Here is a 57671-nt window from a genome sequence, read left to right as displayed (position 1 = left end):
AGGTTCTTCAGATCCTCCGTGACGCTGGTGTGCGCCGTGCCCGACTCTTCGGCAGCGCCGCCCGCGGTGAGCTGACCGAAACCAGCGACCTGGATTTTTTGGTGCAGATGCCGGGGGCGGCCCCTTTTGACGAGTTCATGCAGATGGTGGATGCTCAGCACCGCATTGAACAGCTGACCGGCCGTAGCGTTGATATGGTCACCCGGTTGCGCCCCCGCATCTATGCGGAGGCAGAACCGGACATGGTGGAGCTGCCGCTATAAGAAGTTGCCTGAGCTGATGAGCGACTTCGAACGAATCATCGACGAGATACAAGAAACCACTTAACTAAAGAGCCCCGGAGGGTGCCTCGACAAGGAGGCGCCCGCCGGGGCTTCACTGTGCCCTTATATAAGGGAGCGCTAGTGGGCTATACCCGCCTCATACGCCATAATGACCGCCTGCACACGATCACGCGCACCCAACTTCGCCAACACATGCGACACATGCGTCTTCACCGTCGCCTCCGAAAGCACCAGCTCCCGCGTAATCTCCGCATTCGACAAGCCGCGCGCAATCAAACCCAGCACCTCAAACTCACGCGGCGACAACTGCTCAATCAACTCACGATGCGGATAACCCTGCACAGTCTCAAAGCTTGCATGCTCAGCCGGAATAAACGTTGCCTTCGGAAGCTCAGAACCAGCAGCCGGGGGAGTAGCAGGAACAGACTCGGCAACAGTGCCGGTGGCAGAATCGGCAGGAGCGGTAGGAACAACAGGTGCGGGGGAGTCCAGCACCGGAATCATCTGCTCCAACAGGCGGCGAGTCGCAGACGGCGCAATCACCGCATCGCCGCGATGCACCGTACGAATCGCCTCCAGCAGCTGCTCCGGCGGGGTGTCCTTCAACAAGAAACCGCTCGCACCCGCACGCACCGCCGAATACACGTACTCATCAATATCGAAGGTCGTGAGCATGATAATGCGCACCCGCTCGTCCTCGGAAACTTCACGCTCGCCGTCACGCTCCAGAATACGGCGCGCCGCCTCCAGGCCGTCGCAGTGCGGCATGCGCACATCCATGAGGATGACCTGCGGCGCCTGCCCCTCAGACACCATGCGGTCAAAAACGTCAATTGCCGCCAGGCCGTCATCAGCTTCCATGACGACCTGCAGGTCTGGCTGGGAGTTGACGAGCATGCTCAAGCCGCCGCGCACTAGGCGCTGGTCGTCAACGAGCATCACGCGGATCGGCTGGGTGGTCTGTGGTGCAGAAGTCTGTGATGCAGAAGAGTACATAGTTTCAATCCTAGATTACGAGGTAGTAGAGGGCGCGGGTATTAGAGGTCTCGGTAGGGCAGCGCCGCCTCAACGAGCCAGCCGCCGTCAGGCTGCAGGCCGTAGGTGAGGGTGCCGTGGTAGAGGGCGATGCGCTCGCTCATGCCGCGCAGACCGTTACCGCTACCGGGTACAGGGCGGGCGATGTGCTGAGCCGCGGCAGAGGAAACCGGACCGTTCTGAACCCGCAACTGCAGGCCGTCCTTACCCCAGTGAATGGTGACGGTGGTTGCCGCGCCGGGGGAGTGCTTGAGCGCGTTGGTGAGCGCCTCCTGCACGGTGCGGTACGCCGCCAGCTCGGCACCCTGCGGTAGGGTGCGCGCCATGGTGCCGGTGATTCCGGTGAAGGTGACGGGTAGCCCGGCTCGGCGGCTCTGCTCCACGAGGGCCGGCACATCGCTGAGGGTGGGCACGGGTGCGTAGGCGGTTGCCTCGTCCGTGCGGAGTAGCCCGAGGAGGGAACGCATCTGCGTGAGGGAGTCGCGTGCCGTGTCTGCGATGAGTTCTAGGGTCTGCTCGGCAATATCCGGTTCGCTCTGCTGAGCCTGACCGGACTGCTCAGCCTGTTCAGTTTGCTGCTCTGCCTGCTGTGCCTGTTGTGTTTGCTGGGCGCGGGCGGTGCGTGCGGTGCGGGCGCTCGCGGCGGCGTAGCGTGCCCCGTCCGCCTGAGAAATAATGCTGGAGAGCGAGTGCGCCACGATATCGTGCATTTCGCGGGCGATGCGGGTGCGTTCGTCCTGCGCGGCGAGGCGGCGTTCCTGTGCCTGCTCGTATTCGAGGCGGCGGGCGCGTTCTTTGAATTCCTCACTGCGGAGTTCGCGCATGCGGCGGGAGTCGCCGAGGAACCAGAAGACGGTGAAGATGGAACCACAGAGCACGCCGAGCATCAGGCAGATGAAGATGCGGGCGGGTATGTCGTCCCAGTGGTAGAGGAACGAGAGCGAGGCCTGCACGGTGACGGCTAGTGCGCCGACCCAGCCGAGGATGAGGGCGCGGAAGCGGGCGCGGCGGGTCCAGTGTCTGCCGGTGTGGTAGGCGGCGAGGCTGACCGGCGGGTAGCAGGTGATGACGAGTGAGTCGGGGAAGGGGGTCACGAGGGTGAGACAGAGCGCCGCGATGACCACGTAGATGCTGCCGTAGGGGAAGCGGTAGCGGAAGTAGAGCGCGGTGGTGCTGCAGAGCGCGGAGATGAGCGGGATCCAGCCGTAGCCGTTGATGAAGGCAACGGAGAGTACGCAGCAGAAGAACTGCATGTGCGCGACGACGATGAAGTTCATCCAGCCGCGTTTGTCTCTGAGGTAGCTTTGCACGCGGCTGGAGGCGGTGATGGCGTCGGCGGGCAGGTCGTTGCTTTCTGAGCTGCCGCGGGTATGCGTTACGGCGTGGCCTGATTCGGCTGTCTCTGTGCTGTGCTGTGGGTTCTGCTGGGGTTCGGTGTGCTTGAGGGGCATGTGTCCAGTGTAGCGAGGGGGTGAGGGGAATATTGCGGGTATAGGAGGCCCACAAAATGCGCTGACGTGCACATAGTGCGTGTGGGTATATCTTTGCCTGTGTGTGATTCTGTGTGCGCGACACGCCGAAATACAGGATTATTTATGAGCTTCGCCACATTAAATCAGACTTTTCTCTCAATCACCGCTTGAGGGTTTGGGCTTATATGGGGTTTGAATTTAGGTGTATATCACTAAAAACTTTCTTAAGTAACCTATTTGGGTTGAAAAACCTTCAATCTTAACGGAGGGTTTTTGTTATAACCCCTCATCAGGGCTCTATTGAAAACCATTGCGGGGGTTGGATTTGGTGGGTATAGTTTTACCTGTATCGTCACCCGGCGTGTAGAAGGCTGAGCCCATCGGGCGCACCAAGGCCCCTTGTGGGACGCTCCCACGCGGAACGGTACAGCATTATGTTGTTATCATCCGGGGTCGGAATACTGTCCGGCTTTACTCGCTCAATCACTTTGGTGAATTGTCACCGTGCACGACGATGGGTGATAACTCTTATTCCTCAAATGACATCACTCTCGAAGGACATATATGTCTACTAACATTTCTCGCCGCAAGGTTGTTGCGGGCGCAGCATGGGCTGCTCCGGTTGTCGCGGCTTCTGCCGTTGTTCCGGCTTTCGCTTCCTCCACCGAATGCGAGTGGGCTTCCTCCGCTGCTTACAGCGCTAACGGTAACGCTTCGGGTGCTAAGGGCACCACTTCTTTCGTTGTTCCCGAGCGAGTCGACAAGATTAAGTTCGAGGTCGTCGGCGGTGCCGGTGGTACCAACTACCCCGATATGGCAGCAGGTTCCGGTGCTAAGGTCACCGGTATCATCGAGGTCAAGCCCGGCCAGACCGTTCAGCTCGTCGGCGCAGCCGGTGGTATCGGTAACAACCCCCTGACCCCCGCAGAGGGTGGCGAGGGCTACGGTAACGGCGGTTCCTCCAGCCTGCCCAACCCCGTCCCCTCCAGCATCATGCAGCAGGTCAACACTATTTGGCCCGCTAGCTCCCCCCTGAAGCGTATTACCTACTCCGCTTCCGGTGGTGGCTCCTCCGCTCTGGTCATCGACGGTACCCCCGTTGCAGTTGCAGGTGGCGGCGGTGGCGCTGGCTTCATCAACAACGGTGGCGCTAACAACAACCCCGACTACATGGAAGCTGGCGCAGTGACCGCTTCTTGGCAGTGGCCCGAAGGTGCAAAGCGCAACGGCAACATCATCTTCGGTTCCACCGGTGGCTCCGCTGACGGTGCATCGGGTTCTGCAGGTCAGGGTGGCTTCGGTATCTACGACGCTGACAGCTCCATCAAGGAAACCGTTGAAGCCGGTGAAGGTGGCGCAAACGGTATCGGTGGTAACGGTGGTTCCAAGACCGCTCTGCACACCGGCAAGTCCCCGAACGGCGTGCTGGGCTTCTACTCCACCAACAACCAGGAGATTTACCAGTCCTCCAAGTCCGGTAACCAGGGTGGCGAAGGCTTCAAGGGTAATGGTGGCAACGGTGTAGCATCCTACTCCTACCTGATCGACAACAACGATCGCACCAAGAAGGAAGAGGGTACCCACAAGGGTACCGGTTACGCTCTCGAGTACAAGTCCATCGGCTTCAACTTCAACGGCTACGAGTCCGTCATCTCCGCAGGTGGTGGCGCAGGCTACGGTGGCGGTGGCTCCGGTGCTTCCAGTTCCTCCTCCGCAATCGTTCTGACCCAGAAGTGGAACAACAACCCCAACGGTATCCGCCAGAACGTCTCCTTCGGCCAGCTCGGCGGCGGCGGCGGCGCAGGTGGCTCCTACGTTGCTCCCGGTGTTTCCGGCGGTGCTATCGAGTCCGCAGGCAACGCTCCGACCGATCGTGGCGCACGTGGCAACGGCTACGTCAAGGTCACCCTCTGCCAGCGCACCGCATAATTAGCGGTAACGTTTTAGGTACTCGACCCCACTCGGGGCAGAAATACCATCTCTTTTCCCCGGCTGATGATTCAGCCGGGGAAAAGAGTTTTAACCCTCCTGTTTCCCCTAGCCACGCTGCGGGTCTTCCCACCCGCCCGGAACGACCCGGACTCCGACGGCCCAGACTCTGAGAACCCGCCCGCGCACCCTACCGCCCGCCCGCGGCGCGTATTACGGTAGAGGCATGACTGAAGCACGTAGCATCGACCTCGCCGTCATCCCCGGCGACGGCATCGGCCCCGAAATCATTACCGAAGCCCAGCGCATCCTCACCCGCGCCTGCGAGCTCGAAAACATCACCGTCAACCCCACCCAGTACAAGCTCGGCGCCGAGCACTGGCTCGAAACCGGTGAGACCCTGCCCGAGTCCACCATGGAATCCCTCAAGCAGCACGACGCGATCCTCTTTGGCGCTATCGGTGCCGACCCGCGCAGCGGCAAGATTCCCTCCGGCCTCATCGAACGCGAAATGCTCCTGAAGCTGCGCTTCGCTTTCGACCACTACATCAACCTGCGCCCCTCCCGCCTGTACCCCGGCGCGGTCTCTCCGCTGGCCAACCCCGGCAACATCGACTTCGTCGTTGTGCGTGAAGGCACCGAAGGCCCCTACATCGGCAATGGCGGCGTCATCCGCGGCGGCACCCCCCACGAAATCGCCACCGAGGTCTCCCTCAACACCGCACACGGCGTGGAGCGCCTGATTCGCTACGCCTTCGAGCTGGCCTCCACCCGCCGCAAGAAGGTCACCCTCGTGCACAAGACCAACGTGCTCACCCACGCCGGTCGCCTCTACAACCGCTACTTCGCCGAAATCGCGTCTGAATTCCCCGAGGTTGAGACCGACTACCTGCACATTGACGCGACCACCATCTTCATGGTCACCGACCCCTCCCGCTTCGACGTGATCGTGACCGATAACCTTTTCGGCGACATCATCACCGACCTTGCCGGCGCGGTCACCGGCGGTATCGGCTACGCGGCAAGCGGCAACATTAACGCCGTCGGCGAGTTCCCCTCCATGTTCGAGCCCGTACACGGCTCGGCACCGGATATCGCCCGCCAGAACAAGGCCAACCCCACCGCCGCCATCCTCGCCGGCGCGATGCTGCTGCGCCACCTCGGCTACGATGCCGCCGCGGCCCGCATTGAGGACGCCGTCGAGGCGGACATGCGCGAGAACGGCGCCACTGTGCGTGGCACCGATCGGGTTGGCGCGGACGTGCTCGCACGCCTCGGCTAAGGTCAGCTGACTAAAACTCGCTTATGACAGCATGAGCGCTGAATAAAAACGCCAGGGAAGCCCGGAAGGAACGCACCTTCCGGGCTTTACCCGTACCAGGGGTACCCGAGCCGGTAGGGGAGAGGGGCCGAACGATTGCTCCGCCGCCGAAACCGGCCTGCCAAAATTAGCCCGCCGAACTGCTCACCGGAACTAGGCCGCCGAACCTGACCTGCGAAACCCACCTGTTCACATCCTGAATGGGGTAAAAGGTGCACATGCGGCAAAAGCATCTTTCCGGTACTCTAAAACAGTCGAGCACACCCGCCCGACCTCCTCGGCGGTGGATACCCTCCACCGCGTACCTTGATGCATCCACGCTGCTCGAAAGCACGAACCGTCCCCACGGATGCACCACCTGCCTCGACACCGCGCCCACCGCACACACCCCGGCGCATCAGCAGCCGCAGGCAGCCCCGGCCGCTCCCACCGTACGAGAGCGACCGAACTCGAAGAACGCAGAATGATGCATTAGACGAAGAGGAACGCAGAACGATGGCCATCGAATTCAGCCACGAAGCAAACCAGTCACCCGCCTCCGCCGAACGCCGCGAAGAAATCCTCAAGAACCCCGGCTTCGGCGACTACTTCACCGACCACATGGTCACCATCGGCTGGGAGGGTGACTACAAGACCGGCGGCACCTGGTACGACGCCCGAGTCCACCCCTACGGCCCGCTCGTTCTGGACCCCGCAGCATCCGTCTTCCACTACGGTCAGGAAATCTTCGAGGGCATTAAGGGCTACCGTCACGCCGACGGCTCCGTGTGGACCTTCCGCCCCGAAAAGAACGCCGCCCGCTTCGCGAACTCCGCGCACCGACTCTCCCTGCCGCAGCTGCCCGCCGAGACCTTCATTGAGTCCCTGCGCCAGCTCATCAAAGCCGACGAGGCATGGGTTCCCACCGGTGACGGCGAGGCCTTCTACTTCCGCCCCTTCATGATTGCCACCGAGGCGTTCCTCGGTGTTCGCCCGGCCCGCCACGTGCAGTACCACGTGATTGGCTCGCCCGCAGGTAACTACTTCGGCACCCCCGAGCCCGTGGACATTTGGCTCTCCACCACCTACGCCCGTGCGGGCGAAGGCGGCACCGGTGCGGCAAAGTGCGGCGGTAACTACGCAGCATCCATGATTGCCCAGACCGAGGGTGAAAAGCACGGCTGCAAGCAGGTTATCTTCAAGGACCCGCACCGCGGCGACGCCATCGAAGAGCTCGGCGGCATGAACGTGTTCTTCATCTTCGGCAAGGAAAACAAGATTGTCACCCCCGAGCTGACCGGCACCATCCTGGAGGGCGTGACCCGCTCCTCGCTGATTCAGCTCGCTAAGGACCGCGGCATGACCGTGGAGGAGCGCGCCATCACCCTCAACGAGTGGCGCGAGGGCGTGGCAAACGGCGACATTACCGAAATTTTCGCCTGCGGTACCGCAGCAGTGGTTGCCCCCATCGGCAAGCTCAAGGCCGAGGATTTTGAGATTCCGGCACCCACCGAGCACTTCGGTGAGATCTCCAAGAGCCTGCGCGAAGAACTCGTCGGTATTCAGCTGGGCACCGTTGAGGACCGCCACGGCTGGATGACCCGCCTCATCTAATCTTTCACGCGAAATCCCCGCGGGATGCGCTCCCACCCGGAACGCACCCGCGGGGATTCGCTGTGCCCGGCGCATAGCCGCGTGCGGCAACTATCTGCCGGGGCGCACATGCGGGGGAGGGGAACGCTAGGAGGGAGGCACCGGACTCGCCTAGTTGAATTACGTGCCCCGCCCCGCCTCCACGCTCATTCCGCGCCGCCGCCCACACCCTCGAAGGCTGGTACCCTAGAAAGTATGCGTATTGCACGATTTACCGTAAATAATGAGCTCCACTTCGGGCTGGTCGAAGGCGAAGCGGGCGAAGAGACCCTGCGCGTCATCGCCGGCGACCCCTTCTACTCGGGCGTCGAACCGACCGGCACGACCTACCCCATCGATCAGGTGCGTCTGCTCGCCCCGATCATTCCCCGCTCCAAGGTGATTGGAGCGATCGCAAACTGGGCAGGAACCGAGGCGCCCGCCTCCCCGCAGTTCTTCCTCAAGCCGAACACCACCGTGATTGGCCCCGGCGACCCAGTGAGCCTGCCCGAGTACTCCGAGGCCGTCAGCCCCGAGGGTGAGCTTGCCGTCATCATCGGCCGTATCGCCAAGTCCGTGCCGCTCGAGCGCGTGCACGAAGTCATCTTCGGCTACACCGTAGCCAACGACCTCACCGCCCGCGACCTGCTCGAAGACCGCCAGTGGACCCGCGCCAAGGGCTTCGACGGCGCCACCCCGCTCGGCCCCTGGATTGAAACCGACCTGGACACCGACTCGCTGAACATCACCACCTGGGTCGACGGCGACGTCGTGCAGGAGGGCAACACCTCCGAGATGCACTACTCCGTGGCCGAACAGGTGGCCGCAGCCTCCGAAATCTTCACCCTGCTGCCCGGCGACGTCATCCTCACCGGCACCCCCGCCGGCGTCAGCGTGCTGCGCGACGGCAACGAGGTCGAGGTCGAGGTCGAAGGCATCGGCTCCCTCGTCACCCGCGTGCGCGACTAAGCCGCCCGCGCCCCACACCATCTACCGTCCATCCTGAACACACCGTCAAGGAGACAACATGACCGAGTACCACGGTCCCGAACTCAACACCCCCGCAGACACCCGCGTGCGTTTCTGCCCCTCGCCCACCGGCACCCCGCACGTGGGCATGGTGCGCACCGCCCTCTTCAACTGGGCCTACGCACGCCACACCGGCGGTAAGCTCGTCTTCCGCATCGAGGACACCGACGCCGCACGCGACTCCGAAGAGTCGTTCAACCAGGTGCTCGACTCCCTGCACTGGCTCGGCATCAACTGGGACGAAGGCGTGGGCGTTGGCGGCCCGCACGAGCCCTACCGCCAGTCCGAGCGTAAGACCGCCGGCATCTACAACGAGATCTTCGAAAAGCTCGTTGAGGGCGGCTACGTGTACGAGGACTTCTCCACCCCCGACGAGGTGAAGGAGCGCCGCAAGGCCGCCGGCCAGGACCCGCAGCTCGGCTACGACAACTACGACCGCAACCTTACCGAGGAGCAGAAGGAAGCCTACCGCGCCGAGGGCCGCAAGCCCGTGTGGCGTCTGCGTATGCCCGACGAGGACATCACCTTCAACGACCTCGTTCGCGGTGAAATCACCTTTAAGGCCGGTACCGTGCCCGACTACGTGGTCGTCCGCTCCAACGGTGACCCGCTGTACCCCTTCGTGAACCCCGTGGACGACGCGCTCATGGGCATCACCCATGTGCTGCGCGGCGAGGACCTGCTCTCCTCCACCCCGCGTCAGATTGCGCTCTACCGCGCACTCATCGACACCGGCGTGACCACCTTCATCCCCGAGTTCGGCCACCTGCCCTACGTCATGGGCCAGGGCAACAAGAAGCTCTCCAAGCGCGACCCCGAGTCGAACCTCTTCCTGCTGCGCGATGCCGGCTTCATCAAGGAAGGCCTGCTGAACTACCTGTCCCTGCTGGGCTGGTCCCTCTCCGCAAACCAGGACGTCTTCAGCATCGACGAGCTCGTCGAGCACTTCGATGTGCACGACGTGGTGGCCAACCCCGCCCGCTTCGACGTGAAGAAGGCGGAGTCCATCAACGGTGACCACATCCGTGCCCTCGACCCCGAGGACTTCCGCAACCGCCTGATTCCGTACCTGCAGGCTGCCGGTGTGCTGGGCGAAACCCTCACCGAGCGCCAGGAGCAGGTGCTCACCGAGGCCGCACCCCTCGTCCAGGAGCGTATGCAGCTGCTCGGCGAGGCCCCCGGCCTGCTCGCCTTCCTCTTCAAGAGCGACGACGAGATTACCGTGGCGGACGACGCCCGCAAGCAGCTCAAGGAATCCGCACCGCAGGTGCTGGCCGCCGCTATCGAGGCCCTGGAGCCCCTCGAGGACTTCACCGCCGCCAACATCGAGGCAGCGCTGCGCTCGGCCATCGTCGACGGCCTGGAAATCAAGCCGCGCCTGGCCTTCGGCCCCGTGCGCATCGCAGTGTCCGGCGAGCGCATCTCCCCGCCGCTGTTCGAGTCCATGGAGATCCTGGGCAAGGACTCCTCCCTCGCACGCCTGCGCAAGCTGGCCGCTGAGCTGGGCTAACCATGAGTCGGCCGAATAACCAATCCATCATCGGCAAGGCGCTGTTCAAGGGCACCCTCATGGCGCTCACCAATGCCTGCATTATCTGGCTGATTTTGTACATCGCCAACATGGACAAGTCCGTCTTGATGGTGGTCGCTGTTGTCGTTGCGGCAGCCTTCGGATACGTGACTGCCTACTTAGAGGCGCGCGCCGCCCTGAACGCTCAAGAAGCTCAGGCACGGCACGCCCGCGGTGGCGACGTCAGCAGCTCCTCGTCTGACGGCGTAGACACTTCGGATTCTTCGGACTCTTCGGATTCCTCGCGTGAAGAGGATGACAAAGACGACTTCGTGGACCCGGGCCCCGACCCCTACGCCGGCGACTTCGACTCCGGCTCAAGTAGCTCCGACTACAGCAGCTCGGACTACAGCAGCTCGGACTCCGGCGGCGGCGATTCGGGCGGCGGCGACTCGGGCGGCGGCGACTAGCGCCTCCTGACACCTGCCTGAACGGCCGGATACTCGGCATGCTCGTAATGCTACACATTCCCCCTCTTGGCGGAGGGTTTACCGGAATATCTTCCGGGAAACCCTCCGCCGGGAGGGGAATTTTTGTTGGTCAAAGAAAAATTTTTGTGATGGATAATCCATCTATACTCGCTTGTCAATGTGTTTTTATGCGTAAATTTTGGGGCCTAGGATGCGCAAAGGAGAAAGCTTTGGGTTGCACACTCTGTCCGGTATCCGTATAGTTATATCCGTTGCCGCGACAAACAAAGTTTGAAGCGAAAACATGCGGTTGTAGCTCAGTTGGTAGAGCACCACCTTGCCAAGGTGGATGTCGCGAGTTCAAGTCTCGTCAACCGCTCCACTGAAAGCCTCGAGGTTCGCCTCGGGGCTTTTTCGTTGTCTTCAAAAGTTTTGTGTCTTAGTGAACAAATCTGCGAGGGGTGGGGGCGGGTGGAAGTGAAATCCCTGGAGAATGGCGAGGCGTTGAAGCGGGGGCGTGGGATGCGGTAATTCTGTGCCGGTCAATCCCGCACTAACCCTCTAACTTGTCCGAGGTGTTTTCCGAATCGGATACCTTGAGTTGATTTCTAGGTAGTGGCAGGGATTCAAAAAATCCTCAAAAATTTTGGTGGGCAAATCGTGCGGGGGAGGGGTGGAAACTGCGTTCTGGACCCTCCTTCGACTGCTTTGAGGGGCTAAAATCGGCTCCAGAGCCCTCTCTTTGAGGTTTTTTAAAGAATTTTTTGACCCCAAAAACCCCGGAATTCTGCGGAAGTAGCGGATACCAGGGTGAGAGTGTGAGGCAGGTTACCGTATTTTGGCTTGCGTGCCTCCCGAAAGCCCCGTATAGTTATTACTCGTTCCGGTGATGAGCCGAAAGGCGAAAGGCGGAACGGTAACTCAATAGAGTAATGGGATATGGTGTAATTGGCAACACGAAGGTTTCTGGTTCCTTTGTTCTAGGTTCGAGTCCTGGTATCCCAGCTAACCTCCATCTGGAGGTTGCGGCCCCATCGTATAGCGGCCTAGTACTCCGCCCTCTCACGGCGGCAACACCGGTTCAAATCCGGTTGGGGTCACCACTAGGAAAAAGCCTTGGTTCTTCGGAATCAAGGCTTTTTTATTTATGTCTTTATTCGTTAGAAGCGTTTGGCTTTGCGGTGCCGCCGTGAGCCTCTCACGGCGCCGCTCCTTACGTCGCGGCATTCGGACGCATAATGAATTCCCTCGCGCGCTCGGCATTATGCGCCCTCATCACCATACAAACCGGTTGGGGTCACCACTAGGAAAGAAGCTCTTCATCTTCGAATGAAGGGCTTTTTTGTTTATGTCTTTATTCGTTAGAACTCTCTGGCTCTGCGGTGCCGTTCCGATGGGAGAGGGCGGCAAAGTTTTTCAAAAAAAGTTGGTTCCTCAATTTGACCTCCCCTCAAACCGTCGGTATAGTCTTATCCGTAAGCGTGATTGGCGCAGTGGTAGCGCGCTTCGTTCACACCGAAGAGGTCACTGGTTCGAACCCAGTATCACGCACCAAAGAACCCCCGTTTCAAGGAACGGGGGTTTTATTGTGTCCACCCCGGCACACCCTCCACAAAGGCTCCGAAACCCCGCCGACCGCTCGGTCGCCCCGCCGAGGGAACGCCAACCCCGACACGGCCCCACCACGAACGAGGTACCCCCGTGACATCACCCGAACTCGCAACCTCCACCGACTACGGACGAATGTACTCCCGCAAGCGCGGGGGAGAACTGCTCGTGCCCTCCATTACCACCGTCATCGGCCAGCACGCCACCGACCTGAGCGGCTGGCACGGATACATGGCCGCCAAGGCCGCACTCGAAGACCAGCGCGCCTACCGCGCCTCCGGATCCCACGGCCTCAAGTTCGCCATTATCCGCGACGCCGCCAACGCCTCCGAACGATACCGCGACGCAGCCGCCGCCCGAGGCGACCGTGTGCACAACTACGCCGAAAACGTCGCCCTGCGCGCCATGGGACGCGACCACGACGTCGCCGGATGCCGCGAGCTGCTCATCGCTAACGGCGAGCAAGCCTACGCCGACCGCTTCGACGAGTGGTGGGAAGCCTTCAACCCCCGCCCCCTCGCCGCCGAAATCACCATCTGGAACGACACCGTCGGCTACGCTGGCACCCTCGACCTCGTTGCAGAAATTGCGGGCCGCACCTGCATCATCGACTACAAAACCAAGGGCACCGACAAGCGCGGCCGCGTCAAAGCGCTCGACGAGAAGGTCGTCATGCAGCTCGTCGCCGGCCTCAAAGCCGAAGAATCCCTCGTCGACCCCGACGCCGGCACCTGGGAACCCTGGAAGTACGGGGACGCGCCCGTGCTCATGGGCGTGGCCCTCGGTGAGACGCAGGTTCTGCCGCAGCAGGCGAACCCCGCCATCCTCGAACGTAACTGGTACAAGTTCTGCGCCCTGCGCCGCGTCTGGGAATTCGACCGTCAGGTGCAGGAATTCGAGGATCCCGCGCTCATGCCCGTGGTGCCGCCGCCCACCGAGCGACGCTCCGCCGCGTAGCATCGCGAGGCAAGGCCGACCGGAACGAACCCCCGGCCGCTCCGTTCAGCGCCCGCGGCGACGACCGGCCCGGGGGGGGGCGGCTCGGAGACTCCTCCCGGGGACTCAACCCGGAGACTCAACCCGGAGACTCAACCCGGAGACCTCGGCCCGACACCCTCTAGATTTACCCACCCCGATTCGGGGACAATGGGGGAGAGCCGCACCCCGCGGCACCCCACCGAATATCCGTTAGCACATTAGACCGGCCCGGCGCCGGCAGAGGAGAACTATGACCATTCTGAGCATCCGCACCGTGGGCGACCCGGTGCTGCGCAGCGTCTGCGAACCCATCACCGTCTTCGACGACGACCTGGCGCGACTCATCGACGACATGCTGGAAACCATGTACGACGTGGGCGGCGTGGGGCTCGCCGGACCGCAGATCGGCATCTCCAAGCAGATTTTCACCTTCGGCGGCATTGACGACCGCGAGGGCTACATCATTAACCCCGTGCTCGAGGTCGGCGAAGAAGACCAGGAAGGCGGCGAAGGCTGCCTGTCCGTGCCCGGCCAGAAGTCCGCGACCCCGCGCAAAAACTGGGCGCGCGTGACCGGCGTGGACCGCCACGGCGAACCCCTCGTGCTGGAGGGCGAAGGCCTGTTCGCCCGCATGCTGCAGCACGAGACCGACCACCTGCACGGCAAGTTGTTCATCGACCGCCTGATCGGCGAAGACCGTCGACGCGTGATGCGTGCCCTGCGCGCCGCAGACTACAACACTGTCGCCGCGAAGACCGTGACCGAGCGTGCAACCCGCGTGGGCGGCGCCTTTGGCGGCGGCGGCGCGTTTGGCGCCGGTTCTGCTGGTTCCTCCTTCGGTAGCTTCGGAAAGTAGGCTCACATGCTCAACATTATTTATGCCGGCACCCCCGACGTTGCCGTGCCCCCGCTCGACTACCTGGCGAACTCCGATAAGGTGCGCGTGGTCGGCGTGCTCACCCGCGAGGACGCCCCCGTGGGCCGCAAGCGCGTGCTCACCCCCTCCCCGGTCGCGCAGCGCGCCGAGGAGCTCGGCCTGCCCGTCGTGAAGGCAAACCGCTGGAACGACGAGGCCGCCGCAGCCCTCGCAGAGCTGAACGCCGACGCGGCCGCCGTTGTCGCCTACGGTGCGATGCTGCCGCTGTCCGCCCTGGAAACCCTGCGCTACGGCTGGGTCAACCTGCACTTCTCCAAGCTGCCCGCCTGGCGCGGTGCCGCCCCCGTGCAGCGCGCCCTCATGGCCGGCGAGCAGGAGATCTTCTCCACCACCTTCCTGCTCGAGGAGGGCCTGGACACCGGCCCCACCTTCGAACAGGAATCCACCCCCGTGGCCGCCGACGACACCGCCGGCAGCGTGCTGATGCGCCTGGCTACCAGCGGCGGCGCGTTGCTCGAGCGCACTTTTGAGCGCCTCGAAGCCGGCGAGCACGGCGCCGTGCAGGTCGAGGACGAGTCGGTCAGCTACGCCTCCAAGATGAGCATTGCCGACGGCCGCCTCACCTGGACCGAACCCGCCGAACAGATTCTGGCGCGCTACCGAGGCGTAACCCCCGAACCCGGAGCCTGGTGCGAACTGGGCGAAAACCGCTTCAAGATCGGCGGCCTCGCGGTTGCCGACGAGCGCCTGGTACAGTCCCTGACCGAGGCAAACGGCGGCCCCCTCGCACCCGGTGCGGTGCGTCTGCACGCGAAGAAAGTACTGGTCGGCACCGGTACCGAACCGCTGATGCTGCTGCAGGTTCAGCCTGCCGGTAAGAAAATGATGGACGCGCCCGCGTGGGCTCGCGGCGCTGGCAAGGACATGGCGGAAGGCCTGGTGGTACTCGCATGAGCAACGAAAAGCGCCCCTACAAGGGAGGACACGGCAAGCCCGGTCACGCTGGCAATGGCAAGCCTGGCAACGGCAAGTTCGGCCCGGACAAGTTCGGCCGCGGCGGCTTCAACCAGGCTGGCGACCAGGGTCAGGGCGGTGCGAAGCGTAAGCGCCGCCGCCGCTCCGGCTCGGGTAATGGCTCGGATGCTGGCGAGCAGAACCGCCAGCAGAAGTGGGATAACAACTCTCGCGGCGACAAGAAGCGCTTCGAAAACCGCGGCGAGAACCGCGCAGAATCCCGCACCGGTCGCCGCTTCGACGGCCTGACCAGTGTGGAGCGCGCCGAACGCCGTGCCAAGACCGCGCACGAGGACACCAAACGCGGTGGCGGCGGCACCTCCCAGCGCAATAAGAGCGGCCACGAACGCAACCGCCGCTCCATGTCCGCCCGCGAATTCTCCGCGGCGGCACCCTCCGCACGCTCGCGCACCGCAGACACCGCACGCGCCACCGTCTTCGAGGTGCTGCGCTCCGTGGCGGAATCCGACGCCTACGCGAACCTCGTGCTGCCCAAGGCGATTCGTAGCCACCGCCTCGACCACCGCGACGCGGGCTTCGCAACCGAGCTGACCTACGGCACGCTGCGCCACCAGGGCACCTACGACGCGATCCTGCGCCACTGCGTGGACCGCCCTCTCGAGAAGGTCGGCACGACCACGCTCATCGTGTTGCGCATGGGCGTGCACCAGCTGCTGAACATGCGCGTTCCCGCCCACGCTGCGCTGAACCAGAGCGTGTCCCTGGCACGCGAAAAGATCGGTGCGGGCCCGGCAAGCTTCATCAACGCGGTGCTCCGCCGCGTCTCCGAGCGAACCCCCGAAGAGTGGTACGAGCTCATCATCGAGGAGGCCAAGGACGACACCGAGCGCATGGCTCTGCTCGCCTCGCACCCCGCCTGGATTGTGCGTTCCATGCGTCAGGCACTCGTCGCGCACGGCCGCCCCGCCACCGAAATTGAGCAGCTACTTGAGGCCGATAACCTCGCCCCCGTGGTGAACCTGGTTGCGCTGCCCGGCCTGGGTAGCCTCGATGAGGCACGCGAACAGGGCGCCGTCGACGGCGAGCTGGTTGAAGGCTCGGCGCTGTACGCATCCGGCGACCTGGCCCGCCTGGAATCCGTACGTGAAGGCACCGTCCGCGCGCAGGATGCCGGCTCCCAGCTGGTAGCACGCGCGCTGGCCGCAGCCCCCCTGGACGGCCCCGACACCGCCTGGCTCGACCTGTGCGCGGGCCCCGGCGGCAAGGCGGCGCTCCTCGGTGCGCTCGGTATTCAGCGCGGCGCATCCCTGATTGCCAACGAGGCAGCTGCCCACCGCGCCCAGCTGGTGGAAGGCTCCCTGCGACCGCTGCCCGAGGGCAGCTACGCGGTGCTCACCGGCGACGGCCGCCAGATTCGCGAGACCCTGCGCAAGAACGCCTCCGACCTGCCCGGATCCATTGAGCCCGGTCAGCTTTTCGACCGCGTGATGGTGGATGTGCCCTGCTCCGGTCTGGGTGCCCTGCGCCGCCGCCCCGAGGCGCGCTGGCGCAAGTCCCCGCGCGATATTGCCGAGCTGCTGCCCCTACAGCGTCAGCTCCTGGATGCGGCCATCAGCGTGACCCGCCCCGGCGGCGTGATCGCCTACGTGACCTGTTCCCCGCACGCGGCGGAGACTCAGAACATCGTGGCCGAGGCGCTCGAAAGCGGTGCGGTGAGCCTGCTCGATTCGGCGGCCATCCTGCGCGAGGTGGCCCTGCACACCGAGGACGCGAACGGCGAGCCCGTGAGCGTGCTGGCGGGGGAGAAGGACCCCGGCCACACCCCCGAAATCAAGGTCAAGAAGGGCGCGCCGGTCGTGAACGCCTCGGCGACCACCGCGCAGCTGTGGCCGCACGTGCACGGGACCGACGCCATGTTCCTCGCTCTGCTGCGTAAGAACTAGGCTCCGGAAGCCTCGGGCGTAAACCTGGGCGTTTCAATCCCGCAGATCCGGAATTGCAGACCCGAACCCGCGCAAAATTAGACCGTCACTCGCCCCGCCCGGCCCATGCTCCATTCCCCGGAGCGCGGGCCGAGCGCGGGGGAGCGCAACGTAAGGACAACACAATGGGCATTGCCATTAACCCGTCGATTCTCTCGGCGGATTTCGCGAACCTGCAGCGCGAGCTCGAACGCATCTCTACCGCCGACGCCGCGCATATTGACGTAATGGACAACCACTTCGTGCCGAACCTCACCTGGGGCCCGCCGGTGGTCAAGCGTCTGCGCGAGGTATCGCCGGTGCCGTTCGACGTGCACCTGATGATTGAGGACGCCGACCGCTGGGCGCCCCAGTACGCCAGCATGGGCTGCGAGTCGGTGACCTTCCACGCGGAGGCCGCGATTGCCCCCATCAAGCTGGCGCGCACCCTGCGTGCCGAGGGCGCGAAGGCCGGCATGGCGCTGCGCCCCGCGACCGCCGTGGAACCCTACCTGGACATGCTCAGTGAGCTGGACATGCTGCTGATCATGACCGTGGAGCCCGGCTTCGGCGGCCAGGCTTTCCTGGACGTGACCCTGCCGAAGATTGCCCGCGCCGCCAAGGCGATTAAGGGTGCGAACCTGCCGGTGACCGTGCAGGTGGACGGCGGCATCACCGAGGAGACCATTCTGCGTGCGGCCGAGGCGGGTGCGACCTGCTTCGTGGCCGGTAGCTCGGTGTACGGCGTGGACGAGGCGCTGGGCGGTCCGGAGGCGGCCGTCGCCTCCCTGCGCGCGGCGGCCGCCTCGGTGCAGCGTTCCAAGACCGGATGCGGTTGCGGCCACTAGCGGCCCTCGCCGACGGCGGAACCCCGGAGCCCGCGCACCCCGCTCGTACCTAGAAGGCATCACCGAAACCACGTGCGCCCCGTCATGGGGAGTCGCCCCGTCGCGAACCCCGCGGCGGGGTGTTTGCGCGTTGTAAAGGGGCGGGGGAGAGGTACGTCTGCTCGCTCGCTCGATTATTTTGACACTCTGTCAGCAAAATTATGACAAATATATGAAAAGTAAAAACCTTGAAAATCCGCGGTAGGGCGGGTCGTTACGTCGGGAATGTATGCGAGACTCTGGACATCTTGAAGTGGCACTCAGATATCTGTAAGGTTAGGTATAGTTTAGTGATATCTAGGGAGAACTATGTCTTTCAACCGTTCCGAGCTGACCGACCCCGAGAACCAGGGCGCATCGGGCGTTAACCGCCGCGCCTTCTTCGGCCTGGCCCTCGCATCCTCCGCTGCCCTCGCCCTCGCGGCCTGCAGCAGCGAGACCACCACGACCACCACCTCCGGTGGCTCCGCATCGGGCGACTCGAACTCCGGTGGCACCCGCACCATCCAGGACGTCGATGACGAAAAGGTTGAGGTTCCCGCCAACCCCAAGAAGGTCATCGTGCTCTCCGAGCCGACCCTCGACGGCCTGCTGGCCCTGGGCGTGACTCCCGCCGGTTCCGTCTCCGGCCGCGGCCAGTCCGGCGTACCCAACTACCTCGCCGACCGCGCCAAGGACGTTCAGATTATCGGCACCGTTGCCCAGGTGAACTACGAACAGATCGGCAACCTCGACCCCGACCTGATTCTGGTCGACTCCACCGGCGTGGACAAGCGCTCTGAGGCCTTTGAAACCCTCAAGAAGATCGCCCCCGTGGTCTACTGCGGCTACGCCGGCGGCGACTGGCGCATCAACTTCCGCAACGTCGCCAACGCTATGAACATGGTCGACAAGGGTGAAGAGGTCATCAAGGCCTACGAGGCAAGCGCAGCGGCACTGAAGGAGCAGCTCGCCCCCAAGTACGGCGACAAGACCTTCTCCATCGTCCGCTGGGCGGGCAACGGCCCCGCCCTGATCCTCAAGGAACTGCCTGCCGGCCAGGTACTCAACGACCTGGGCCTCAAGCGCCCCGAGTCGCAGGACCGCAACGGCCAGGGCCACTCCGAACCGGTCTCTCTGGAGAACCTGGCAACCATCGACGCGGACTACATGTTCCTCGGCACCCTCGGCGGCGCAAGCCAGAAGAACCCGAACGCGCAGGGTACCGCAGGTCTGCAGGGCGCCGAAGAAGCACTGAATAAGGCGAAGGAAACCTCCGGCTTCACCAACCTGAAGGCAGTCAAGGACGACCACGTGATTCTCGTGGACGGCTCCAAGTGGACCTCCACCGGCGGCCCGCTGCTGCTCAACGGCATTATCGAGGACGTCAAGAAGGCCCTGCCCCTCTAAGCCCTCACCCCTCTCTGGCTTCCCGTAGCGGCTCCGTCGCTACGGGAAGCTTGCACGACTCACCACCTCGCAAGGAACAACCACCATGACCGATCACCGCCCCGCCCGTGCCGCCGCACGGTACGGCGCTGTCGTTGCGCTTGCCGGCGCGCTCGTGGCTCCCGGTGCGGCCCTGACGGCACCGACCGCATTCGCGGATTCCAAACTGCCGATTGGAATCGCCTCGGATCCGGCGGCCAGCCCCTCGGCCACCCCCAGCGCCGAGCCCAGCAAGACCGCGGACCCCACCCAGTCTGCTAGCCCGAGCCCCACCGCCGCGTCACCGAAGTCCACCGACTCCAAGCCCGCGAACCCCGCGAAGGCGACCGTGACCATCTCCACCGAGAAATGGCGCGAGGGTAAGCTCGTGATGCGCGGCGAGGGGTTTGTCAGTAACGCCCCCGGCCGCGGTGCCGTATTTGCGGTCAAGTTCCTGGACGCCCGCCCCGATGAGGCTCACCAGGCCATTAACCCCCTGACCAAGAAGGGCGGAAACTCGCCCGCGAACTTCATGGCAATCGCCAAGGAAGACGGCACCTTCGAGGTTGAGGTTCCCCTGCCCACCACCGAAAACACCGGTCTGAGTGCTGAAGAACTGGCTAAGGCAGGCTGGGCTACCGAAAATTCCGAGCACAACGTGCAGGTCCTCTCGGGCTCCCTGGGCGGAGCGGACGAGAACGACAACAACTACGACCGTGGTGTGTCTATTCGACAGAAGATTAAGCTCAGCGACACCGCCCCCGAGTACAAGCCCACCGAGGCACCCGAAGCGATTCACGCGACCGCGCTGACCGACGGCAAGGGCGTGCAGGTGCGCCGCGATGGCTCCACCGTGACCGTGACCGTTCCGGGCGCGGAACCGGGCACCTGGGTGTACGCCGCAACCTACCTGGGGGATTCCCCGCAGGCGCTGTACGCCTCCGGCTGGAAGCGCCTGGACGATAACCGCAGCTTCAGCTACGAAACCAGCGAGACCATGCCATCGGCAACCTACCGCGTGGTCGTGCACAACGGTAACCAGGGCGCCGAGAATGCCGTGCTCGGCTTTGCCGACATGACCGTCGAGCGTGCCGCGGCACCCCGCGAGGACGCATCCGATGACGACCTGGGATCCTACGAGGCAGAGCCGACGCTCGCCACGGTGGTCACCCCCGCCGAGACCGTCGTGAATCGCGTGCAGGCCAAAGCGAAGGAAAAAGCTCCCCAAAGCACCGCCGCGAAGCCCGAGGCTAAGGCGACCGCCAAGGCTACCAGCTCGCCTTCCGCCTCGCCGCGTTCGACCACCAGCGCCTCAGCCAGCCCCACGGCCCTGACCGCTCAGGGTCCGACCGTTGAGGGCACCGAGCTGACCGGCGCAACCAAGTGGTTCGTCAACAACGCGAATAATCTGCTGCTCTCCGCGGCCGGCCTGGTGATTCTGGCCCTGGCGCTGACCAGCCGACGCACGAACAAATAACCCCCCCCAAGAGCCCGGGACCGCTCCCGATAGGGCTCACCCGACCTCCGCCGCCTTTTTTCGAGAATGAACGCGGCGGAGCCGGACCAGAACCAACGGGGCGCCCGGCAACGGGACCGCCGGCCGCCCCGGAAAAATGTGAAAGGACCACCATGCGTGCACCTTTTTCGGCTGCCTCCTCGAAGGCACCCTTCACCCGCAAAGCCCTGACCGCCTGCGCCGCGGCCTCCCTGGCCCTGGGCCTGGGAATGGGTAGCGCCTCCGCCCTGCCCCCGGGCGGCGCGAAGGCTTCCACCCCCGGTACCTCCTCGACCGTCTCCTCCTCTGTGAGCGAGCACGGCGTGATTTCCTTTACCCTGAGCGGTTTCCCCGCGAACACCCAGGTGTCGGTGAAGGTTGACGACGGCAACCTGTGCCCCTCCGATGCGGCTCAGGGCGCCTGCGTGGTGCACCAGCAGATGAGCGATGGCAACGGTAACGTCTCCGGCTCCTTCGTTCTGCCGGATGTTGGCGCCGGCACTCACACCCTGCGATTCCTGGCTACGGGTGAGAAACACGATAAGGACGGCAAGTACCTGGGTACCGAGGCGTACAGCAACCGTAGCCCCGAGTTCACCGTGACCTCCGAGGGCGGCTCCGATTCGTCGAACTCCTCGAAGTCTTCCTCGCACCGCACTGGCTCCGAGGACTCCTCGAGCTCACAGGGCGATGAGTCGAACGGCGAGGTCGAGACCGTGTACACCGATGCCGAGGGCAACGTCATCTCCAAGGAGGAGTACGACCGCCTGAACGCGGAGGCCGGTTCGTCCGAGTCTGCTTCCGCATCGGCTGAGCCGAAGGAAACCGTGAAGGCTACCGCGAGCGCTTCGGCCTCCTCGAGCGCCCCCGCACGCGGTAGCGCCTCCGTACCGTCGGCCTCGGCATCCGCATCTTCTTCGAGCGTGAATAACGCCGAGAAGACCGTGCAGACCGTGACCTACGGCGCCGCATTCCCGTGGGTCGGCGTGATCGTCCTGGGCCTGAGCCTGGTCGCCGCCGCAGCCGTATTGGTGATTCGTAAGCGCTAACAACTCTGAACGTCGGAGGCGGGTGGGGGAGTGCCCCTCCCGCCCTCGGCGTTTTCTCGCGTCGGCACGCACCGTGCCTGCGTCCCCTGTTTTTGTCCTCATCGAGCATGTCTATAGGAGCAATGTGACCGTCAAGAGTGCATCGCCCAGGCCCGCTCCGCACGAGATGACGACGTCCCCGGCCCGCGTGAAGGATTCCGTGGTGCAGGGCCGAAAGCTGGGCCGCCGTCTGGCCTGGCTGGCCCTGCTGGCGCTCCTGCTGGTGGTCGCTGTGGTTGCCTCGTTGCTATTCGGGTCGAATAATTTGCCGCCGGATCAGGTGGTAGGTGTGTTGACCGGGAAAGCCTCGGAGGAGGCCCGGACCATCGTCATGGAGCAACGCGTTCCGCGTACCCTGGTAGGAATTATCGTGGGCGCGGCCCTGGCGATTGCGGGTTCGCTTATGCAATCCCTGACCCGCAACCCGCTGGCCGAGCCCGGCCTGATGGGCGTGAACGCCGGCGCCTCGGTGGCCGTCATCGGCTCCGTGGTGGCGTTTGGCGTGATGGGCATTTGGCAGTACATGATTGCCGCGACGATTGGTGGCGCGCTGGCCGCGATGCTGGTGTACACCCTGGGCCGCGGCCGTGACGGGTCGATCGTGAAGCTGGCGCTGGCGGGTGTGGCGATTTCTGCCGCGCTGTCGGCGCTCGCACAGGGCCTGCTGCTGGCCAATCAGGATGCGTACAACGAGTTCCGCCTGTGGGTTTCCGGTTCTCTGGAGGGCCGCGGCATGGATATCGTCTCGACCGTTGGCCCCGTGATTGCGGTGGGCGTGCTGATCGCCTTTGTGGTGGCCCCGGCCATTAACGCCCTGGGTATGGGCGAGGAGGCGGCCACGAGCCTGGGCGTGAGCGTGCGTACCACGCAGAACCTGACCCTGCTGTCGGTGACGGTGCTGGCCGGTGCCGCGACGGCCGCGGTGGGCCCCATCAGCTTTGTGGGTTTGGCGGTGCCGTTCGTGGTGCGCGCCCTGCTCGGTAACGATGTGCGCTGGGTGAACTACGGCTCGGCCCTGCTGGGGCCGGTGTGGCTGCTGGGCGCGGATATTCTGGCGCGCGTGCTGGTGGCCCCGCAGGAGACACAGGCGGGCATCGTGGCGACCCTGGCTGGTGCTCCGGTCTTCCTGTTCCTGATGACCCGTCGCAAGGTGGAGGCGCTCTGATGTCGAATAGTTCTGTTTCGGCGCGCTCCGCGTCGACTGTTTCCTCGGCTACTGTTTCCGCGGCTGCCGGGGCGGGGTATCCTCGCCGCGGTCGCGACCTGGGCGGTCGTCCCGTTCTGACCGTGCGCGGGCCGCTCAGCGCGCAGATTCCGTGGCGCGTGGTCATCCTGAACGTAATCCTGGTGGCGGCTATCGCTTCGCTGGCCTTCTGGGGCATGTTGCAGGGCGATTACAAGCTCGCCTCCGAGAAGGTCATCCCGGCGCTGCTGGGTGAGGGCAAGCCGATTGCGGTAACCTTTGCCCAGCAGCGTGCTGCGCGCATCGTGGCGGCCCTTCTGGTGGGTGCCGCGCTGGGCCTTTCCGGTTCGATCTTCCAGGTGATTTCGGGTAACGCCCTGGGCTCGCCGGATATTATCGGTTTCACGAACGGCGCCGCGACCGGTGCCCTGCTGCAGATTATTGTGTTCAACTCCGGGCCCGTGGAGGTGGCGCTGGGCGCGGTGATTGGCGGCCTGGCGACCTCGATTCTGGTGTGGCTGATGACGCGCAATACGGGTCTGCACGGTTTCCGCCTGGTGCTGGTGGGTATCGGCGTGGGTTCGACCCTGGCGGCCTTCAATGCGCTGCTGGTCGTGCGCGCCTCCCTGACGCAGGCGCAGACGGCGGCCTCGTGGCTGGCCGGCTCGCTGAACGATATGACCTGGGAGCGCACGTACTCGCTGCTGGGCCTGCTGCTGGTCGTGACTCCGTTGCTGCTGATGCTGGTTCGCCCGCTGGGAGCCATTCGTTTTGGTGATCAGGTGGCCTCCGGCCTGGGTGTGAGCGTGAACTCCTACCGCGTCGCAGCCCTCTTCATCGGTGTGCTTTTGGTCTCATTGGCGACCGCGACGACCGGACCCATCGCCTTCGTGGCCCTGGCCGCGCCGCACATCGCGAAGAGCCTGGGACGCATCGGCGGGGTGGGTTTCACCTCCTCGGCGCTCATGGGTGCGCTCATGGTGCTCGGTTCCGACCTCATCGGTCGATTCGCTATTCCGGGCCGCATCATTCAGGTGGGTGTGGTGACCGGCGCTATTGGCGGTCTCTACCTGATTTATCTGATTTATCGTGAAAGGACGAGGAGCTAGTGAGCACGAAGACTAGCGTGACCAGCCGCCTTGAGGGCGAGCAGATGGTGGTGGCCTACGGCGAGCACACGGTGCTCAACGGGGTGGACTTTCAGGTTCCCGAGGGTGAGCTGACCGTTATCCTGGGCCCGAATGCCTGCGGTAAATCGACGACCCTGAAAGCTCTGGCCCGCGTGAATCCGCTGAAGGAAGGCGAGGTGCGCCTGGACGGCACGCCGCTGCCGCAGATGAAGTCCCGGGCCATCGCCAAGATTCTGGCGATGCTCCCGCAGACCCCGGAGGCGCCCAGCGGCGTGACCGTGGCGGATGTGGTGGCGCGCGGACGTTACCCGCACCAATCGCTGCTGCGTTCCTGGTCCGAGGAGGATGAGCAGGCCTGCGTGGAGGCGATGAAGGCCGCGAACGTCCTGGAACTTGCGGAGCGTCCGATTGAGGCGCTCTCGGGCGGTCAGCGTCAGCGCGTGTGGATCGCCATGACCCTCGCGCAGCAGACCCCGCTGATTCTGCTCGATGAGCCGACGACCTACCTGGACATCACGCACCAGATTGAAGTGCTGAACCTGACCAAGAAATTGCACGCCGAGGGTCGAACTGTTGCCGTGGTGTTGCATGACCTGAACCTCGCTTTCAGGTATGCTACTCATGTTGTGTTAATGAAGCAGGGACGGATTATCGCTCAAGGTGATCCTCGTGCAATAATTACACCGGAACTAATTCAGGAAGTTTTTGATCTTCAATCGATCATTATTCCTGATCCGTGTACTGGAACTCCTTTGGTGATTCCGAAGGAACACCAGGACATCCATATCGCCGCCGACGCTATTTCGGCGGCCCGCGAAAGCGAATAGTTTTCGCCCCTAAGCCGCGTGGGAGTTGGCGCCACCCGTATCTATACGGGAGGAAAAGCCGGGCATTGCGCTCTGCAGCTAGCGAGAGGATCTGAGGGACCCAGGATCCCCCGCGCGTAGGGCGCCTACCCGGTGCTCGCCCGTCTTTGACGCATGAACGGACCCGAGCACTGGGTAGGTTCCATCTCTCATGGGAATCCCCTGAGTAAGGCACCGAGACTGCCGCATGAGGCGTACATTGTTGCGTTTGATGCACGGTCTCGGTGCCTTATTTGTTTCTGTGCCCTATGCGATTGCCCCCGCGGCTCTTTCGGGGCGTTTTTCTCTCTCAGATGACGTCATATTTTTGTTCGCTATTTCGCTCAGGTTTGGGTTAGGGATACCATAGAGTGAGGTAGGGGAGGCTAACCAATATTGATGTTCCTCCTCACCGCTAAAGGAGTACTACATCACGCTACGTTGCTCACGCGCAATATCACCGATGAGGAGGCATGGACAGGGACCGCACGACCCCGAATCCGAAAGCACCATGGAGAGCGCAACCACCACGCAGACTGACACCGCCCCGGCAGACACCACGCTGACCGCCACCCCGCAGGCCGCCGAGAAGGCCTCCGCACAGCAGGTTCGTCCGACCCCTCCCAAGACCCCGCGCCCCGAGCCGGCACCGCGTGTAGACAGTCCCCTCATCACCGCCCTGATTGCCGAGGCCGTGAGCCCCGAAGAGCTGAACGCCCGCATCGTCGAGGTCGTCTCCGAGGGCACCCCCATTATCGAGCCGGTGTACCGCGAAGACGGCACCGTCAACGAGAACGAGCGCATCGTCACCTTCCTGTACCTCAACGAGCAGGCGGAGCAGGTGCTCATGTTCATCAACCGCCTCACCGATGAGAAGAACCTTGACCGCTCCCTCATGAGCCGCATCGAAGGCACCGGATGGTGGCAGCTGAGCATGCAGATGAAGACCACCTGGCGCGCCTCCTACAACTTCCTGCCCGCGCTGCCGGGGGAGCGTCCCGTCTGGCTGGGCGATGACGACCAGGTGCGCCTGCGCGCCGCCCTGGATTCCGGTGAGGGCGACCCGCTGAACCCCGAGACCGTGTGCAACCGCGTCGGTCGATGCATGGGTGTGGTGCAGCTTGAGCACGCGCCGGTGCAGGAGTTCATCCTGACTCAGGAAGAGATTGACGCGCTGCCCGCCCCCGAGTGGATGCAGACCTCTGACGGCCACCAGTACGTACTCGGCCGCGTGGGCGACCCCGCCCCGGACGCGCCGCTGTTCATCCAATTTGATGGTGAGATGTGGTTCAGCCAGGGCATGGAGCGCACCCTCAACCGCGCCCACGAGGCGGGCCGTATTCCGGCGATGCACGTGTTCTTCCTGCACTCTGGCGGCCGTGAGAACCGCTGGAAGGAGCTGAACGGCGACAACCCGATTGCCGACTACCTGGTGGATATTGCGTTCCCGCACCTGGAGGCGGTGCACGGTATTAAGACCGACCCGCAGAACATTGTGATTAACGGCCAGTCGCTGGGTGGTCTGTCCTCCCTGCTAGCGGTTCTGAGCCGCCCGGAGGCGTTTGGCGGCGCGATTGCGCAGTCCTCGTCGCTGTGGCAGCCGCAGGTCATGGACCGCCTGGACGAGCTGGAGGCGGCGGGTGAGATTGACCGTCTGCGCCACCTGTACCTTGAGATTGAGGTGGGGGAGCAGGAGTGGATTCTGGTACCGCCTCACCGTGAGTTGAAGGCGCGTCTGGAAAAGCTGGGCCTGGAAAATGCGCGTTGCACGACCTTCAACGGTGGTCACGATTATGCGTGCTGGCGCGGTGCCATTGTGCCGGCCCTGGAACGTATCATTGATGCTCATCAGCGGAATATTGAACGCAGCGAGCAGGACCGCGAGGAAGACCTGCGACAAGCCGCGTAGGGCTGCACCCTCGTAAAGACAGCCCCGTCCCGCATCGTGCTCATCGTAGAGAACACCCTGAAGACCGAAACACAGAAATCGAGAGAAGATGACCGTAGAACGTAGCCCCCTGGCCCCCACACCGCTCATCCCCGAGTCTTTTGCCGCGAAGTACCGCGAGGCCGGCTACTGGATTGACCAGACCATTCCCGAGTTCCTGCTGGACGCCTGCCGCGCGAAGCCGCACTTCCCGGCGCTGGTGGCGCTTTCGCACGCGCAGCTCGATGAGAACGGTAAGCCCCAGCAGATTCGCCTCTCCTACGGTGAGCTGGAGGCGGCAGGCCGTGCCGCTGCGGCGCGCCTCGTGAAGGCGGGCGTGCAGCCGGGTGACCGCGTGCTGCTGCAGCTGGGTAACACCGCCGAGTACCTGGTGTACCTGCTGGGTATTTTCTGGGCGGCGGCGCTGCCGGTGTTCTGCCTGCCGCAGCACCGCACCACCGAGCTCGTGCACTTCGCGACCCGCACCGATGCGGCGGCGCACGTGTTCTCTTCGCTGACCCCCGGCACGGATTTCATTGCACTGCACGAGGACGTTGCCGCCGAGCTGCGCAAGAACTCCCTGGAGCCGCCGGTTGCTATTGACGTTGCCGAGCCGCTGACCCCGCTGACCGAAGAGGAGCTCGCTGAAGAGTTCGTGCCCGGCGTCATCCAGAACACCGAGAAGACCCTCGCGAGCGAGCAGGTGGCGTTTCTGCAGCTCTCCGGCGGTACGACCGGCATTTCGAAGCTGATTCCCCGTACCCACGCCGCCTACCTGTACTCGGTGCGCGGCTCGGTGGATATCTGCAAGCTGAACAACAACACGACCATGCTCGTGGTGCTGCCCGCCGCGCATAACTTCACGATGAGCTCGCCCGGCATCCTGGGCGTCATGTGCGCCTCCGGCAAGCTGGTGTTTGCGGCGGATCCGTCCCCGCAGACCGCGTTCCACCTCATCGAGATGGAGGGTGTGACCACCTCCGCGCTGGTGCCGCCGCTGGCTCAGGCGTGGGTCGCCTCCGCGGAGAAGCGCGGCGTGTCCCTGCCGTCCCTACAGACCCTGCAGGTGGGCGGCTCGAAGCTGGCACCGGCGGTTGCGGGCAAGATTGAGTCCGTGCTCGGCTGCACCGTTCAGCAGGTGTTCGGCATGGCTGAGGGCCTGGTGAACTACACCCGCTCGACCGACATGATTGAGCTACGCCTGCGAACCCAGGGCTACCCGATTAGCCCCGACGACGAAATCCTGATTGTTGACGATCAGGACCAGCCGGTCAAGCGCGGCGAGAGCGGCCACCTGCTCACCCGCGGCCCGTACACGATTCGCGGCTACTACCTGGAGGAGAACGCGAACCGCTACGGCTTCACCGAGGACGGCTTCTACCGCACCGGCGACATTGTGCGCTTGGTTGCCGGCAAGTACCTTGAGGTGACCGGCCGCGCGAAGGACCAGATTAACCGCAACGGCGAGAAGATTGCCGTGGACGAAATTGAAGAGCTGGCGCTGACCCACCCCGACGTTTTTGACGCCGTGGTTCTGGGCATCCCGGACGAAACCGTGGGCGAGCGCGTGGGCCTGGTCATTGTGCCGAAGGAAGGCGCCGACCTGGGCGAAAACCCGCGCCGCACGATGCACGAGTTCTTCACCTCGAAGAAGCTCGCCGACTTCAAGATTCCCGAGCGCGTGCAGGTTCTGCAGGAGCTGCCCACCACGAACGTGGGTAAGATTTCTCGCCGCGAACTGCGCGCCAAGCTTGCCGAAATTTTCGGCTAGGCACTTTTCGGCTAAGCCGGCTACGCCCCGTTTCTTTGAGGGATTTTGACCGATCCCGACCGACCCCGAAGAGGAGAAAAATGTCCGCAACCGAGACCCTGCGCCCCATCCTGGCGAAGTACATTGTCGAGCCCGATTCCCTGCAGGCCGCGTTCGACGAGCCGACCACCGAGCTGTTCTCGCTGGGCCTGGATTCGATGGGTTCCTTCGCCCTGCTCGATGACCTGGCTGCCGAGGGCGCCGTCATCGAGTTTACCGAGCTGGTGGAGAACCCGACCGTGGAGTTCATCGTCTCCCGCCTGGGCTAAGCCTTACCGCACCCCGGGTGCCTGCCTGCCGGTATTGCAGGCGGGTGCCCGGGGTGTTCTTTCGGTGTTCTACTTTCACCGTTTCGGCTGATTTCAGCTGAGAATGGCGGGGGGGGAGCCCCCCCCACCTTCACACACACCTCATCCCTAATCCAGACCCCTGTTCCAGACCTTGAGAGGCCACCATGGGCGTAGCTGATACTACCGCACCCGCTAGATTCGGGACTGCTTCCGACCTTCGCACCGCCGCGAACCCCTCCGCACAGCACAGCGCTGACAGCCCCTGGCTGCCGCTGACCACTAACGCACGCGGCATCTACTTCGCCGCCGCGATTGACCCGACGAACCCCTGCTACAACACCGCGGAGGTTCTGCAATGCCCCGCAGATACCGACCTCGCCCTGCTGCGTGAGGCTTTTGAACAGCTCTACCGCGAGAACGAGGGCTTCCGCGTGCGCACCCGCATCGCCGATGGTGCCGCCTCCCAGCAGATTCTGCCGCTTGAGGTGTTCCTTGCGGGTATTGACCTGCTCGTGGACGGGGGTGAACTGGATGAGAGCGAGCTGAACGGCACCGCCGAGGCCAGCACCGCGGAGGCGGGGGAGGAGAATGCCTCTGACCTGCCTGACTCTGATTTGCCCGCGCCGGTGCGCGCCTGGGCGCAGCGCCTGCTCGCCCAGCCCCTCGCCACCGATGAGGGCGTGACCGTGCGCAGCGCAGTGGCGTGTTACGGCGGGTTCCTCTGGGTGTACCATTCCTTCTCCCACGTGGTTGCCGACGGGTTTGCCGCGTTCAACGGCCTCTCCCGCGTGGCGGCGATATACCGTGCCCTGTCCGCCGGTCAGCCGGTTCCGGCAACCCGCCGCATGAGCCTGCAGCAGCTGCTCGATGCCGACGATGCCGCCTCCACCGCCCGTGACGAAGACGTCGCCTTCTGGGAGGCGAGCGGCGCCCTGGAGCAGGAAGACACCTCCCTGGCGGGCCGTACCGCCTCCCCGTCGGCGCAGTCTGTGCGCCTGGCGTTCAGCATTGATACGCCCACCCAGCAGGCTCTACTGGATGCGGCAAAGCAGCACGCCGTCTCCTGGCCCGTGTTGGCGACCGCCGCCGTCGGCTCGTACCTGGCGCGTGTGGGCGGCTACCCGCAGGCTTCGTTCGGCGTGCCGCAGATGAACCGCATGTTCGCCCGCACCCTGCCGGAGGCGACTCGCGCCCTGGGCACGGTGAGCGCGCAGACCGGCTGTACCGCGGTGAACGTGCTGCCGGTGCAGGTTGCGGCGACCGGCCCTATCGCGGAGTCCCTGCACTCAGTGAAGGAACAGTACGCCCGCAACGCGGAGCATCCGCTGGCTCGTCAGGAAGACCTCGAGCGTACCGCGCGTAATGCCCAGTCCAGGCTGTTTGGTGCGCAGATTAACGTGGTGCCCTTTGACGCGGTGCTGCCGCTGGCGGCACCCTCCAAGGACGAGTCCGGATCCGCGGTACCGACCGCGCGCATTCACAATATCTCTGCCGGTCCGGTTGCCGATGCGACCTTCACCCTGCGCGGCATGCCCGGCCGCGGCAACAGCATCTCCTGCGAGATTGACATGAACCCGGCGCTCTACACCGCTGAGGAGCTGGAACGTCACGCCGCCCGCCTGAGCGAGTGGCTACCCGCCTACGCGGCGGAGGCGCAGCGCGAGGACGCCTCCCTGAACAATCTCGGCTTGGCGACCGAGGCGGAGCTTGCGACCCTGCGCGAGCTGACCGCCCCGGCGCTTACCGACCACCCGCTGGAGTACAAGACCCTGCTGGGTCGCTTCCGTGATGCGGTGGCGGCGCATCCGCAGGCGCTCGCCGTGCTGGATTCTGCCCCCGCGCCCGGTGAGGTGCTCACCCCCGAGTCGGAGCGCGCCTACGCTTTTGACCGCGCCCTCACCTACGCCGAGCTGGACGAGCGCGCCCGTGCGCTTGCCGCGCAGCTGCTGGACTGGGGCGTTCGCCCTTCCGACGCGGTGGGTCTGCGTGTGCACCGCGGTGCCGAGCAGTACGTGGCGCTGTACGCCCTGCTGTACGCTGGCGCCACCTACGTGCCGGTGCTTCCTGACCTGCCCGCCGAGCGTGTGGGCGTGATGATGGAGGACGCCGAATGTTCCCTGCTGTTGCACGGCCCCGGTCTGCAGCCGCTGAGCGCGGAAGAGCTGAACCCGCAGGAACCGCAGCGTCACGCAAATCTGCCCCAGTACGTACTGTCTGAGCAGACCCTGCCGCTGCTGAGCGCAGAGGAGCCCACCCGGGCTCCCTCCTCTGCACCCGCCGCAGAGGAGCTTCCGGGCGTCAAAACCGGCCTGGACGAGGACGCTTACGTGCTCTTCACCTCCGGCTCTACGGGCAGGCCTAAGGGCGTTGCCATCAGCCACCGCGCGATTGATAACCGCCTGCGCTGGCAGCAGCACCAGATTCCGGTGGAGGAGGGCGACCGCGTTCTGCACAAGACCCCCATCTCCTTTGACGTGCATGTGTGGGAGCTGTACTGGCCTCTCGCCGAGGGCGCCGCCGTGGTCATTGCCGCCCCGGAGGGTCACCGCGACCCCGCCTACCTGGCGCGCGTGATTGCCGAGCAGTCTGTCACGGCGGTGCACTTTGTGCCGACCATGCTGTCGGCGCTGACCTCTTCGCCGGCGGCGCGCCGCATCCTGGCTGATGCTGGCTTCGGTCAGGACCGAGAGCAGCCCCTGCGCTACGTGGTCTGCTCGGGTGAGGCGCTGCAGAAGGACCAGGTGCAGGCTGCGGGCGAGGTCCTGGGCGTGTACCCGCTGAACCTGTACGGCCCGACCGAGGCGGCGGTGGACGTGACCTTCTGGGAGACCTCCACCGACCCGCAGCGCGAGAGCGTGCCCATTGGCGAGCCGGTCTGGAACACCGGCACCCTGATTCTTGACCCGACCGGCCACCCCGTGCCGGTGGGCGTGACGGGTGAACTGCACCTGTCGGGTGTGCAGCTGGCGCGCGGCTACAAGAACAACCCGCAGGCGACCGCGGCGGCTTTCGTGGAGCAGGCTCCTGCCGGTGCGCTCGCGCTGCTGAACGGTGAGAGTCAGCGCCTGTATCGTACGGGCGATTTGGCGTGCTGGGAGATTCTTCCCGATGGTCGCGCCGTCATTGGCTACCGCGGCCGCACGGACTATCAGATTAAGGTGCGCGGTCAGCGCCTGGAGCTGGGCGATATTGAGATGGCTCTTGCCGCGGTTGAGGGTGTGAGCGCTTCGGTGGCTCTGCTGTACCGCGGCCTGCGTGAGCCTGCCCTGGCGGCGGTGCTGGAGGTCGGCGATGTGCCCGCTGAGCGTGCCGAGCAGCTGGTGGAGGCGGCGCGCGAGCATTGCGCGCAGGTTCTGCCGGACTACATGGTTCCGACCCTGTGGCATACCCTGCCTGCTCTGCCGGTGAGCCCCTCCGGTAAGGCGGATCGCAAGCTGTTGGCGTCCCTGGACCTGACCCCGCAGACTTCCGATGCCGAGGGCCCGCACGGTCTGCTGGAGCAGCAGCTGTGCTCGATTATTGCCGGTGTGCTGGGTCGTGAGCGTTTCGGTGTGGATGAGGATTTCTTCGCCTCGGGTGGTCATTCGCTGGCGGCTCTTGAGGTGATTGCCGCGGTTGAGGAGCAGCTGGGCCTGAGCGTGAGCATTGGTGCGCTGTTTGCACATCCGACCGTGCAGGCTTTGGCGGCGTCCATTGCGGGCGAGCGCGGCGAGGGTGCCGAGTTCGCGCCGGTTCTGCCCCTACGCGAACACGTTGTGACTCAGCGTGAGCAGCCCGTTGTTCCCGATACTACCGATGCCCCCGCGCCGCTGTTTATCCTGCCGCCTGCGGGTGGTTTGGGCTGGTGCTATGCGGGGTACCTCTCGCATCTTCCGGCTCAGCAGGGTGTGTATGCTGTGCAGGCTGAGGCGTTCTCTGACCCGCAGGCTGGGTTTGCGTCGAGCCTGCAGGAGCTGGCTGAGGGCTACCTGAAGCTGATTGAGAAGACTCTGGCGGAGCGTTCGTTGCCGCGTCGTTTTGCGTTGATGGGCTGGTCTGTGGGCGGTACTGCCGCGGTGCAGGTGGCGGCTCTGGCGCAGGCTGCGGGTGCGCAGGTTGAGCGCGTCATCCTGTTGGACGCGTATCCTTCGGAGCAGTGGCAGGGCGTGCCTGCGCCGGATGAGCAGGATAGCTTCCGTGCGCTGTTGCGTATGGGCGGTTTGCCGGAGCCTGCCGCCGATGAGCGGCTTGACCTGCCGGGTACGTTGGAGCGTTTGCAGCGGGCGGGTTCGGCGATGGGTTACCTACCGGAGGAGAAGCTGGGCGTGTGCCTGGGTAGTATGCGTGCTTCGGCGGCACTGATGCGTGGTGCTGAGCAGGCGTTCTTTGAAGGAGACGTGTTGCTGGTGGGTGTGCCGCATGAGGATCAGCCGTACCTGGATGCGGAGGGGTGGTCGGCGCATGCGTCGTCGTTCCGTGCGGTGCTGCTGGAGGGTACGCACCCTGACCTGGTGAATCCGACGCGTCTGGCGGAGGTGACCGGCCACTTCGCCGGCTAGCCTCACCGGTGCCCCAATAACTGATTTAGCCCGGAGGTAATAGTCGTTACCTCCGGGCTACATCAGTTAAAACATGCAGTTGAGTTAAAACACGAAAGCCCCCGGTTGATGAATCATCAATCGGGGGCGTCGTTTAGCTTCTAACGCAGAACCGGGGTTCTACCGCTAAATGCTTAGTGCTGCTCCAGCTCGGAGTTAGCGTTCACGTTGAGCAGGTCGTACTTAGCGAATGCCTTCGCGGGAACGTCTGCTGCAACCTCGCCGCGCTTTGCCAGCATCTGCAGGGTGCGGACAACAACCGACTCTGCATCGATGTGGAAGAAGCGACGTGCACCCGGGCGGGTGTCTGCGAAGCCGAAGCCGTCGGCACCCAGGGTTGCGAAGTCGTTCGGAACGAACTGGCGGATCTGGTCGGGAACATCCGAGGTGTAGTCGGTGGTCGCGATGATCGGGCCAGCGGCACCTGCCAGCTTCTGGGTCACGTAGGGAACGCGAGCGGGCTGGTTCGGGTTCAGCAGAGCCTCTTCCTCAGCGGCAACGCCGTCGCGGCGCAGCTCGGTCCACGAGGTGACGGACCAGAGGTCTGCGGAGACGCCCCAGTCCTCAGCCAGCAGCTTCTGAGCCTTCTCAGCCCACGGAACAGCAACGCCGGATGCCAGCAGCTGTGCCTTGGGGCCGGAGGTCAGCGGGGACTCGCTGATCTTGTGGATACCCTTGATGATGCCCTCAACGTCAACGTTTGCCGGCTCAGCAGGCTGGTGAATCGGCTCGTTGTACACGGTCAGGTAGTACATGACGTTGTGGTCTTCGTCCTTGGTACCGTACATCTGCTCGATACCGCGCTCCACGATGTGAGCAATCTCGTAGCCGTATGCCGGGTCGTAGATCTTGAAGGCCGGGTTGGTGGAGGCCAGAATCGGGGAGTGGCCGTCGTTGTGCTGCAGACCCTCACCGGACAGGGTGGTACGACCAGCGGTTGCACCGATGACGAAGCCGCGGCACATCTGGTCGGCAGCAGCCCAGAAGCCGTCGCCGGTGCGCTGGAAGCCGAACATCGAGTAGAAGATGTAAATCGGGATCATCGGCTCGCCGTGGGTGTCGTAGGACGAACCCAGAGCGATGAATGCAGCGGTTGCGCCTGCCTCGTTAATACCCACGTGAACGATCTGGCCCTCGGGGGACTCGGTGTAGGTGAGCATGAGCTGGTGGTCAACGGGCACGTAGTTCTGGCCGTTGGGGTTGTACAGCTTAGCCGAGGGGAAGAAGGAGTCCATACCGAAGGTACGTGCCTCATCGGGGGTGATGGGGGCGATACGGTGACCGAAGCCCTTCACGCGCATGAGGTCCTTCATCAGGCGGACGAACGCCATGGTGGTAGCAGCGGTCTGCTTGCCGGAGCCCTTCTTGGTCTGTGCGTAGACCTTGGACTCGGGCAGGGTAATCTCAGGCTGGGTGTTTGCACGGCCAGGGATGTAACCGCCGAGTTCCTTGCGGCGTGCCTGCATGTACTGCAGTGCCGGGTGGTTTGCCTCGGGCAGGTAGTACGGCGGGTTGTACAGATCCTTCTCCAGCTCCTCGTCGGAGATGGGGATGTTCAGGTGGTCACGGAAGCCCTTCAGTGCTTCCATGGTGAACTTCTTGATCTGGTGGGTGGAGTTACGTGCCTCGAAGTAGGGGCCGAGCTCCGCACCCTTAATGGACTGTGCCAGGATGACGGTGGGCTTGCCCTTGGTCTCCATAGCTTCCTTGTAGGCTGCGTAGAGCTTCTTGTCGTCGTGGCCACCCAGGCGCAGGTTGAAAATCTGCTCGTCGGTCAGGTCTGCAACGAGTTCCTTGGTTTCGGGGTACTTGCCGAAGAAGTGCTCGCGGATGTAGCCACCGTCTTCGCCACGGAAGGTCTGGTAGTCACCGTCGAGGGTCTCGTTCATCAGCTGGATGAGCTTGCCGCTCTTGTCCTTCTTGAGCAGCTCGTCGTAGTCGGAGCCCCACAGGACCTTGATGACGTGCCAGCCTGCGCCGCGGAAGAATGCCTCGAGCTCCTGAACGATCTTGCCGTTACCGCGAACGGGGCCGTCCAGACGCTGCAGGTTGCAGTTGACGACGAAGGTCAGGTTGTCCAGGTGCTCGTTTGCAGCCAGCTGCAGTGCACCACGCGACTCGGGCTCGTCCATCTCGCCGTCGCCCAGGAATGCCCAGACGTGCTGCTCGGAGGTGTCCTTAATCTTGTGGTTGTGCAGGTACTTGTTGAAGGATGCCTGGTGGATAGCGTTCAGGGGGCCCAGACCCATGGAAACGGTCGGGAACTGCCAGAACTCGGGCATGCAACGGGGGTGCGGGTACGAAGGAATACCGTTTGCGCCCTTGGTCTTCTCCTGGCGGAAGCCGTCCATCTGCTCTTCGGTCAGGACGCCTTCAACGAAGCCGCGAGCGTAAACGCCGGGGGAGGAGTGACCCTGGAAGAACACCTGGTCGCCGCCACCGGGGTGGTTACGGCCGCGGAAGAAGTGGTTCTGGCCCATTTCGTAGAGGTCAGCGACACCCGCGAAGGTGGAGATGTGACCGCCCACGCCGATGCCCTTCTTCTGGGCACGCTGCACCATGATTGCTGCGTTCCAACGGATCCATGCGCGGTACTGGCGCTCGAGTTCCTCATCGCCGGGGTACTCGGGCTGCTGATCAACGGGAATGGTGTTGATGTAGTCGGTCTTGACTAGAGTCGGGATCTTAACACCCTTCTCGCCAGCTTCCTTGAGCAGTGCGCGGAGGATGTACTCTGCGCGCTCGGTGCCGTGGGTCTTGATCAGGTCTTCGAGGGATTCAGCCCACTCCTGGGTCTCTTCGACGTCGATGTCCTTCAGGCCATCGAGAAGGGTGCTCAGGGAGTGCTCGTTCGGTACGTTAGCCAAACTAATCCAACCTCTCTTCTGTGCGGTTGTTCAGATGGTTCATGACGCGATTCTGCGTCGTTTGAATCATCTCTATGTTTAAGCGCGACAGACCGTTAGACCTGCTGCGCTTCTTTCTCTACTATTTTAGACCTAAAAATGACCTTCATGGCATCAAAATGATGTTTTTGTGATGTTGGTTTCGCGCTCTGGGTATCATTGCTGAAAACGGGGCTCAAAAGAGGGGGTGTTAAGGTCTAAGTGAACCTATATATCAAGGGAAAACGGGTGATATGGAATTGCCGCGAAGTACCGCTTTTTACCGGGATTTTGGTTGGGGTGAAGGTGTTGTGTTCCGTGGGGTTGTGTGGGGTTGAGTAGGACGCAATGAATCCTGGTTCGCGAGCCGGTCAAAAACGGTGAGATGTATAACACGCTTAGATGGTTTGCGTACCCAGAAGCCGGTCTGTATAGTATTACCTTGTGTTCGGCTGACATTCGCTCAGTAAGAACTACGGGTCTTTAGCTCAGCTGGTAGAGCGCCACGTTTACACCGTGGATGTCATCGGTTCGATCCCGGTAGGACCCACAGCTAACCCCGGTACCGCACGGTACCGGGGTTTTGTTTACCTTCAGCGGTTTACCCACCCGGGCCGTATTCCCCTGCGCGTATCCCGATGCGTGCCCCGGTGCATTTCTCCAAGAGTGAGAAGAACAGCCCATCAGGGCTTAAAAGTACACTCTACCTGTATATAGCCTGTCCTCAGCGCGTATCCTTATATACATGACTGAAAACAAGAAGGCACAGATTGGTGTTACCGGCCTTGCTGTCATGGGCGCAAACCTCGCCCGCAACCTGGCACGCAACGGTTACACCGTGGCACTGCACAACCGTTCCGCTGAGAAGACCGACGCCCTGCTCGCCGAGCACGGTGCAGAGGGTGACTTCATCCGCACCGAGTCCCTGCAGGAACTCGTCGACTCCCTCGAATCTCCCCGCCGCATCCTGATCATGGTGATGGCGGGCGCACCCGTCGACTCCGTGATCGAGCAGCTCACCCCCCTGCTGGACGAGGGTGACATCATCATCGACGGCGGCAACTCCCACTTCCCCGACACTATCCGCCGCGAGCGCGCACTGGCCGAGAAGGGCCTGCACTTCGTGGGCGTCGGCGTGTCCGGCGGCGAAGAGGGCGCCCTCTGGGGCCCCTCCATGATGCCCGGCGGCTCCGCCGAGTCCTACAAGCACATCGGCCCCATGCTCGAGAAGATTGCCGCTAAGGCTCCCCAGGACGGCGCACCCTGTTGCGCATGGATCTCCACCGACGGCTCCGGCCACTTCGTGAAGATGGTCCACAACGGTATCGAGTACGCCGACATGCAGGTGATTGGCGAGGCCTACGACCTGCTGCGTTCCGTGGCCGGCATTGAACCCGCCGAGCAGGCAGAGATTTTCAAGGCCTGGAACAAGACCGAGCTGAACTCCTACCTGATCGAAATCACCTCCGAGGTGCTCGCACAGGTGGACGCCAAGACCGGCAAGCCTCTGGTCGACGTAATCGTTGACGCCGCCGGCCAGAAGGGTACCGGCCTGTGGACCGCTAAGGCCGGCCTGGACCTCGGTTCCCCCGTCTCCGCCATCGCAGAGTCCGTTTTCGCCCGCGCCCTGTCCTCCGTCGATCGTGAGCAGCGCGAGCAGGCTCAGCGCGAGCTGCCCGCCGGCCTGATTGCCACCACCGGTGTGGGCGCAGGCGACCCCGAGTTCGTTGAGGACGTGCGCCGCGCACTCTTCGCATCCAAGCTCGTTGCCTACGCACAGGGCATGGACCTGCTCACCCGCGCAGGCAAGGAGTACGGCTGGGACCTGAAGCTGGACACCATCGCATCGCTGTGGCGTGCAGGCTGCATCATCCGCGCCGAGCTGCTGGGCGACATCATGGCTGCCTACGCAGGCGAAGCACCCGCGAACATGCTGCTGGCACCCGCCTTCAAGAACCTCATGGAGGAGCTCGTTCCTTCCTGGCGTCGCGTGGTGGCTAAGGCAACCGCACTGGGCATCCCCGTGCCGGTGTTCGCTTCCGCCCTGTCCTACTACGACGGCCTGCGCCGCCACCGCCTGCCCGCCGCCCTGATTCAGGGCCAGCGCGACTTCTTCGGTGCGCACACCTACGGTCGTATCGACGAAGAGGGCGCCTTCCACACCATGTGGAGCGGTGACCGTTCCGAGGTGAACGCAGCGGATATCCACGTTCACTAAGCTCCCGTAGCTGACCGCGAAAGGCCCGCCCCGGCCGGATTTCACATCCGGTCGGGGCGGGCCTTTGCTATGTCTTCTTGATGTCTCGGCTATGCGCCGTTGTTCACGGCGCCGAAGAGCACCGCAGGGAGCCTCTCAACGCGCCGCTACGGGCGCAGAAAGCGGGGAGGAGCTCTAAATCCACATCGCCGGGTCGATGTACGCCACGGCGTCCACCAGGGGCTTCTTCTTCTCGGGGGTGCGCGGGCGGTGCTTCGCGGGAATACCGGTAATAATCGAATCGGCCGGGTGATCGTTGACGACCACGGCGTTCGCACCAATCGCGCTATCGGAGCCGATCTCCACCGGCCCCAGCACCTTCGCGCCGGCACCAATGGTCACGCGGTCACCAATCGTGGGGTGACGCTTCACCTTCTCCAAGGAACGACCACCCAGGGTCACACCGTGGTAGAGCATCACGTCGTCGCCAACCTCAGCGGTCTCACCAATCACGATCCCCATGCCGTGATCGATGAAGAAGCGGCGGCCAATCGTGGCGCCCGGGTGAATCTCCACGCCGGTCAGAAAACGAGCAAACTGCGAGAGAGTACGAGCCAGCGCCTTCGTCTCATCCTTCTGCCAGAGCTTATGCGTGAGGCGGTGCGCCCAGATGGCGTGCATGCCCGAATAGTTCAGAGCGATCTCGACAGCGCCACGGGCAGCGGGGTCGTGCTGGCGGACGTTCTCAATATCTTCACGCAGGCGCGCAATAAAACTCATGGGGTTCCCTTTCCCTCAACGGTCGTGCTCTGTGTGTGCGACCTTTCCAAAGGTACCAACAACGGTGCTCATTCACCTATTCCCGAACTCTGTCGTCGTCATAGTGAGCGCTCTCTTTAACATCTCGGTCACAATTGCGTGCGGAACGTAATATTCGGGCTCGGGCGGGCCCTAAGCGGGGGAGCATCGCGGGGGAACGCAAACGCTCCGCCCCGGCGTGCAACCGGGACGGAGCGTCGAACACCGCGTACTGTTCTAGACGGCGGCCCCACGGGGGCCGAAGACCGGGGTCTACTAGCCGCGGATGTCCTCGTAGAGGGCGGTGGAGATGTAACGCTCACCGAAGTCGGGAACGATAGCCACGATCAGCTTGTCCTTGTTCTCGGACTTCTTGGCCTCTTCCAGAGCTGCCCAGACGGCCGCGCCGGAGGAGATGCCGCCCAGGATACCTTCCTGGGTGGCCAGCTGGCGGGAGGTGCGCATAGCGTCCTCAGCGCTGACGGCGGTCACGGAGTCGTAGATGCCTCGGTCCAGGGTCTCGGGAACGAAGTTGGCGCCCAGGCCCTGAATCTTGTGGGGGCCAACGCGACCCTCGGAGAGCAGCGGGGAGTCCTTGGGCTCCACGGCGACAACCTTAATGTTGGGGTTCTGCTCCTTCAGGTACTTACCCGAACCGGAGATGGTGCCACCGGTACCGATGCCGGCCACGAAAATGTCGACCTTGCCGTCGGTTGCTTCCCAAATCTCGGGGCCGGTGGTCTTGTAGTGAATGGCGGGGTTAGCCTCGTTGGAGAACTGCGAAGCCAGGATAGCGTTCTCGGTGTTGGCAACGATTTCCTTAGCCTTCTCCACAGCGCCGCGCATACCCTCGGTACCGGGGGTCAGCACGATCTGCGCACCGTATGCGCGCAGCAGGACGCGGCGCTCAGCGGACATGGTCTCGGGCATGGTCAGGATGACGCGGTAGCCACGAGCCGCACCGACCATGGCCAGGGCGATACCGGTGTTACCGGAGGTGCCCTCGACGATGGTGCCGCCGGGCTTCAGAGCGCCGGACTCCTCGGCGGCGTCGATGATGGCGCGGCCGATACGGTCCTTGACGGAACCTGCGGGGTTGTAGAACTCGAGCTTGACGGCGACGTTACCGGGCAGGCCCTCGTCCAGACGGTTCAGGCGGACCAGGGGAGTCTCGCCGATAGCCTCGACGATGCTGTTGACAATCTTTGCCATGGAGGTGCTCCTTCTGAGCATGGGGGAGGGGACTACCGGAATAGCTGGGCCTCCCCAGTGAATAATTTGGGTACGTGGACACTCTACTACTCGGCGGCGGCAGGTTTAAACCTGCGGTCACAGTTCGTAACATGACTTTTCGTGACCGGGAAGCCTGCACGAGCGCGCATCAACGGGGTGCCCCGGCGGTGCCTCCACGCCGGATCCCTCGAGGCTTCCGCTGGATGCGTCGCCTCAACCTATGCCGTGACCGGAACCTCGGCGGGTACCTTGAGTGGGCAAAAAGAAAAGCACCGCGCCTCACCTTTGTCCTAAAGGCCCTCCCTCACGGAGAATGCGCGGTGCTTTCTTGAAACATTATGTAGCCCAAAAAGACAACCTCTGTATACAAGAGTAGTGGTGAACCCCGTTCACCGCAAGTCTAGGCGGGCCATTTTATTGCTACTGGATGAAAAAATATTTGCGGCTCGCGTTACGGCTCCTGTTACGGAGGGCGCAAACCTCTCACATACACTCCGCGGACGGCCCAAAAAGCGCATCCGCGGAGCGCCCCCGGAACGATCCTTCGAGTGAACAACCGGTCCGAGAGCGAGGACAAACGCGAGGGCAAACCGACTAGTTGATGTCCATGTGGAGGTCCCACTTATTGTTCAGGTAGCGGCCCACGGCCTCACCGAACATCTTCACGTGACGCTTATCAGCCGCCACGGTCTGCTCCTTGCCGTCCTTGAACAGCTTCTCACCCAGATCCACGTTCAGGGTCACGGTCCAGTTGTACGCACCCTGAGCCAGAACCGGCTGTTTGGTTTCAATGGTCAGGGTAGCGGTCGGGTTCACGTACCAGGTCTTCTTCGCATCAATACCGGACTTGGTGGAATCTGCGTACTTCTTCATCGCGGCCAGGGTCTCCTGGTCGGTACTGACCTCGTTCATGTAGTGCATATCGCCGGTGCGCAGCAGGTACTCAAACGCCGCACCAAAGTAAGCCAGCGCCGAGGCAAAACCGGCCACCGAATTCTGGTGCATGGTCTCCGGCACGACCGGGGAGGGAACATTCTGCGGCGGGTGCTCAGCGTTACCCGGCTGGTACTCACCGTGGTCTTCCATCTTCTCCAGCTTTGCTACACCGCGGTAGTCCTTATCGTCGTTGGGTAGCGGCGAGTTCGTTGCGGTCGCCGATGCGCTCGCCGAGGGCGAAGCGGAAGCGCTCGGAGAGGCAGTCTCGGAGGCACTAGCCGAAGCAGTCGTCTCGGAGGTAGCGGAGGGGGAATCAGAGGGGGATGCGGAGGCCTCGGAGGAAGCCTTCGAACCGCAGGCCGCCAGTAGCGCCATGGAGCTGACGCCCAGCACACCCAGCGCCGCGCGGCGGGTCAGAATCTCAGACATAGTGATACCTTTCAAACATTCGGTGATTGCAACCAGTTTAACCGCAAACGCGCCTCAATACAGAGTCCAGACCGGCCCGAAGACGCGGCCGCGTGAGAAGTATCTCGTTCGGCGAGGAACGAACGAAAGCCCGGCCAAACGGCGAACCAGCTCACGAACGCGGGACGCAATCCGGGCTAGGGCTGGCCAGGGCTGGCTCGAGCTAGGAAGCGGAAGGAGAGCCCGCCGCGGAGCTCTCCACGGCGGAACCCGCAGAGGCGCTGGCCGAACCCGCAGGGGTACCGGCAGAAGCCGAAGCCGCACCTCCCTGCAGCGCGGCACCGTACGCAACGCTCAGCTCCCACGTCTTCGAATCGGCGTGGTAGCGTCCGCGGAAGTCGCACTCCTGAACCGTCACCTGAGAAGCAGGGCCCGCGGCGGAAGGAGAAGCCGAAGCCGTGGTAGCCTCACCGGAAACCAGCGCGTCCTCGGAAGGCTCGGTAGCCTCGGCCGATGCGGAGGCGCTCGCAGAAGCAACCACCGGCTGCACCTTGCCCTCGGCCACCGCCTCCGTGCCAAAGTCAAGGGTGTACTGACCCTTGAAGAGCAGGTTGCCGTCACTCATGATGGACGGCTGCGCGCTCGAAAGAGCGTAAGAAGCCGAGGGGTTCACGTACCAGGAGCCCTTCTCAACACCCGCCAGAATCGACGCCGAGAGGGCGTCCACCTCGGATCGGGTCTTCGAAGCCAGGGTGATACCCGTCGAGAACGCCTCAGTGCTACCGGTCTTCACCAGGTAATCCATCGCCGCCGCAAAGTATGCAATGGCCTCGTGAAAACCCGTCACCGTATTCATCGAAAGCGCGTCGGTCACCTGCGGCTTAGGCGCGTTACGCGGCGGATGATCAACGGTGCCCGGCTCATAGTCCAGAGCACCCTCAAAGTGGGTGTACTCCACCGTTCCGGAGTAGTTCTTACCGTCGTCGGTGTAACCGTTCGGGTTAGCGCTCGACTTCGAGCCCGAAAGGCTACCGCCCTGGTTACCGCTTCTCTGCGACCCCGAATTTGAGGAACCGCAAGCGCTCAGCAGGAGCGCGGCGGCGGCTGACCCCGAAAGGCCCAGACCCGCGTGAATGAGGGAACGACGGGAGACACCGCGCGAAACCCGAGCGGACGCGGGGGAAACGGAAGAATCGGAAGGAAAAGTCATCAGAAATACACCTCACGTAGATGGGGTATGGGGGCGTGACGGAATGATCCATAATTACAGGCCCCGACTAGAAGTCATGCCCTAACCCGACGGGCAGGTTAGGGCATGGGCGCCATTCGGCAAAGATTTAGAGCTTATCATCGGAACCGCTACCACCGGAGCTACCGGTGTTGCTGTTGCCGGAACCGTCGTTACCGCCGGTCTGCGAGCCCGCGCCGCCACTTGCCGGCGCCGAGGCCTGAACCTCGTACTCGTCCTGGATAGTCAGAGCCCAGTCGTTCTCCTGGCGCACGCCCGTGACAACCAGACCGCGCTCAATGCGACGTTCCTTCTCGGAAATCGACACCGGGGCACCATCCAAGACCATGGTCGGGCCCAGATCAATCACCAAGTCGAAGGTCCACTGAACGCTCTTCTTCACCAGGGTCGGAAGGGCCGTGTAGGCCTTCAGAGTCACCTTCGGCGATACGTACCAGTCGCGTGCCTGGGTGCTTGCGTTGCCCTCGTCCATGAACATCGAAAGGGAAGAAATAAACTTCTCATCGACCTTCGATTCGCGCAGGGGAGCGGGGTCACCGGTCAGCACCAGGTAGTTGATGGCCGCGTAGACAAAACCGATTGAATCGTACAGGCCCTGCATCGAGTTCTGCGCCGCGCTCTCGGGACGCTTGGGCACCGGCACGTTCTGCGCCGGGGCAGACTCCGTGGCCGCCACGAATTCGCCCTTGGACTCGAAGTGATCGAAGGTTACCTCACCGCTAAAATCGGTGCGAGCCGACGCGGAGGGAGTCACCACCGGCTCATCGGGGTCAGCCGACGCGGAGGGGTTGGAGCTACCACCGCAGGCGGCCAGCAGAGCACTCAGCGACACGCCCGCAACGCCAACACCGGCATACCGCAGGGCGGCTCGTCGGCTCAGACCGGACGCGGAACGGGGGGACTGCCCGGAGGCATGGGGGAAAAGTGCCACGGAGTACCTTTCGCGTGAAACTCTCGTACGAGAGGAGTGAAGGAGTGAGAGGAAAGCCCGTCGCCGACGGCGCGAGATGCCGGATGGCCGTACCGAATCGTCGTCGAACGAGACAGTCCTAAGTATAACGCGCACGCGCACCCGCGGCCGGGCACATCACCAACGCGCGGGGGGTGATATGCCGCCCATCGTAGGCTCGGGTCCATCCACACTCCGACCCGTGTAACGTCGGTGGGGTGGCCGGGACTTGCGGACCACTCGCTCGTTCGTCCTCTCGGCGGGCTATCGAGCCGCCGGAGCCTCGGCCGCAGCGGGGTTGGCAGCGGCGGCATCGCCCGCAGGATGATCCGCGGCACCACCGGCGGTCGGAGCCGCGGGGTTCTGCTGAGTCGGGTTTTGCTGGGCCGGATTCTGCTGGGCGGGGGCCTCAGCGCTCTGCTGACCGGCCGGAGCCGCGGGGGTCGCAACATTCTGGGCGGGGGCGTTCTGTGCACCACCATTCTGGGCGCCGGTGTTAGCCGCGCCGTTCTGAGCGCCACCCTGGCCGGCGGGGGCCGGCGCGTTCTGTGCACCACCGTTCTGGGCACCACCGTTCTGTGCACCACCGTTCTGGGGCGTGCCGTTCTGCGCGCCGGTATTCGCACCGCTTCGCGCGGAACCACCCGCGTTGGCGCCAGAACCGGCGTTGGAACCCGAACCGGTGTGAGCCGCCGCGGTGCTGTCATCGGTCACCGTCGGCGTGTAGGTCGAGGAGGGCTGCGGGCGCGAGGTGTGCGTCGGCTTCGGCGTCATCGACGGATCGTATTGCTGCGCCGAAATCACCGTCCAGCGCTTCGCCTCTTCGTCGTACTCGGCGTAGAGGGCCGTGATGTCCTGCGCCTCGGTGTTCTCGAGAGGCTTGGTCGTATTGGTGGCCTTTTCCACCACCAGACCGTGCTCCTGCGTCACCGAGCAGGCCCACGAGTACTTCGTGCCGCGCGTAACCGGCTGCTTTTCGGTCAGACGGTAGGTCCAGCCGCCGTCCACAAGCCAGTTCGTGCCCGGTGCGTAGAAGGCGCGTAGCTTCTCGAGCGAGGCGCGCTGCGGGGCGTTGTCGGGATGCACAACCTGCAGGGCCGGACCCGTGTCACCCGTGGTGCGCGCATAGTTCACGGCCGCCGCGAAGTACGCGAAGGTCGCGCGCAGGCCGCGAGCGTTCTTGTCGTACATGGTCTCATCCTCGATGGGAATCGGCACCGAGCTCGCCTTGGCATCCACCGAAGCCGGGCCCGCGGTCGGCTCGATCGTGTACACCTCGCCGGTGGTCGGGTCGGTGCTACTGATCGCGGAGGCGCCGTGGCCCGGAACGAACTTGGTCCACTTCAGCTCGCCGGAGAGGTTATCGTACGCGCCGGCAATCGTGGCGGAGGCGGTGGCGGAGGCGGTGGCCGTCGAAGTGCTCTTCGACCCGCAGGCGGCAAGCATCGCGCCCAGGGCTGCGGTGCCCGTGACGGCGAAGAAGCGGCGGCGGCTGTGAATCATGATGATCCCCTCGAACATGATGTGAAACGGAAGTATCGGTGGTGTGTTGTGAGGCCCGCACGCGATGCCCCCGTCGATGCTGAAGGAAGCACAGGCGCGAAGCCCGTATAGCCCTAAGCCTATAGAGTTCGCGCCCGGCACACAAATAAACCCCCACGTCCGTGCCCTATGTCACCTGCAACGGGAGGATTTACTTGGAGCCCTGAAGATATCGGGTGGCCTTCGCCGTGGCCTGCGCTGAGGGGGTCGCGTTAGGGGCTGGCTGAGCACTCGAACCGGTCGAGGGAGTGGCGATCGCGCTGGGGGAAGCCTGCGGATCCTCCAGCATCTGCCAACCCTCCTCGCCAAAGTACACGTAGACATCAGCCTGAGGCTTGTGACCGTACACCTTGGTGAGAAGCTCACGCTGAAGCGTCTCGTGGTTGAAGAGGAACGCCGACTCATCCACCTTGAGCGTGGCCTTCCAGCAGTACACGTCTGCCGTCGAAACGGGAACCGGCTGGGCGCTGTCCAGGTTGATGCACAGGGGAGCGTTGCTCTTCGACACAAGCCAACCGATGTTGTAGCGGTAAATATCGCGGTACATGTTGGTCATGTGGTTGAACCGTTCCTGGCCGGGCAGATCCATGAAGGGTTCGGTGTCGCCGGTAAGGAACATGTAGTTCTGTGCGGCGCTCCAGTACTGCAGGAACGAGTGCAGACCCTCGACGCTGCGCTCACCCAACTCCTCGGGTTTGCGGGGGCGGGGAACGTTGACGGCGCGGTGGCTGAGCGTTCCGGAGGAGAAGACACCCTCGCGCTCAAAATAGCGGTCGGGGAGAATCACGGGGCCGCGACCGTCCAACGCCGAAGCCGGCAGCGGCTCGGCGCGACGAATACTGCGAGAAACGGCAGCCGAGGTCGGGCTGGTCGAAGCGGTGGGCTCGGGTACCGAGTCGTCCGACGCCTTACCGGTGGACTCCTTAATATCGGAAGAGGAAGCGCCGCAGGCAGTTGCGAGTACGCTAAACGCCGCCCCGGAGGAGAGCGCCAGAAGGTGGCGGCGAGAGAGCGATTCGGGCATGCAGACCTTTCGCAGTGAGAGTACATGGGCAGGTTGAGACCCCTCGACTCAGCGGGCCGGTGAGAACCTCGCGGTGAACCGTAGGGGAATCGGGTGTGCGCCGGACGGTTATAAACCGGTGCGCACTATATGCGCGGGAGGGCAAACGCGGGAGTGAACCGCGACCCGACCCGAAAAGTAAATGCGTCGTGTCAGACGATTTTAGGGACTTTTTTGGGGCCCTCACGCAGGTATATGCCTCTCAGCGTAAAAAGTTATCAAATCTTTATTTTTCTCCTTTCAATAGGGCGGGAACGAACGAACCAATGTGTTCGGAACAACCCCTATAAAATTGCCCCGCTGACCTCCATAACGGTGTGACGGCGCCAGCTGTGGGACAATAACGCTGTGACTACCACCGACTATGCGCAGCTCAAAGCAGCGCGCGAACTCCTCACTCGCATCCCCCTCTCACTGGACATCGACCCCGAAGAAACCGGCCTTCCTCGGGAGGGGCACGACGGCGCTCGCGAGGCCGCCTCCGCAACGATAGACACCGCCTCCGCCCGGGCCCTGATCGCCTCCATGACCCGGCAGCTTGACGACTACATTCTGCCCCGCAGCGCCAGCATGGACAGCCCGCTTACCATCGTGGTCGGCGGCTCCACCGGCGCCGGCAAGTCCACCCTGGTCAACACTCTGTTGGGTGAGCCCCTCACCCAATCCGGCGCGATTCGACCCACCACCCGCCACCCCGTGCTGCTCTACCGCGCCGAAGACGAGGCCGCCCTGGCCCCCGACCGTTTTCTGCCGACCCTGCCGCGTACCCGCACCTCCGGCATGAACGCCGGATCGCAGGCACTACCCGGCCTCGACCCGAAGATTGCGCGCGCCCTCATTCCTATTACTACCTCGGCGCTGCCGCAGGGCATTGCGCTCATTGACGCGCCCGACATCGACTCGGTCTCCGAAGAGAACCGCACCCTCGCCAAGGAACTGCTCTCCGCAGCAGACCTGTGGCTCTTCGTCACCACCGCCAACCGCTACGCCGACGCCGTGCCCTGGGAACTGCTCCACGCGGCGGCCGCGCGCTCCATCGCAATCGCCGTGGTGCTCAACCGCGTGCCCGAAGGCGACGAAGAAGCCATCGAGACCGACCTGCGCCGCATGCTCCGCGAGGCCGGGATCGAGGCCGTGCTGATCCACACCGTGACCGAGCAGCCGCGCGACGATCGAGGGCTTATCAACCCCATCAGCCTGGCCCCGCTCACCCTGTGGATTCGCGAGCTCGGGGCCGACGCGCCCGCCCGCGCCGCCATCGCCCGCACGACGCTTGCAGGAACCGTCGAGACGCTCGCCCGGAACCTGCGCACTCTTGCCCTCGAGCAGGAGGGGCAGCAGGCCTCCCACCGCGCCCTGGCCCTGGTCGCCTCCGAAGAGTACGAAAAGGCCCTGGCGGGTATCGACGCGGCGCTCTCGGACGGCTCGCTGCTACGTGGCGAGGTGCTCTCGCGCTGGCACGACTTCGTGGGCACCGGCGACTTCTTCCGCTCTCTGGACAGCACCATCGGCCGCCTGCGCGACCGTGTGGGCTCGGCGCTGCGGGGCCAACCTGCCGCCGCGCAGAAGGTCGAGGACGCTCTCGAAAGCGGCATCTACGCCGTGGTCGTGGACGCCGCCTCCCGAGCCTCCGAAGGCACCCGCGCCCGCTGGCGTTCAACCCGCGCCGGCCGCTCCCTGCTGCACCGGCTGGACGCGGCCCCCGACCCGACCGCCGGCGCCACGCCCGAGGAAGAGTTCTCGGCCGCCGTGGCCGCGGAAATCCGCCTCTGGCAGGCCTCGGTGCTCGACATGATCCGCGAGGAGGGCGCCGGCAAGCGCCAGCGCGCCCGATTCCTCTCGCTGAGCGTCAACGCCGTGGCCGTGCTCATGATGGTCGCCGCGTTCAGCCTCACGGGAGGTCTCACCGGCGTGGAGGTCGGCATCGCCGGCGGTAGCGGCGTGGTCGGCGCCAAGCTCCTCGAATCCATCTTCGGCGAGGACGCCGTGCGCCGCATGGCCACCCGGGCCCGCACCGACCTGCTCGAACGCATGGGTGCCCTGCTGCGCGAGCACGGACGCCCCTTCACCGAATTGCTGGCGGAAACCGAACCCGAAGTACCCGCCGAAACGGTCTGGGACGCGGCCCGCAGCGTGCACTCGCTTGCCGAGGCCATGACCGCCGAGAGCGCCTAGCCACAGGAACCACCGGTAACCTCTTCCCGGCAGCGGTTCTTAGCTCCCAGCCAACACCCACCAGACCTTCCAGAAAGCCCACTATGACCACCCACAACCCCCGAGGTAACCGCCCGAACCCGCCGGCGGAACCCCAGGCTCCCCGGGCCGTCTCAACCTTTGCCCGGGCCGTCGCGAGCCTCAACGACGCGCTGGACTACGGGCGCGACCGCATCCCCGAATCCGTGGTGCTCGAGGCATCCGAGGCCCTCGAACGTCTGAGCCGCCGCCGCGAGCTCTCCACCGAGCACACCATCATCGGTTTCTTCGGCGCGACCGGCAGCGGCAAGTCCACGCTCTTCAACGCCGTGGCGGGGTACCCCATCGCCCGCTCGGCGCCCACGCGCCCCACGACCTCCGCGGTGCAGGCCGCCGTCTGGGGTGCCGAGGACAGCGACGAACTGCTGGACTGGCTGGGCATCGAGAACCGCGTGTACCCCCAGAGCACGGAATTTATCCGGGACGTCGAGGGGCAGACGCAGAGCGCCGCGAGCTCGCAGCCCGCCCCCAACGCGGTGACCGAGCCGGCCCCGGGCCTCTTCAACCGCATCCGACGCATGGTGGGCCGCGGCGAAACCCGCACCCGCACCGGCGGCCTAATTCTGCTGGACATGCCCGACTTCGATTCCGTCACCACCGCCAACCGCGAGCTTGCCGCCCGCATGATGCGCTACGTGGATGTGCTCGTCTGGGTTGTCGACCCCCAGAAGTACGCCGATGCGGTGATTCACAGCGAGTTCATGGTGCCGCTGGCCGCCTCCGGCGCGCAGACCCTCTGCGTTCTCAACCAGGCCGATAAGCTTGAGCCTTCCGAGGTGCCCGCCGTGCTGGCCTCCCTGACGCACCTGATGCAGGCCGAAGGTACCGACCGGCACCTGCTGGCTCCTCCCCTGGCCGTCTCGGCCCGAACCGGTGAGGGAATGGACGCGCTCCGCGATCTGCTGGCTCAGGTGGCCGCCGCGAAGAGTGCCTCGCTGCAGAGCACGGACGCCCAGCTGCACGCCATCGCCAACGATTTGCGCGCCTACGCCGGGGGAGAGGGGACGGTCCTGGCCGGAACCTACGCGCTGAACGCCGAGCGGGAGCTGACGCAGGCCTGCTACGATGCGAGCCCCGCCGCCCAGGTTTTGGAGGCGGCCACCGAGTCGTACCGCCGTGCGGGCCGCACCCGCACCGGCTGGATTGCCACGCGCTGGGTGGGACGTCTGAAGGCCGACCCCCTGCGCCGCCTTCACCTCGGAACCGGTTCCGAGGGAAAGAACGGCACAAAGAGCGACGCGAAGGGCGGGCGCGAGAAGGGTGCCGGGGCCTCGAACCCCGGGATGCTGGGCGGCTCCGCCCAGGATTCCGCGCCCGAGCTCGTGGCTCCCTCGCTGCCCCCGCTGAGCGCCGCGCAGAAGGCAAACATGGCCAACGCGGTGCGCCGCTACGGCTCGCGCATGGGACAGAACGTGAGTGAACCCTGGAAGCGTTCCCTCGGCGAGGCAGCCCTCTCGCGGGAGTCCGAGCTGCCGACCCTGATTGAGCGTGACATCGCGCGCATCGACTACACGCGCGGCCGCCAGCGTGCCCCGTGGGCGGTCTTCAACGTGTTGCAGTGGCTGGCCCTGCTCAGTGCCCTGGTGGGCGTGGCCTGGCTGACCCTCATCGCGGGGCTGGGCTATCTGCAGATTCAGCTGCCGCCGCCTCCCGCCCCCGAGGGGTTCCCGGTGCCCCTGCCGACCCTGCTCGTCATCCTGGGCGTGTTGCTGGGCATTGCCGCCGCCGGACTGGGGCGGCTACTGACGGCCTGGGGTGCCCGACGCTACGCTCGCCGCCTGCGCGTCCGCCTGAACGCTGGGGTCGAGGAGGCGGTCCGCTCCTGCGTCATCGAGCCCGTGCGGGCGGAGGCTCAGCGCCTGCAGGCCTACCGTTCGGCGCTCGAGATCCGGCCCTAGCGGGATAGTCGGGACCTCTCAGGCCGGCGCCTATACCAGGGGGTGCTGACTCGGAGCCCAGCCCCGGCGCGCGCCAGCCCGAATACAAATAGTCCCTCCCCGCCGGAAAAGGTGGGGAGGGACTATTAGTCTGCACGATGCTGTTTCTGCGAGGTGCCGCTGAAACTAGCCGACCTCGTTGGGGTCGGCGGGGGTCTCCGCCTCGCTGTCAACGTGTTCGTGCGAGGCCGAAAGCTCGCGCAGGCCCTCGGTGATGGCGTGCGCGGCCTTGAAGACCAGCTCGGGGTAGTTGCGGTTGGGCTGACGGGTCATGCGGTCGATCGGGCCCGAGATGGACACGGCCGCAATCACTTTGCCGCCGGGTGCGCGCACAGGGGCCGAAACCGAGGCGGTGCCGCGTTCGCGCTCGCCCACGGACTGTGCCCAGCCGATGCGGCGCACGGCCGCGAGCATGGCGGCGCTGAAGTGGGCGTCGCGCAGGCCCTCGACGATGCGGTTCTGGTCTTCCCACGCCAGCAGCACCTGTGCGGCGGAGCCGGCCTGCATGGACAGCTGGGTACCCAGGGGGATGGACTCGTGCATGCCGGAGGGGCGGGGAGCGGTCGCGACGCATACGCGCCAATCGCCCTGACGGCGGTACAGCTGGGTGGACTCGTCGGCGTCGATGCTGAGCTGCTGCAGAATCGGGTTGGCCACGGTGGTGAGCTCGTCAGAGATCGTGGCGGAGGCCAGCTCGGTCAGGCGCGGGCCGAGCATGAAGCGGCCCTGCACGTCGCGGGCCACGAGGCGGTGGTGGGCCAGGGCCACGGCGAGGCGGTGCGCGGTGGGGCGTGCCAGGCCGGTGGCCTTGACGAGATCGCCCAGGGAGACGGGGCCGGCCTCGAGGCAGTCGAGGATGAGCGTGGCCTTGTCGAGCACACCCACGCCGGAGGAACCGTGGGAGTGTACCTCTACCACTTGCTCATCTGCGTTCATGTGCTCGGGCGGCTTGACGGGGTCGATGATCGGTGCGTTGTGTTGTGTGGATGCGTTGACGTGACGCATTCCGTGTGCGCTGAAACGTGATGCGGAAGGAGTCATTCCTTCATTCTATCTCAGAATATGAAAGATAACCCGGACTTCATGGACTCTTTGGGATGCAGAGCTGAAGATGGAATCACCCCCTACGGGATAAATTATGAACTTTTCATAATAAGTGTTTGTGTGGGTTTATGGGTGAAAATATGCGAAAAGACGCAGAAAAATGCGAATAATCCCGCAAAATTACCCTGGAGTCATAGAGTAAACCCACATAAAAACACTCGCGAGTTCGGGGTGTTTCTAGGCCGTCTCACAGGCTAAGAACTCATGAAAATTTATGCGACACGCCGTAGGGAAATACCGATTTGAGGGTCCCATCGGGTACATAATCCGCCCCTCAACTCCGCAAACTTGCGGTACGCACCACACCGAACGCATCCACCGTAGGAACGCATCAAGCAGGAGAAAGCATGACTAGCGAACAGAACGCAACCACCGCGGGCACCCGTCCGCGCACCCTGGCAGAAAAAGTCTGGGACGCCCACGTTGTCGTCCCCGGCGAAAACGGCAAGCCCGACCTGCTCTACATCGACCTGCAGCTACTGCACGAAGTGACCTCGCCCCAGGCATTCGAAGGCCTGCGCATCGAGAACCGCCCCCTGCGCCGCCTCGACCTGACCATCGCCACCGAGGATCACAACCCCCCCACCGACAACATCTTCGGCACCATCGCCGACCTGACCAGCCGCACCCAGATTGAGACCTTGCGCCGCAACGCCAAGGAATTTGGCGTGCGCATCCACTCCCTGGGCGACAAAGAACAGGGTATCGTGCACGTGGTCGGCCCGCAGCTCGGCCTGACCATGCCCGGCATGACCATCGTCTGCGGTGACTCCCACACCTCCACCCACGGCGCGTTCGGTGCGCTGGCCTTCGGTATCGGCACCTCCGAGGTGGAGCACGTCATGGCCACCCAGACCCTGCCCCTGGCACGCTTCAAGACCATGGCCATCAACGTTGAGGGCACCCTCAAGCCCGGCGTGACCGCTAAGGACATCATCCTCGCCGTCATCGCGCAGATCGGCACCGGCGGTGGCCAGGGCTACGTGCTCGAGTACCGCGGCTCCGCCATCCGCTCCCTCTCCATGGAGGGCCGCATGACCATGTGCAACATGTCCATCGAGGCGGGTGCACGCGCCGGTATGGTCGCCCCCGACGAGACCACCTTCGAGTACATCAAGGGCCGCCCGCACGCCCCCAAGGGTGAAGAGTGGGACAAGGCCGTGGAGTACTGGAAGACCCTGCCCACCGACGAGGGCGCCGTCTTCGACAAGGAAATCTTCATCAACGCCGACGAGCTCGAGCCCTTTGTTACCTGGGGCACCAACCCCGGCCAGGGCGTGCCGCTGAGCCAGTCCGTGCCGTCCCCCGACGACTTTGAGGACGAGAACGACAAGGTTGCCGCAACCCGCGCCCTCGAGTATATGGGTCTGGAGGCAGGTACCCCCATGAAGGAAATCCCCGTGGACGTCGTCTTCCTGGGCTCCTGCACTAACTCCCGCATCGAGGACCTGCGCGCCGCGGCCGACATCGTGCGCGGCCGCACCATCGCCGAGAACGTGCGCATGATGGTCGTGCCCGGCTCCCAGAAGGTGCGCGCACAGGCCGAAGAAGAGGGCCTGGACAAGGTCTTCAAGGACTTCGGCGCCGATTGGCGATTCGCCGGCTGCTCCATGTGCCTGGGCATGAACCCCGACCAGCTGGCCCCCGGCGAGCGCTGCGCCTCCACCTCGAACCGTAACTTTGAAGGACGCCAGGGCAAGGGCGGCCGCACCCACCTGGTCTCCCCGGTGGTTGCCGCCGCAACCGCCGTGCGCGGTACCCTGTCCGCACCGTCCGACGTTCTGGCGTAATACGCCACCGACGCTATAAAGGAGAGCCATTATGGAACCCATTATTAAGCACACCGGTATCGGCGTACCGCTGCGTTCTTCGAATGTTGATACCGACCAGATTATCCCCGCGGTCTACCTCAAGCGCGTGACCAAGACCGGCTTCGACGACGCGCTCTTCGCCAACTGGCGCAAGGACCCCGAGTTCATCCTGAACCAGGAGCCCTACAAGCACGGTAGCGTTCTGGTGGCCGGCCCCGACTTCGGCACCGGTTCCTCGCGTGAGCACGCCGTGTGGGCGTTGCGCGACTACGGTTTCAAGGTTGTTATCTCCGCTCGTTTTGCCGATATTTTCCGCGGTAACTCGGGCAAGCAGGGCCTGGTGACCGCCCAGGTCGCCCAGGATGACATCGAGCTGATTTGGAAGGCCCTGGAGCACGAGCCCGGCACCGAAATCACGGTCGACCTGGAGTCGAAGACCGTGACCGTGGGTGCGCTGGTCGTTCCCTTCGAGATTGACGACTACGTGCGCTGGCGCCTCATGGAGGGCCTGGACGACATCGGCCTGACCCTGCAGAACATTGACGCCATCGAGGCGTACGAGGCGAAGCGCCCCTCCTGGATGCCGCGCACTCAGGAGCTCTAAACGCCTTCACCTCGCTGCCGCGAGAGTACCGAATAGCTAAAAGCTCGGGGCGGTCACCGAAAAGGTGACCGCCCCGAGCTTTTGTCATGCGCGTGGAATACCTCGGAATAGCGTTAGGCGGCCTCTCCCGTGATGGGGGAAGCGAGGGATGCGTTCTCCGAGCAGTTGTACAGCTGCACCGAGCCGGGGGAGCGCACGCCCACCTGCGAGTTCGCGTTCTTTGCGGTAGACAGGCTGAAGTCGCTCACCAGCTCGTGGTTGATGTAGCTGCCGCCCGCACCGCCGCCGCTGCTCATCGCGGTGACGGAGGTGATGCTGCCTCCCTCACCGAACTGCACCTGGCGGCCGAAGACGTCATCAAAGTAGGTGGCGGCCGTCCAGATGTTCAGGGCCGCGCCGCCGCCGCCGTATCCAGCGCCGCCACCCGAGGCGATGCTGGTCAGGCTGAACCTATCCTGATCGTGGGCGATGAGGGCACCAGAGCCGCCTCGACCCTTGTACCCGGAGGTAGCCTCGGAGCCTCCGGTGCCCTTGACACCGGTGACCACGGAGTCGCCGTCGTAGCTGTAGTAGGGCGGGAACTCGACGTTTTCAAACCAGGGGGTCTTCATGTCCTTGAGCGTCAGCTGGCGATCGGCGCCGAGTACGCCGATGAGTGCCTCTCCGGTCGTGCCGGGTACGCCCGCGCGGCCCGGGGTGCCTCCGGTGACGCTGATGCGCAGGTTCATGTCTTCGTCCCAGGTGGTGACGGGGTGGAGAATCTGGTAGGGTCTCGCCATGAGCATGCCGCCCTGGCCGTCGTTATCCTGGCTCGCGTCGGCCCCGGCGTTGCCGCCGCCGATAGCGGTACCGGCACCATCCGCGGCAATGCGCATGGCCGGGTTGAGCTGGTCATCGGGGGCTTCCGAAAAGACCGCGAAGTGGCTTGCGAGGGTCGCGAACTGCGCACCGCCTCCGCCAGCGCCGGCCACGGCTACCACGGTGACGGTGCCATTGCGAACCAGCTCGATAGCGGAGGAGCCACCGCCGGAGGCTCCGTAGACGATGCCGGAGGTGCTTTCGGGGGTCTGGGCCTTGCCGATTTGCGTGCTGGAGCCGGTGGAGTCGCCGCCCGCCGCGTAACCGCCGCCGCCGAGTGCGGGGCGGGTGCCGGATGCGGCACCGACGCCGCCGTTGCCGGCCCAGACGCGCAGGATATCGCCCTCCGAGACCTTCAGGATGCCGCTGAGCTGGGCACCCGCGCCTCCGCCGATGAGGTAGGAGTCAGTCTCTTGGGCAAGGTACGAGGGGGTAAAGGAGGAGGTGGCTCCGCCTGCGCCGCCAATCAGGTCGAAACGAACGCGGCCGGTGCCCTGCGGAACGATCCATTCGCTGTAGGCCCCCTTCACGTCGTCGTAGCCGGTGGTCGTGGGCTTGAGGGAGAGGGCGGGGGTGCAGGCCTCGACGCTAGCTGCCCACGCCGGGATGGCGGAGCTTGCGAGAATGACGGGGGTGCTCCAGGCGGCTCCCCGAACGAGGTTGCGGCGCGACATCTTCGGCGATGCTACGGCTCGGGTGCCGGTGGTTCGGGAGTCAGCGTGATGCACGGTGGTGTGTGATTTGTGATGGTAGTTCATTGGATTCTTTCGGTGTGTAGCGCGCAGGTGCGGCTGCGCACGTTATTGTAGGGGCGAAACGCGAGTAAGGTTCAAGTTCCGGGTTATGTTCAGGGTTTTCGACGATATATTTAGCCCCAATCCCGTATTTATTTGCGGTGTGATGAATTTTCAGGTATGTTAAATTATTTTTTCACGCGTTTCTCAAGTATTTTTCGGGGCGAGGCCTTGACCGCACCCATGCGCCTCAGAAACGTCAAGCGTCGAACCCGCGAGGTGGTATCCGCGCCGCCAAGCACCACAATCTGTCTGGCGGGGTGGGGAGCGAGGTTGGCGTAGCGTCGCGTATCAGAGGTGCACTCTCCGCATAGTGGGCCCACTACGGGGGAACGTCCTTCCTTGTTTGGAGCACCTTTACACTGGGGCTTAGAATAATGATGAATATATGCGCCCGTTTCACCTTCGCGCTCGAAGGCACGGCACGTACACAACGCTGGCGCAGTTACACACGGTTTTCCGGTTCGGGTCGCACCGACCGACGCTCCAAAGGATTTTTAATGACTGAGAACATCAGCAAGCTTCGCATCGAAGGTGGCACCCCGCTCGTCGGTGAGGTTCACGTACGCGGCGCCAAGAACCTGGTGCCCAAGGCGATGGTCGCAGCACTACACGGTTCAACCCCCTCGACCCTGCGCAACGTCCCCGACCTGAGCGACGTGGAGATCGTTACCACCCTGGTCGAACTGCACGGTGCGAAGGTTGACTACGATCCCGAGTCCGGTGTTCTCACCCTCAACCCCGCCCAGGACGCGACCACCGCGGCCAAGAACGCGGAGGAGATTCAGCTCTTCGGTGGTAACTCGCGTATTCCGATTCTGATGGTGGGCCCGCTGCTGCATACCCTGGGCACCGCGCGCATCCCCAACCTGGGCGGCTGCAAGATCGGTGACCGCCCCATCGACTACCACATGGCCGCGCTGCGTAAGTTCGGCGCCGTCGTCGAGAAGGACGACGAGACCGGCACCACCCTGATCGTGCCTGAAGATGGCCTGAAGGGCGCCGAGATCGTGCTGAACTACCCCTCCGTGGGCGCTACCGAGCAGGTTCTGCTCACCGGCGTGCGCGCCAAGGGCAAGACCGTTCTGCGCAACGCCGCGATTGAGCCCGAGATTATTGACCTCATCGCCGTGCTGCAGAAGATGGGCGCCATCATCTTCATCAACGAGGACCGCACCATCGTCATCGAGGGCGTGGACGAGCTGACCGGCTACGACCACACCTCCCTGCCCGACCGCAACGAGTCTGCTTCCTGGGCCTCCGCGGCCCTGGCCACCGGCGGCGACATCTTCGTGCGCGGCGCGGCTCAGAAGGACATGACCGCGTTCCTGAACCAGTTCCGCAAGATGGG

Annotated in this window: 40 protein-coding genes and 5 tRNA genes (2 of these 45 running past the window's edge); 33 read left to right on the top strand and 12 right to left on the bottom strand. The window is 64.1% G+C overall.

All coding sequences use genetic code 11. The features are described 5' to 3' along the window. Positions 1-263, top strand: the 3' portion of a protein-coding gene (locus HMPREF2944_RS08250; RefSeq protein WP_044141495.1) for a nucleotidyltransferase family protein. The gene continues 55 nt to the left of window position 1, outside the view; only the last 263 of its 318 coding nucleotides appear in the window; its start codon lies beyond the left edge, outside the window; it ends in the stop codon at positions 261-263. A 138-nt stretch (positions 264-401) separates the two neighbouring features. Here the strand turns inward: HMPREF2944_RS08250 and HMPREF2944_RS08245 are convergent, their stop codons facing one another. Next, positions 402-1280 carry a response regulator gene (locus HMPREF2944_RS08245; RefSeq protein WP_070682317.1) on the bottom strand — a complete coding sequence of 293 codons (879 nt, stop codon included), beginning with the start codon at positions 1278-1280 and terminating at the stop codon, positions 402-404. Between the two features lie 41 nt (positions 1281-1321). Continuing rightward, positions 1322-2770: a sensor histidine kinase gene (locus tag HMPREF2944_RS08240; RefSeq protein WP_210398465.1), complete on the bottom strand. Its 1449-nt coding sequence runs from the start codon at positions 2768-2770 to the stop codon at positions 1322-1324. Positions 2771-3355: 585 nt separating this feature from the next. On the opposite strand from HMPREF2944_RS08240, the gene HMPREF2944_RS08235 reads away from it, so the two are divergent. The 25 genes from HMPREF2944_RS08235 (at position 3356) to HMPREF2944_RS08115 (ending at position 33660) form a co-directional block, all read left to right on the top strand. Beyond that, a complete protein-coding gene (locus tag HMPREF2944_RS08235; protein WP_049344222.1) occupies positions 3356-4720 on the top strand; it encodes a hypothetical protein in 1365 nt (454 codons plus the stop codon). A gap of 226 nt (positions 4721-4946) precedes the next feature. Next, the gene (locus HMPREF2944_RS08230) at positions 4947-6002 is read left to right on the top strand and encodes a 3-isopropylmalate dehydrogenase (protein ID WP_070483896.1); all 1056 of its coding nucleotides are present in this window, start codon (positions 4947-4949) and stop codon (positions 6000-6002) included. Between the two features lie 534 nt (positions 6003-6536). Then, complete coding sequence (locus tag HMPREF2944_RS08225; RefSeq protein WP_070682313.1) at positions 6537-7634, top strand: branched-chain amino acid aminotransferase; 1098 nt, start codon at positions 6537-6539, stop codon at positions 7632-7634. Between the two features lie 234 nt (positions 7635-7868). Beyond that, positions 7869-8621 (top strand): fumarylacetoacetate hydrolase family protein, encoded by a 753-nt coding sequence (locus HMPREF2944_RS08220; protein ID WP_070682310.1) that lies wholly within the window; start codon positions 7869-7871, stop codon positions 8619-8621. Positions 8622-8679: 58 nt separating this feature from the next. After that, on the top strand, positions 8680-10191 hold the full coding sequence (gene gltX, locus HMPREF2944_RS08215) for a glutamate--tRNA ligase (protein WP_070682307.1): 1512 nt from the start codon (positions 8680-8682) through the stop codon (positions 10189-10191). Positions 10192-10193: 2 nt separating this feature from the next. Beyond that, complete coding sequence (locus tag HMPREF2944_RS08210) at positions 10194-10661, top strand: hypothetical protein (RefSeq protein ID WP_070682304.1); 468 nt, start codon at positions 10194-10196, stop codon at positions 10659-10661. Between the two features lie 306 nt (positions 10662-10967). Beyond that, positions 10968-11043 (top strand) — tRNA-Gly (locus HMPREF2944_RS08205). A gap of 551 nt (positions 11044-11594) precedes the next feature. Next, positions 11595-11666 (top strand) — tRNA-Gln (locus tag HMPREF2944_RS08200). Positions 11667-11688: 22 nt separating this feature from the next. After that, a tRNA-Glu gene (locus tag HMPREF2944_RS08195) sits at positions 11689-11764 on the top strand. A 376-nt stretch (positions 11765-12140) separates the two neighbouring features. Beyond that, positions 12141-12215 (top strand) — tRNA-Val (locus tag HMPREF2944_RS08190). A gap of 147 nt (positions 12216-12362) precedes the next feature. Next, a complete protein-coding gene (locus HMPREF2944_RS08185; protein WP_049333199.1) occupies positions 12363-13226 on the top strand; it encodes a hypothetical protein in 864 nt (287 codons plus the stop codon). A gap of 271 nt (positions 13227-13497) precedes the next feature. After that, positions 13498-14103 carry a peptide deformylase gene (gene def, locus HMPREF2944_RS08180; protein ID WP_070682301.1) on the top strand — a complete coding sequence of 202 codons (606 nt, stop codon included), beginning with the start codon at positions 13498-13500 and terminating at the stop codon, positions 14101-14103. 6 nt (positions 14104-14109) lie between these two features. Next, positions 14110-15078, top strand: coding sequence for a methionyl-tRNA formyltransferase (gene fmt / locus HMPREF2944_RS08175; RefSeq protein WP_070682298.1), 969 nt, complete (start codon positions 14110-14112; stop codon positions 15076-15078). Further along, positions 15075-17042 carry an RsmB/NOP family class I SAM-dependent RNA methyltransferase gene (locus HMPREF2944_RS08170; protein ID WP_070682295.1) on the top strand — a complete coding sequence of 656 codons (1968 nt, stop codon included), beginning with the start codon at positions 15075-15077 and terminating at the stop codon, positions 17040-17042. Before fmt ends, HMPREF2944_RS08170 begins: the two co-directional genes overlap by 4 nt. Positions 17043-17206: 164 nt before the next feature. Next, entirely contained in the window at positions 17207-17908 is a 702-nt protein-coding gene (gene rpe / locus HMPREF2944_RS08165; RefSeq protein ID WP_070682292.1) for a ribulose-phosphate 3-epimerase, read from the top strand. A gap of 348 nt (positions 17909-18256) precedes the next feature. Continuing rightward, a complete protein-coding gene (locus tag HMPREF2944_RS08160; RefSeq protein WP_070682289.1) occupies positions 18257-19336 on the top strand; it encodes an ABC transporter substrate-binding protein in 1080 nt (359 codons plus the stop codon). Between the two features lie 85 nt (positions 19337-19421). Continuing rightward, positions 19422-20831 (top strand): hypothetical protein, encoded by a 1410-nt coding sequence (locus tag HMPREF2944_RS08155; RefSeq protein ID WP_070682286.1) that lies wholly within the window; start codon positions 19422-19424, stop codon positions 20829-20831. Between the two features lie 152 nt (positions 20832-20983). After that, the gene (locus HMPREF2944_RS08150) at positions 20984-21898 is read left to right on the top strand and encodes a plasmid partitioning protein (protein ID WP_070682283.1); all 915 of its coding nucleotides are present in this window, start codon (positions 20984-20986) and stop codon (positions 21896-21898) included. A gap of 124 nt (positions 21899-22022) precedes the next feature. Then, entirely contained in the window at positions 22023-23102 is a 1080-nt protein-coding gene (locus HMPREF2944_RS08145) for a FecCD family ABC transporter permease (protein ID WP_239663140.1), read from the top strand. After that, complete coding sequence (locus tag HMPREF2944_RS08140; RefSeq protein ID WP_049345533.1) at positions 23102-24229, top strand: FecCD family ABC transporter permease; 1128 nt, start codon at positions 23102-23104, stop codon at positions 24227-24229. Before HMPREF2944_RS08145 ends, HMPREF2944_RS08140 begins: the two co-directional genes overlap by 1 nt. Positions 24230-24273: 44 nt before the next feature. Next, entirely contained in the window at positions 24274-25077 is an 804-nt protein-coding gene (locus tag HMPREF2944_RS08135) for an ABC transporter ATP-binding protein (protein ID WP_070682546.1), read from the top strand. 529 nt (positions 25078-25606) lie between these two features. Further along, a complete protein-coding gene (locus HMPREF2944_RS08130; protein ID WP_239663139.1) occupies positions 25607-27004 on the top strand; it encodes an enterochelin esterase domain-containing protein in 1398 nt (465 codons plus the stop codon). Between the two features lie 88 nt (positions 27005-27092). Then, positions 27093-28793 (top strand): (2,3-dihydroxybenzoyl)adenylate synthase, encoded by a 1701-nt coding sequence (locus HMPREF2944_RS08125; RefSeq protein WP_070682280.1) that lies wholly within the window; start codon positions 27093-27095, stop codon positions 28791-28793. Between the two features lie 80 nt (positions 28794-28873). Continuing rightward, the gene (locus HMPREF2944_RS08120) at positions 28874-29101 is read left to right on the top strand and encodes a phosphopantetheine-binding protein (RefSeq protein WP_070682277.1); all 228 of its coding nucleotides are present in this window, start codon (positions 28874-28876) and stop codon (positions 29099-29101) included. Positions 29102-29286: 185 nt separating this feature from the next. Continuing rightward, positions 29287-33660, top strand: coding sequence for a non-ribosomal peptide synthetase (locus HMPREF2944_RS08115; protein ID WP_210398464.1), 4374 nt, complete (start codon positions 29287-29289; stop codon positions 33658-33660). Positions 33661-33833: 173 nt separating this feature from the next. Here HMPREF2944_RS08115 and aceE read toward each other — a convergent pair whose 3' ends face one another. Beyond that, a complete protein-coding gene (aceE, locus tag HMPREF2944_RS08110) occupies positions 33834-36566 on the bottom strand; it encodes a pyruvate dehydrogenase (acetyl-transferring), homodimeric type (protein ID WP_049343417.1) in 2733 nt (910 codons plus the stop codon). A 495-nt stretch (positions 36567-37061) separates the two neighbouring features. Between aceE and HMPREF2944_RS08105 the strand changes: the two genes are divergently transcribed. Then, positions 37062-37134 (top strand) — tRNA-Val (locus tag HMPREF2944_RS08105). 195 nt (positions 37135-37329) lie between these two features. Next, positions 37330-38802, top strand: coding sequence for an NADP-dependent phosphogluconate dehydrogenase (gene gndA, locus HMPREF2944_RS08100; protein WP_070682274.1), 1473 nt, complete (start codon positions 37330-37332; stop codon positions 38800-38802). Between the two features lie 174 nt (positions 38803-38976). Here the strand turns inward: gndA and epsC are convergent, their stop codons facing one another. The 7 genes from epsC to HMPREF2944_RS08065 all read right to left on the bottom strand — a co-directional run bounded on the left by epsC (position 38977) and on the right by HMPREF2944_RS08065 (position 46920). Beyond that, positions 38977-39561, bottom strand: a complete 585-nt coding sequence (gene epsC / locus HMPREF2944_RS08095) for a serine O-acetyltransferase EpsC (RefSeq protein ID WP_049343415.1) — start codon at positions 39559-39561, stop codon at positions 38977-38979. A gap of 294 nt (positions 39562-39855) precedes the next feature. After that, the gene (gene cysK / locus HMPREF2944_RS08090) at positions 39856-40791 is read right to left on the bottom strand and encodes a cysteine synthase A (RefSeq protein ID WP_049343414.1); all 936 of its coding nucleotides are present in this window, start codon (positions 40789-40791) and stop codon (positions 39856-39858) included. Positions 40792-41406: 615 nt separating this feature from the next. Then, positions 41407-42177, bottom strand: a complete 771-nt coding sequence (locus HMPREF2944_RS08085; RefSeq protein ID WP_070483929.1) for a DUF6318 family protein — start codon at positions 42175-42177, stop codon at positions 41407-41409. 202 nt (positions 42178-42379) lie between these two features. Continuing rightward, a complete protein-coding gene (locus tag HMPREF2944_RS08080) occupies positions 42380-43366 on the bottom strand; it encodes a DUF6318 family protein (RefSeq protein WP_070682271.1) in 987 nt (328 codons plus the stop codon). A 127-nt stretch (positions 43367-43493) separates the two neighbouring features. Further along, positions 43494-44336 carry a DUF6318 family protein gene (locus tag HMPREF2944_RS08075; RefSeq protein WP_049333164.1) on the bottom strand — a complete coding sequence of 281 codons (843 nt, stop codon included), beginning with the start codon at positions 44334-44336 and terminating at the stop codon, positions 43494-43496. 282 nt (positions 44337-44618) lie between these two features. Further along, positions 44619-45857, bottom strand: a complete 1239-nt coding sequence (locus tag HMPREF2944_RS08070; protein ID WP_246826299.1) for a DUF6318 family protein — start codon at positions 45855-45857, stop codon at positions 44619-44621. A gap of 190 nt (positions 45858-46047) precedes the next feature. Next, positions 46048-46920 carry a DUF6318 family protein gene (locus HMPREF2944_RS08065; protein WP_070682268.1) on the bottom strand — a complete coding sequence of 291 codons (873 nt, stop codon included), beginning with the start codon at positions 46918-46920 and terminating at the stop codon, positions 46048-46050. Positions 46921-47307: 387 nt separating this feature from the next. Here HMPREF2944_RS08065 and HMPREF2944_RS08060 point away from each other — a divergent pair, with 387 nt between their 5' ends. Both HMPREF2944_RS08060 and HMPREF2944_RS08055 read left to right on the top strand, forming a co-directional pair. Beyond that, on the top strand, positions 47308-49134 hold the full coding sequence (locus HMPREF2944_RS08060; RefSeq protein ID WP_070682266.1) for a dynamin family protein: 1827 nt from the start codon (positions 47308-47310) through the stop codon (positions 49132-49134). A gap of 83 nt (positions 49135-49217) precedes the next feature. After that, the gene (locus HMPREF2944_RS08055; RefSeq protein ID WP_083313108.1) at positions 49218-51110 is read left to right on the top strand and encodes a GTPase; all 1893 of its coding nucleotides are present in this window, start codon (positions 49218-49220) and stop codon (positions 51108-51110) included. Positions 51111-51275: 165 nt separating this feature from the next. Here HMPREF2944_RS08055 and HMPREF2944_RS08050 read toward each other — a convergent pair whose 3' ends face one another. Then, the gene (locus tag HMPREF2944_RS08050) at positions 51276-52085 is read right to left on the bottom strand and encodes an IclR family transcriptional regulator (RefSeq protein WP_168165823.1); all 810 of its coding nucleotides are present in this window, start codon (positions 52083-52085) and stop codon (positions 51276-51278) included. Between the two features lie 515 nt (positions 52086-52600). Between HMPREF2944_RS08050 and leuC the strand changes: the two genes are divergently transcribed. Beyond that, a complete protein-coding gene (gene leuC / locus HMPREF2944_RS08045) occupies positions 52601-54043 on the top strand; it encodes a 3-isopropylmalate dehydratase large subunit (RefSeq protein WP_070682263.1) in 1443 nt (480 codons plus the stop codon). A gap of 31 nt (positions 54044-54074) precedes the next feature. Then, the gene (leuD, locus tag HMPREF2944_RS08040) at positions 54075-54668 is read left to right on the top strand and encodes a 3-isopropylmalate dehydratase small subunit (RefSeq protein ID WP_049333154.1); all 594 of its coding nucleotides are present in this window, start codon (positions 54075-54077) and stop codon (positions 54666-54668) included. A 113-nt stretch (positions 54669-54781) separates the two neighbouring features. Here leuD and HMPREF2944_RS08035 read toward each other — a convergent pair whose 3' ends face one another. Beyond that, positions 54782-56284, bottom strand: coding sequence for a transcriptional initiation protein Tat (locus tag HMPREF2944_RS08035; protein WP_246826298.1), 1503 nt, complete (start codon positions 56282-56284; stop codon positions 54782-54784). 536 nt (positions 56285-56820) lie between these two features. Between HMPREF2944_RS08035 and murA the strand changes: the two genes are divergently transcribed. Next, positions 56821-57671: the 5' portion of a UDP-N-acetylglucosamine 1-carboxyvinyltransferase gene (gene murA / locus HMPREF2944_RS08030; RefSeq protein WP_070682260.1), read on the top strand. Its footprint extends 583 nt past the window's final position; 851 of the gene's 1434 nt are visible here — the first part of the coding sequence; it begins with the start codon at positions 56821-56823; its stop codon lies beyond the right edge, outside the window.

It is taken from the genome of Rothia sp. HMSC072E10 (assembly GCF_001813965.1).
Classification (GTDB): Bacteria; Actinomycetota; Actinomycetes; order Actinomycetales; family Micrococcaceae; genus Rothia; species Rothia mucilaginosa_A.
This window is presented reverse-complemented; position numbering and strand designations above follow the sequence as displayed.

Bases quoted from the DNA above. Each gene is read 5' to 3' on its own strand.
- HMPREF2944_RS08245 (WP_070682317.1), bottom strand. From the start codon at position 1,280: ATGTACTCTTCTGCATCACAGACTTCTGCACCACAGACCACCCAGCCG.
- HMPREF2944_RS08240 (WP_210398465.1), bottom strand. From the start codon at position 2,770: ATGCCCCTCAAGCACACCGAACCCCAGCAGAACCCACAGCACAGCACA.
- HMPREF2944_RS08235 (WP_049344222.1), top strand. From the start codon at position 3,356: ATGTCTACTAACATTTCTCGCCGCAAGGTTGTTGCGGGCGCAGCATGG.
- HMPREF2944_RS08230 (WP_070483896.1), top strand. From the start codon at position 4,947: ATGACTGAAGCACGTAGCATCGACCTCGCCGTCATCCCCGGCGACGGC.
- HMPREF2944_RS08225 (WP_070682313.1), top strand. From the start codon at position 6,537: ATGGCCATCGAATTCAGCCACGAAGCAAACCAGTCACCCGCCTCCGCC.
- HMPREF2944_RS08220 (WP_070682310.1), top strand. From the start codon at position 7,869: ATGCGTATTGCACGATTTACCGTAAATAATGAGCTCCACTTCGGGCTG.
- gltX (WP_070682307.1), top strand. From the start codon at position 8,680: ATGACCGAGTACCACGGTCCCGAACTCAACACCCCCGCAGACACCCGC.
- HMPREF2944_RS08210 (WP_070682304.1), top strand. From the start codon at position 10,194: ATGAGTCGGCCGAATAACCAATCCATCATCGGCAAGGCGCTGTTCAAG.
- def (WP_070682301.1), top strand. From the start codon at position 13,498: ATGACCATTCTGAGCATCCGCACCGTGGGCGACCCGGTGCTGCGCAGC.
- fmt (WP_070682298.1), top strand. From the start codon at position 14,110: ATGCTCAACATTATTTATGCCGGCACCCCCGACGTTGCCGTGCCCCCG.
- HMPREF2944_RS08170 (WP_070682295.1), top strand. From the start codon at position 15,075: ATGAGCAACGAAAAGCGCCCCTACAAGGGAGGACACGGCAAGCCCGGT.
- rpe (WP_070682292.1), top strand. From the start codon at position 17,207: ATGGGCATTGCCATTAACCCGTCGATTCTCTCGGCGGATTTCGCGAAC.
- HMPREF2944_RS08160 (WP_070682289.1), top strand. From the start codon at position 18,257: ATGTCTTTCAACCGTTCCGAGCTGACCGACCCCGAGAACCAGGGCGCA.
- HMPREF2944_RS08155 (WP_070682286.1), top strand. From the start codon at position 19,422: ATGACCGATCACCGCCCCGCCCGTGCCGCCGCACGGTACGGCGCTGTC.
- HMPREF2944_RS08150 (WP_070682283.1), top strand. From the start codon at position 20,984: ATGCGTGCACCTTTTTCGGCTGCCTCCTCGAAGGCACCCTTCACCCGC.
- HMPREF2944_RS08140 (WP_049345533.1), top strand. From the start codon at position 23,102: ATGTCGAATAGTTCTGTTTCGGCGCGCTCCGCGTCGACTGTTTCCTCG.
- HMPREF2944_RS08135 (WP_070682546.1), top strand. From the start codon at position 24,274: ATGGTGGTGGCCTACGGCGAGCACACGGTGCTCAACGGGGTGGACTTT.
- HMPREF2944_RS08130 (WP_239663139.1), top strand. From the start codon at position 25,607: ATGGAGAGCGCAACCACCACGCAGACTGACACCGCCCCGGCAGACACC.
- HMPREF2944_RS08125 (WP_070682280.1), top strand. From the start codon at position 27,093: ATGACCGTAGAACGTAGCCCCCTGGCCCCCACACCGCTCATCCCCGAG.
- HMPREF2944_RS08120 (WP_070682277.1), top strand. From the start codon at position 28,874: ATGTCCGCAACCGAGACCCTGCGCCCCATCCTGGCGAAGTACATTGTC.
- HMPREF2944_RS08115 (WP_210398464.1), top strand. From the start codon at position 29,287: ATGGGCGTAGCTGATACTACCGCACCCGCTAGATTCGGGACTGCTTCC.
- gndA (WP_070682274.1), top strand. From the start codon at position 37,330: ATGACTGAAAACAAGAAGGCACAGATTGGTGTTACCGGCCTTGCTGTC.
- epsC (WP_049343415.1), bottom strand. From the start codon at position 39,561: ATGAGTTTTATTGCGCGCCTGCGTGAAGATATTGAGAACGTCCGCCAG.
- cysK (WP_049343414.1), bottom strand. From the start codon at position 40,791: ATGGCAAAGATTGTCAACAGCATCGTCGAGGCTATCGGCGAGACTCCC.
- HMPREF2944_RS08085 (WP_070483929.1), bottom strand. From the start codon at position 42,177: ATGTCTGAGATTCTGACCCGCCGCGCGGCGCTGGGTGTGCTGGGCGTC.
- HMPREF2944_RS08080 (WP_070682271.1), bottom strand. From the start codon at position 43,366: ATGACTTTTCCTTCCGATTCTTCCGTTTCCCCCGCGTCCGCTCGGGTT.
- HMPREF2944_RS08070 (WP_246826299.1), bottom strand. From the start codon at position 45,857: ATGATTCACAGCCGCCGCCGCTTCTTCGCCGTCACGGGCACCGCAGCC.
- HMPREF2944_RS08065 (WP_070682268.1), bottom strand. From the start codon at position 46,920: ATGCCCGAATCGCTCTCTCGCCGCCACCTTCTGGCGCTCTCCTCCGGG.
- HMPREF2944_RS08055 (WP_083313108.1), top strand. From the start codon at position 49,218: ATGACCACCCACAACCCCCGAGGTAACCGCCCGAACCCGCCGGCGGAA.
- HMPREF2944_RS08050 (WP_168165823.1), bottom strand. From the start codon at position 52,085: ATGAACGCAGATGAGCAAGTGGTAGAGGTACACTCCCACGGTTCCTCC.
- leuC (WP_070682263.1), top strand. From the start codon at position 52,601: ATGACTAGCGAACAGAACGCAACCACCGCGGGCACCCGTCCGCGCACC.
- leuD (WP_049333154.1), top strand. From the start codon at position 54,075: ATGGAACCCATTATTAAGCACACCGGTATCGGCGTACCGCTGCGTTCT.
- HMPREF2944_RS08035 (WP_246826298.1), bottom strand. From the start codon at position 56,284: ATGAACTACCATCACAAATCACACACCACCGTGCATCACGCTGACTCC.